Here is a 57,671-nt window from a genome sequence, read left to right on the forward strand (position 1 = left end):
GATTATATCAACGGATATTACAACAACGTTAGGCCGCATCATTATAATGCCGGTTTAGCGCCAAATGAATCTGAGGTTAGATATCAAGATTCTAAAACTGTGGCCAAATTTTATTGACCACTACACACCAAAAGAGATTCAAGGTAAATAATAAATTTGTATTGTTTTTGAACTGATGAATAAACAAGAAAGGCTGCAATGTGCAGCCTTTCTTAATTTTAAACTATATTTGTATATTAAGCGTCTTCCTTGGCTTCTTCTTCACTAATTTGTTTTAGTGCTTGAATGAATGAGTCGCTTGGTTGTCCGCCAGTAAGTGCATATTTATCGTTTATGATAAACGTAGGTACTGACGTAATACCCATCTGTTTAAAGTTGTCTTGCTCTTGGCGTACGTCTTGTACGTATTTATCTGAGTGTAAAATACTACGTGCCTCTTCTTTATCAAGGCCAACACTTGCTACTACATCAAGCAGAGCATCTTCTTGGTTTAAGTATTTTAAATCGGTGAAGTGCGCTTCAAAAAAGGCGAGTTTTAGCTTCGTTTGCTTACCTTCTTCACGTGCCCACATTAGTAAACGATGCAAATCAAAGCTGTTGATCATGATGCGTTTGCCATCAAAATTAAAGGTAAACCCAGCACGCTGACCGGCTTCGAACATGTTTTTACGATTTTCATCGCCTTGCTCTTCGCTTAGGTTGTACTTTTGCATTAGGTGCTCGTTTAAATTTTGACCTTCAAGCGGCATGTCAGGATTTAGCTCAAAAGGATGCCACGTAATATCTGCACTCATCTCGTCTTTAAGTTGCTCTAGTGCAGTTTCTAGGTTTTTATAACCCACTATACACCAAGGGCACATTACGTCTGAAACGATATCAATTTTAAAGTTTTTCATATTTATCCTTTTGAGGATTGCTTTGGTATAACAGGGGATATTGGGATGAACTGCACTTTATCAATACCAAACTAAAAAGAGCAGCTAAGCAGCTGCTCTTGAAAGTATTCAGTTTTAAGCGTTAAGGCCAAATGGGTCGTCAATACTATAACTTGGTTGTGTAAACCAATGTGGGCCGTTGTCGGTCATGTAAAAATGATCTTCTAAACGCACGCCAAATTCATCGGGTATAACTAACATTGGCTCGTTACTAAAGCACATGCCTGGGGCAAGTGGGGTTTTATCACCGCCAACTAAATATGGCGATTCGTGAATATCTAGCCCAATGCCGTGACCAGTTCGATGCGGGCAACCCGGTGTTTGGTACTGCGGGCCTAACCCTTGCGCTGCTAAATAGTTACGTGCGCCCGCGTCAACGTCTTCGCACGTAGCACCAATTTTAGCTGCATTAAACGCGGCCATTTGCGCTGCTTTTTCATGATCCCAAAACATACGTTGGCGCATTGTTGGTTCGCCAAATACATAGGTACGGGTTATATCTGATAGGTAATCGTGTACTTTACAGCCAGTATCAATTAGTACCATATCGCCTTTTTTAAGTACTTGGGCGTTTTTAACACCGTGCGGGAAAGACGTTGCAACACCAAATAAAACAATACAAAAATAGTTACCTGGCGCACCTACTTTTTGGTGTGCTTGCTTAATAAAAGCTTCTACTTCGGTGGTGGTTATTCCCTCATAAAGCATGCTTGCTGTGGCTTGATGCACGGCTAAGGTCATATCCATCGCGCGCTGCATTAAGCTAAGCTCGTGAATTGATTTATGCATACGGCAATGCGCCGTTACAGGTTGTGCATTTATGAGGGTTAAACCCGTTTGTGCTTTATTAATGCCGTCGAATATAAAAAATTGTGCGCTTTCATCAATGCCAATGGTTGCGTTTTCATTAATGTTTAACTTTTTTAATACTTCGACAAAAAGTGCATAAGGATTTTCGTGCTCTTGCCACCCATGAATAGGCCCATCTATTACTTTAAACCCGTTTAGTGAACCAATTTCGAAATAAGGCGCAATGTATTGTACTTCACCAAGGGCGGGTAATATCGCGCCAACCATACGTTCGCTCGCGTACCATTTCATGCCTGTAAAGTAGGTAAGGTTGGTGCCAGCGTTTAAATAAATTGCATCTATGTTGTTTGCTAGCATATACGCTTGAGCCTTGGCTATGCGCTCTAAATGTTCGTCAGCTGCGATAGGGGTCAGCGTTTGCGTCATGTTACTTAGGCTTGCCAGCGCTTGCTCGCTTGATTGTGTACCAATACCGATGGTGGTCATATTTTTCTCCTTGGATTTTTAGCTAGTGTGATTAATACCAAGGTAAAATTCAATGTTATGCGATAAGAGGCTATTAGTTTATAGCCTCTTAAAATGGCATATTATTTTTTAGCGTAAGGTAAACGAGTTAGTTTATTACTTGTGTGGTAGCTATCAAGCCCGGTTACTGCCACCGTTTCAATAGCCTGTAAATCTAAAAAGCCATCACTTTGAAGTGCTACTTCATCTAAATACACATCAGTGATTTCACCTATTACAAGCTCTGTGCCATTGATGGCTAAATGTTGGTTTTCTACAAATTTAACCGAGTACTTTAAGCGGCTTTCTTTAACAAAAGGCGCTGCAAAGTCGTTTAAGTATTCGGGCGTTAAACCTGTCGCTGCAAATTCTGACTCGCCTTTGTCGTAGCGGGCTGATGTTTGATGAGCTTGCTTATAAATAGCTTTATTAACCTGGTTAATGGTGTAACTACCGGTTTCGTTTATGTTTTCGAACGTATGGCGAGGCACGCTATTTGGGCGCATTATCATGCCAACTAGCGGCGGGTGAGCACCTAAATGAATAACAGAGCTAACAATGGCGAGATTAGTATTGCCTTGTTTGTCTTGCGTGCCAATTAAGTTGGCGCTTTTAAAACCCGAAAGCGAATTAATTAAATGAGTACGAGTGTGTTTTTCAAGTGCGTTTATGCGCTCTTTAGTAAAATGCATTAAAGGTCCTTACCACGGTATGGTTTCGCCTTGCCAATCTAAGTAGGCAGGCTCACCATTGAGTTCTAAATGAAGGTTATTAAAAGTAAGTGTAAATAGCTGCTTAGCTACAAATTCAGCTGTAAAGAGTTTTCCAGCGGGTACGTTTTTTTGAAATGGCTTTGAAAGCGCAGTATCAGTAGTCCCTGGGTGAAATAAAACGAGCTTGGTATTTTTAGCTCGGCGTGAAAGCTCAATCGCTGCGGTTTTAAATAGCATGTTAAGAGCAGCCTTAGAGGCGCGATACGTATACCAACCGCCTAATTTATTGTCGTTAATGCTGCCCACACGCGCACTGAGTGCTGTAATAGTACAGTGCGTTTTATGTGTTAAGAGCGGCAAAATACTCTGCAAGCAAAGTAGGGGAGTTAGGGTGTTTGAATTGAGAAGTTGGCTAAAATACTCAGCGTCTAAATCCTCCAGCTTTTTTTCGGGCATATGGGTTTCGTTGTGCAGTGTACCATTGAATATAATAACTTGTTGTATATCGGCACTTTGCTCTTTTAGGTAATTAGTAACGCGCGCTAAACTTTGTTTTGTGTAGTCAGTATACAGGTGGACAAAACTTGAGTCAGATTCAATACTTTTTGAACTAATACAAACAATCTGATGAGTAGGCGTGTTTATTTGCAAATGTTCTATATATGCATTTGCTATGGCACTGCTTGCGCCGAATAAAACAATGGTTTTCATTTATCACCTTTTGCTTTTAGTCCACATTGGCCGTTACTGCACTGAGTATTTGGCATTAAAAAGCGACTGATGGGGTGCCTATACTTAGCAAATAACAGGTATCCGCAGTCAGCGAAAAAGCGAATTATTGGCAAGCGAAAAATTTTCAACCAGCTGTGTTTGCCCACTATTTTCCATGCTTCGTACGTTACATCAAGCCCGTAAATCATTTCACCTGATTGCTTTTGGGCTTGCAGATAGTTCATTGCTTTGTCTTTATCAATATACGGGTAGCGTTCACTAAAGTCGCTCGCGTTAAGATCTTCAAGCGTAATTAGATTTTTAGAGTCTGCGTGTTTTAGTTGCTGCATTTCGGTGCTGCAAAGAGGGCAGTTTCCATCGTAAAAAATGATCATGTAATTGCTTTGTGATTATTTTATATATACTTTTTTACGACAAGACATTGCAAATGGATCTATTAAATATCTCTTCATGATGATATTAATAGTGTCCTACGAAACAAAGGAGAATGAGAAATGAGTGAACAATATGCCGCCTTGCGAGGTAATGTAAATTTACTTGGGCAATTACTAGGACAAACTATTAAGGATGCTCAAGGCCAAGCTATTTTAGATAAAGTAGAAGAAATTCGGGCTTTATCTAAATCATCTCGCAGTGGTAATGAAGACGACAGACAAGCGCTAATAGACGTTTTACATGCGCTTAGTGATGAAGAGCTTTTGCCGGTTGCCCGTTCATTTAATCATTTTTTAAACCTTGCTAATGTAGCAGAACAATTTCATACCGTTTCGCGTTTTAATGACGTTGGCCTTGGTCAACAAAACCCTCTCACTCAAACATTAAAAACGTTAGTTACAAAAGCAGAACAAGGCCAGCTAGATAGTAATCATTTGGCCGAAACACTCTCAAAACTCCACATAAACTTAGTATTAACCGCCCACCCAACCGAGGTGACGCGCCGTACTATTATTAACAAACATGTTGAACTAAGTGATTGCTTAGCGTCATTAGAGCGAAAAGATAACTTACCGCTAGAGCGAGATGCTATTTTAAATCGTATTGAACAGCTTATTAGCCAGGCTTGGCATACCGACGACATTCGTCGCTCTCGCCCAACGCCAGTTGATGAAGCTAAATGGGGTTATGCGGTAATCGAAAACAGTCTTTGGCACGCTGTTCCGCGCTTTTTACGTGAATTTTCAGCCAATGTTAAAGAGCAATTAAGTTTAGAGCTACCAAAAGATTACAGCCCGATTGAGTTCACATCTTGGATGGGTGGAGACCGTGATGGAAATCCATTTGTAACATCGCAGGTTACAGCAGAGGTGCTTGACCATGGTCGTTGGATGGCGCTTAACTTATATATTCAAGATTTAAAAACGTTATGCGCTGAATTATCTATGTCAGACGCCAGTGATGAGCTTATTGAGTTGGCAGGTCAAGACTTTGAACCATACAGAGCGGTGATCAAAAAGCTTAAAAACCAAGTTGCAGAGACCGTGGCTCACTTGGGCGCTAAAATTAAAAATAAGCGTAGCGATTCACAAGATTTAATTACCGATATTAATCAGCTTAAGCACCCTGTAGAGGTTTGCTACCGCTCGTTATTAAAGTGTAATATGAAAGTAGTTGCTGATGGATTATTGCTTGATTTACTGTACCGTATTAATAGCTTTGGCTTGCGTTTAGCTAAACTCGATGTGCGCCAAGACTCGTCTCGTCACAGCGATGTTTTTTCTGAGCTGACTCGTTATTTAGGTTTAGGCGACTACAACCAATGGCAAGAGCAAGATAAACAAGCTTTTTTACTTACTGAACTTAACTCTCGCAGACCGCTTATTCCAAAACATTGGCAACCAAGCCCTGATGTTCAAGAAGTGCTAGACACCTTTGACGTTATTGCTAAGCAAGACGAACAAACATTTGGCTTGTATATTATTTCGATGGCGCGAACAGCATCAGATATTTTAGCAGTACAATTATTGCTAAAAGAAAGCGGCTGTAGCTTTGATTTACCAGTAGCACCGTTATTTGAAACACTCGACGATTTAAACGCAGGCAGTGATGTAATTACTACATTACTTGATAATGTTTGGTATCGCGGGCACATTAAAAACACCCAAAATGTAATGATTGGTTACTCTGATTCTGCTAAAGATGCCGGCATGATGGCAGCAGGTTGGGCGCAGTACGAAGCTATGGATAAATTAGTGCAGCTTGCTGATGAGCGTGGTATTGAACTTATTTTATTCCACGGACGTGGTGGCACAGTAGGGCGTGGTGGCGCACCTGCTGCACAAGCGCTGCATTCACAACCGCCAGGCTCTTTAAAAGGTGGTTTGCGTGTAACCGAGCAAGGCGAGATGATTCGCTTTAAATTTGGTTTACCCGATGTAGCACTGCAAAGCTTAAATATTTACGCAGGCGCAGTACTACAAAGTAACTTATTACCGCCGCCGGAACCAAAACCTCAGTGGCGCGAAGTAATGAAGCTAATAAGTGAGGAGTCGTGTGAACACTACCGTAATGTAGTTCGCCACGATGAAAACTTTGTACCTTACTTTAGAATGGCAACGCCTGAGCTTGAGTTGTCTAAGTTGCCGCTTGGCTCGCGTCCTGCAAAACGTAATCCTAATGGTGGCGTTGAAAGCCTGCGTGCTATTCCATGGATTTTTGCGTGGAGCCAAAACCGTTTAATGCTTCCTGCATGGTTAGGTGCGTTAACTGGCTTAAAAGCTGCGCTTAATAAGTACGGCGCAGAAACCCTAAACGAAATGAGCCTACAGTGGCCATTCTTTAGATCGCGCCTAGAAATGCTAGAAATGGTATTTAGTAAAGCCGATTGCTGGTTGAGTGAGCATTACGATAATGCGCTGGTGGAAGATATGTACAAACCATTGGGTGTAACACTTCGTAAAGAGCTTCAAGAAGCCATTAGCTTGGTGCAATCACTTAGCCCACAAAAAAGCCTACTTGCCGAACAACCTTGGATTAAGGAGTCGATTAGTTTACGTAATCCGTACACCGATCCACTTAACCTATTACAGGTTGAGCTTTTACGCCGTGCTCGCTCAGAGGAAAAACGAAACGAAGGTGACATTGATAATGCGTTAATGATCACGATGACAGGTATAGCTGCAGGTATGCGTAATACCGGCTAACACTTTAATTTGTTAGGTATACCTATTGGTATTAAAAGGGAGCACGCGATGTGCTCCCTTTTTTTGCGTTAAATAGGCTGGTATTTAACACCCTAACCTTTTAAACTACTTAGCCATTGAATAATTAAAAAATATTATGGCTTCAGCAACTTTTACTGTACAGCAAGATACAGCACTTACAAATTCGCACTTCACATTAAGCGTAGCGCAAACAGCGTCATTACGTAGTCAATTAAAATCACAACGTGGCATATTAAATTCTAATAATATTAAAGCGTTATGCGCGCAACTCAATGTGTCTGATGATGTATTACTACAAGGTTTAGTACCTTTAGCTTCTGAGTATGCTGTTGCGCCAGTGTCAGATTTTCATGTAGGCGCAATTGTTAAAGCACTTGATGAAAAGCGTGAGGTAAACTTTTACTTTGGTGCAAATGTAGAGTTTGATCATCAAGCATTGAGTTTAGTGGTTCATGCAGAGCAATCGGCTATAAATAACGCATGGTTAAACGGCGCTAAAAAAATAGTTAAAATTGCTATTAGCGATGCGCCTTGTGGGTATTGTCGCCAGTTTATGAACGAACTCGCTGATGCGAAAGAGTTTGATATTTTACTTCCTGATCAGCAATTTAAACTTGCTGAATTACTACCGCATTCATTTGGACCTACCGATTTAGGTAACGAATTTAGCTTGTTTAACCCAAAACCACAGCAAGGTAATTTTAGCTTTGATGGCCTTGATGAAACCCTTGCGCGTTTTGCACTTAATGCGTATGTGCCTTACAGCCAAAACTTTAGCGCCGTAAAAATAAGTACATTTAGTGATGGTGATTTTTACGGAAGTTACGCCGAAAATGCAGCTTACAGTCCAAGTTTATCGCCACTACAAAGTGCACTAAGTCAGTTTTTTTTAGCTGGGCTTAGCTTTAACGAAAGTACGGTGAAGGGAATAACATTGCTCGAAACAGCGGGTCGTGAAAACCAGTCGCAAGTGGCAAAAGCTGTACTTGCCAGTTTTACGCATTTACCAGCACTTAAAGTAATTAGCGCACCACTTAAATAGTGGCTTGCATACAATAAAGCACAGCCGGCGCTGTGCTTTATTAAAGCGAGCCATTCTATCGAATTAACTCACTCACTGACTGCTATAACCTGTATTAATCAAGTAATACTTTAGCTGCTTCTAATACTACTGCTACAGATTTACGCTCAATTTCACCGTGGTCTACATTTGGTATTTCTTGGCGAGTACGGTTAACAAGTACGCCAGCTACACATGCTGCTTGTAATCCCAGGGCTGCACACATAGTAAATAATGTTGCCGATTCCATTTCGTAGTTCATCACGCCCAATTTTTGCCACTCTTCGCAGCTACCTTGTAGTGATTTAGGAACGTAACCAGAGTGCGTATCGTAACGCTCTTGCCCTGGGTAGAATGTATCGCTTGATGCAGTAATACCAATATGAAAATCGATATTTAGGTTTTTACATGCTTGTACCATAGCTTGTGTTGCATAAAAGTCAGATACAGCAGGGTAGCTAAGTGGTGCAAAATGTTGGCTAGCTCCATCTAAACGTACAGACGCTTGGCTAATTAAAATTTCGCCTTCGTTAATGTGTGGCTGAATTGCACCGGTTGTACCAATACGTAAAAATTTACGCACGCCAAGTTGTGCTAATTCTTCTACTGCAATCGACGTAGATGGACCACCAATACCTGTAGAACATATAACCACAGAGTGGCCGTTTAATTGACCTAAATAAACATGAAACTCGCGAGTTTGAGCAAGGCAGGTTGGGTTGTCTAGGAATTGTGAAATACGTGCTGCACGATCTGGATCGCCCGGTACAATCGCAAGTTTTGCACCTTTAAGATCGTCAATACATAGTCCTAAGTGAAATACCTTTTCCATAGCTAAGCCTTTTATAATAATTTGTTGTCAATCTAGCATGATTGCTAGAAACGTTTATCAAGTACAGGACGATTGTCCGTTTTGTCTTAACTCTTCCAATAAAGCCTTAATAATTTTAAGGGCTAATTTGATTTATTCACCAACTATGAATATTCACTCAAGTACTTATATACGTAGCCTTGTTGCGCTGTTGACATGTTCAAGCAGACATAATAAGTATCACTCAAGCGCGTAACTACGATTAAATGAATGATTACAAATTTTCATTAATATCAAATAAATTCAATAGCTTACCCTTGTGGTGAACACGTAAAAACTAACGTGTTTACTTATATTAAGCACTGACTTATTTAGCAAAGTGGCATTTATTTGAAGTTTAGGCATTTTTAGTGATTTTGCATAACTAATCAAAAGTAATCAAAACTAATTAGCTACGTACAGAATAAAAACCGAAGGAGTTTATTATGAGCACACAATTTGAAGCATTTAAAAACAAAGTTGAGCACTGTTTGTGCGCACCGGGCGATGGCGTATACACAGTAAATACTGCAAAAGAGCGCAAAGCCGCACTGCGTAATAAACTTTACGGACAAACTGAAAACGTTGATAACTTGTGGCGCGAGTCTTTAAACGAATTACCAAACTCACCACATAAAGCCGTTATGTTAGGTATTAGTTCAGACTGTGGCGGTGGGATATTACGCGGCGCAAACTGGGGGCCACTGTTTGTACGCTCAGCATTAATTGATCAGCAACCGCAGTGTCATTCGTTTGATTTGGGTGATGTACGTGTGATCCCACATTTACTTCATGACAAATACCTAAATGATGCAACCATTTCTAATTGCCAAAAAGCCTTATATGGTGATGAAGATAACGACTATTACGTAAGCCCGTTATCAATCACTGAGGATGTATGCGACAGTTTTTACGCAACGTTTAAAGATAAGGGATTATTTGGTATTGGTGGCGATCACTCAATTAGTTACCCACTTACTAAAGCGTACTTAAAAGCTAAACGTGAGCAAGGTAAGCGCACGGCTATTATTCACTTTGACGCGCATACCGATTTACTTGTGGAGCGCTTAGGTATTGATTTATGTTTTGGCTCGTGGTGTACACATATATTAGAGTTTTTACCGGCGCCGCATCATTTAATACAATTTGGTATACGCTCAAGTGGCAAGCCTAAAGCGCATTGGGAAAATACTTTTGGTGTTAAACAGCACTGGGCACATGAAATCATTGAACGCGGCGCAGCAGCGGTTGCTGCCGACGCTATTGCACAGTTAAAAGCCGATAACGTTGATGAAATATACGTAAGCTTTGATATTGATGCACTTGATGCAGAGTTTGCATCTGCCACAGGTACGCCAGAGCATCACGGTTTAACGCCTCAGCATGCGCTTGATATTTTATCAGCCATTGCGGATGAGTTTCCTATTACGGGTGCAGATATGATGGAGATAGCGCCATTTACCGACAGCTCTTTAGTTGGCCAATCAAGCTCAGAAACGACACTTAGAGAAGGCGCTAAAATTTCAGCCTTTTTAATTAGTGCAATGAACAAGTAAGCTGTAGAAGCTATAAATACTAGCACTATCAGCGTATAAGTGTGCATCACATGACTAAAAACTAGCAGTTCATAAAGCCTCAGCTATATTTATTAAATACATATAATGAGTTAGTTGAGGCCTCGCTAGATGAAATTGTTGATCTTTTTATTGTTCATTAGCTGTATTAAAGTTGATGCAGCTGAAATTACAATTGTAACGGAAGTATTTCCGGACTTTCAGTATATTAATGAAGATAACAAACTCGTTGGCCGCTCTGTCGAAAAAGTTCATAAAGCGCTAGAAGGTACAGGTATAAACTACACTATGTTGGCGCATAGTTGGGCCATATCCTACAATGCAGCGCTACGCGATAAAAACACCTGTATATTTTCGATTGTTCGATTACCTAATAGAGAAAGTAAGTTTAACTGGGTAGGCGAACTGGAAAGCTTTGACTCTGCCATTTATGGTCTAAAATCCAGAGGTATAAAGTTAAACACACTCAATGATGCTAAAAAATACAAAATAGCAGTACTGCGTGATAACTTTAGTCATCATTATTTGCTTGAAAGGGGCTTTAGTGAAAGCAAGCATTTATTACTCATCGATAGCCTAGATAAAATAGATAAACTCATAAGCACTCGTCACCATATACTTGATTTTGTTATCCTCAACAAAAAGCAATTTAACTATCGAGTTAAAACAGAGCCTAAGCTTGAGTTACTAGAACCATTACTTGATTTAAACACAACTCAGTCTCCGTTATTTTTTGCCTGTAATATAAATATGGATCCGGCTTTAGTTTCTCAATTAAAAGTTGCCTTTAATAAAATTTAAGCACTTTAAACTCACTGTTTTACCTCTTAAATAATTGAAAATTAATAGCTTAAATATATTTCGTAAATATAAATTGCTGCGTTTAAAAAACCGATTATAATCCAGCTGCTTTTTGTTTAAAAAAGCGCTAACTTATTGGAGCGTTAAATGGGTGATTTAATCGGGATTAGCTTATTGATCTTGATCAGTGCGTTGTTTGCTATGTCAGAAATAGCAATTGCAGCGTCGCGTAAAATAAAACTGCGGGTAATGGCAGATGAAGGAAATATAAAAGCAGCAGCGGTATTAAAGCTACAAGAAAATCCAGGGGCTTTTTTTGCCATGATCCAAATTGCACTCAACGCGATTGCGATTTTGGGTGGTATTGTGGGCGAGCAGGCTTTATCGCCTTATGTTGAAAGTGTTTTAGTGCTTTTTTATCAAGGTGCACACTTAGAAAAAATTAGCTTTTTATTCTCATTTTTTACTATTACATCTCTGTTTATCTTGTTCGCCGATTTAATGCCAAAACGTTTAGCGATGATCATGCCAGAAGCTGTCGCTGTTAGAGTCGTTACAATAATGCGCTGGGTAACCTTTGCCTTAACTCCGCTAGTGATGTTTTTTAATGGGGTAACTAACTTTGTGCTGCGCTTATTTAAAGTGCCCGCTGAGCGAGAAGACAACGTTACAACTGAGGACATTGTTGCCATGATGGAAGCGGGTGCTGCATATGGTAGTTTGCAAAAGCAAGAGTATGAACTCATTGGTAATGTGTTTGACCTAGAAGCGCGGTTTTTATCAAGCGTAATGACGCCACGCGACCAAATTGTCTATTTTGATTTAAACGAATCTAGCCATGATATTGCGACCAAAATTATTGACCACCCTCATAATCACTTTTTAGTAGTGTCAGGAAATTTAGATAAATTGCATGGCTCTGTTGAATCTAAAGATATTTTACGACAAGTACTAAAAGGCGAAGCCGCCAATATAAACGATGAGCTGATTGATAAAGATGTTTTTTACTTACCGGAAACATTAAGCCTATCAGAAGCCTTAAATGCGTTTAAAAGCGCAGCAAAGCCATTTGCTGTTGTCGTAAACGAATACGCGCTTTCGGTAGGTATTGTAACGGTTAAAGACTTAATGAAAGGGTTTATGGGGGATTTAATTACTCATCAAGGTGATGAATTAATTATAGAGCGCGATAAAAATTCATGGCTTGTAGATGGGTTAACTCCAATTACCGATTTAGCAAAGGTACTTGATATAGAAGAATTTCCTGATCAGATGCACTATGAAACTGTCGCTGGATTTTTAATTTACAGTATGAAGCGAATCCCTAAACGTGCAGAGCATTTAACTTTTTCAGGCTTTAAGTTTGAAGTTGTTGATGTAGAGGGCATTAGGGTAGAGCAGTTGTTAGTTTCAAGAGTTATTAATCCACAGAACGACAACCCCCTTTAAAAAAGTAAGATAGTCGTTTATATAAATAGCCAAGCTGTTTTTGCTTGGCTTTTTTGTGCCTATTTAAAAGTTCTGTGCTTAAAATGAGTGGTTATTTCAATCTGTTTAATTGCTTTATTTTCAAACAGCTTTGATTCTATTTTCATCAAATTAACATTAAATGCTACCTAAGGCGTATATTGTATTCAATAGTGTAAGTTTGTGTAAATTTCTCCTTATTAAGATTCATTATCAGCGCATTTTAATTTAGAATGATCGTTCACTCTAAACTAAAAGGTATTTAACATGCAGCGTTCCCGCATCGCTTTATTTGTATTGTCAGCCCTCGTCGGTTCTGTTGCTTTAACTGGTTGTGATCAGGCTGCTGAGCAGTCACAAGCTTCAGCTCCTAAAGCTGTCCCAGTGGGTGTAATTACAGTAAAAAGCCAAGCGCTTACTCTCAAAAAAGAACTTCCTGGTCGTATTAGTGCATTTCAAATTGCTGAAATTCGTCCACAAGTAAGTGGTATTGTGCAATCTCGTTTATTTGTTGAAGGTAATGAGGTTAAACAAGGCCAAGCACTGTATCAAATAGACCCTGCTACATTTGAAGCAGACTTAGCAGCAAGTGAAGCAAGCGTAGCGCGCGCAGAGGCAAGCATTGCCAGCTCTAAATCAAAAGCATCGCGTTATAAAGAACTTTTAAAAATTAAAGCCGTGAGCCAACAAGATTTTGATGAAGCAGATGCCGCATACAAGCAAGCTAATGCTGAATTATTAACAGCTAAAGCGCAGTTAAAATCAGCGCAAATTAATCTCGATTACAGCCACGTCTCTTCTCCTATTAGTGGTCAAATTAGTAAATCAAGCGTAACAGTGGGTGCACTTGTAAGTGCCAATCAAAGTACAGCACTTGCTACAGTAACTCAGTTAGATCCAATTTATATCGATTTAACACAATCAAGTAATGAGTTGACGCAACTTAAAAAAGCGATTGCATCTGGCCGTTTAGGTATTGATGCAAACAGCCAAACAGATGTTGAATTAATAATGGAAGATGGCTCGGCGTATTCTCACAAAGGAACGTTGCAGTTCTCAGAAGTGACTGTTGACCCAAGTACCGGCTCTGTAACTTTGCGCGCTAAGTTCCCTAACCCTGAAAAGCTATTATTACCAGGCATGTATGCACGTGCATCTATTGTTGAAGGCGTTAAAGCGGATGCGATTTTAGTACCGCAACGTGGCGTTAGCCGTAATTCAAAAGGCGAACCAACAGCAATGGTTGTCAGTAAAGACAATACAGTAGAAAGCCGCGTATTAAAAGTAGATAGAACTATTGGTTCTGATTGGCTTGTTACTGATGGCCTAAGTGATGGCGATAAGTTAATAGTTGAAGGTTTACAAAAAATCCGCCCTGGTGCACCTGTGAACCCATCTGAAATTCAATCGTCTGCTAAAGCCGATCAAGCTCAATAACGGAGAGTTTTAATGTCACGATTTTTTATCGATAGACCGATATTTGCTTGGGTACTCGCTATTGTAGTGATGCTAGCAGGTATTTTGGCTATACAAAGCTTGCCAATTGCACAGTATCCGTCAATTGCACCGCCAGCAATTAGTATCACGGCAACGTACCCTGGTGCATCTGCACGTACGCTTGAAGATACGGTTACGCAAGTTATAGAGCAAAAAATGAAAGGGCTTGATGGCTTACTTTATATGTCATCAACGTCTGAGTCGAGCGGTTCAGCAACGCTTACTCTTTCGTTTAGCGCCGAAACAGACCCTGATATTGCACAAGTTCAAGTGCAAAATAAATTAGCGACAGCAACACCACTTTTACCTGAAGAAGTACAAAGGCAAGGTGTCGTTGTTGCAAAGTCTGCGCGTAACTTTTTGATGGTATTAGGTTTTGTGTCTAAAGATGGCAGTATGACCAACATCGATATTGGTGATTATGTATCATCAAACGTGCAAGATATTGTTTCACGTGTTGAAGGCATAGGTGAAGTGCAATTATTTGGCTCACAATACGCTATGCGAATTTGGTTAGACCCTTCAAAACTGCAAAATTACAAACTAACGCCAGCGGATATTAGCGCCTCAATTAGCGCGCAAAATGCACAAGTATCTGCGGGGCAATTAGGAGGGATGCCATCAGTTGCTGGGCAGCAACTTAATGCAACGGTGACAGCGCAAAGTCGTTTACAAACGGTCGAGCAGTTTGAGAATATTTTAGTAAAAACAAATCCTGATGGCTCTTTTGTCCGCCTTGAGGATGTTGCACGTGTAGAGTTGGGTGGCGAAAGCTACCGTGTTGTAGCACGCTACGATGGACAACCTGCTTCGGGTTTAGGTATTAAATTGGCCAGTGGCGCGAATGCACTTGATGCAGCGGCAGGCGTTAAAGCCGCAATTGAAGAGTTAAAACCTTATTTTCCTGAAGGGTTAGATGTAGTTGTACCCTATGACACCACACCATTTGTATCTTTATCAATTGAAAAAGTAGTTCATACGCTTATTGAAGCGGTTATTTTAGTGTTTGTCGTCATGTATTTGTTTTTACAAAACTTCCGAGCAACGCTTATTCCAACAATTGCCGTGCCTGTGGTATTGCTTGGTACGTTTGGTATTTTGTACGCATTTGGTTATTCAATCAATACGTTAACCATGTTCGCGATGGTACTTGCCATAGGCTTACTTGTGGATGATGCGATTGTTGTAGTCGAAAACGTTGAGCGCTTAATGACCGAAGAGAAGCTATCGGCACTTGAAGCTACGCGTAAATCTATGGATGAAATTAAAGGCGCGTTGGTCGGTATTGCCATGGTACTTTCTGCGGTATTTATACCAATGGCATTCTTTAGTGGCTCTACCGGTATAATTTATCGTCAGTTTTCTATAACACTCGTATCGGCGATGGGGTTATCTGTTTTAGTGGCTCTTATTTTAACGCCAGCATTATGTGCAACGCTTTTAAAACCAAGCCATGTACATAACAATAACACGCTATTTGGCCGATTTTTTACAGGCTTTAACCGTGGTTTTGATAAAACAAATTCAGGTGCACAAAGCTTTGTAGGGCGCATGCTTACTCACTCTAAGCGCTATCTGCTTATTTATGGCGTGATTGTGGGCGGCATGGTTTATGTATTCTCAAGCTTACCAACGGCATTTTTGCCTGACGAAGACCAAGGTATTTTGTTTAACCAAGTGTCATTACCGGCGGGTTCTACAACACAACAAACGCTTGAGGTTGTTAAAAAGGTAGAAAACCACTTTTTAAACGATCAATCTGAAGCAGTAAACGGTATTTTTACCGTGACTGGTTTTAGTTTTGCAGGTTCTGGCCAAAACTCAGCGATTGCGTTTGTTAACTTTAAGCATTGGGATGAGCGTCAGCGAGATGATTTATCTGTTAAAGCGGTTGCAGGTAAAGCAATGGGCTACTTTTCAACAATAAAAGAAGCCTTTGTTTTTGCCTTTCCGCCACCTGCAATTGTTGAGCTGGGTACGGCCAATGGCTTTACTCTCTTTTTACAAGACCGTGTTGGCCTTGGACATGATGATTTATTAGCGGCAAGAAACCAATTATTAGGTATGGCGAGCCAAAGCCCAATTTTAGCGGGCGTACGTCCAAATGGACAAGAAGACATGCCAGAACTTCAACTTGATGTAGATTTAGCTAAAGCTGAAGCACTTGGTGTTTCACAAGGCGATATAAACAGCACGCTTGCCACTGCTTGGGGGAGTAGTTATGTAAATGACTTTATAGACCGTGGTCGCGTGAAGAAAGTATACCTACAAGGTGATGCGCAATCGCGTATGGTGCCTGAGGATCTAAACAAGTGGTATGTGCGCAATGATAATGGCGACATGGTGCCGTTTTCAGCTTTTGCTAGCTCGTTTTGGACATACGGTTCACCACGCTTAGAGCGTTACAATGGTTTTTCAGCAATGGAAATTCAAGGTAGTGCAGCGCCTGGTTACAGCACGGGACAAGCAATGGATGAAATGGAGCGATTAGTTAAACAGCTGCCTAATGGTATTTCGTCTGAGTGGACCGGTATTTCATTCCAAGAGCGCTCAAGTAGTGGTCAAGCACCCTTATTATATGGCTTATCGCTCTTGTTTGTATTTTTATGTTTAGCCGCGCTTTATGAAAGTTGGTCGGTACCATTTGCGGTAATGATGATTGTACCACTGGGTATATTTGGTGCGATTATGGCAGCGCTTGGCGGTGGCTTATCTAACGATATTTACTTGCAGGTAGGTTTGTTGACCACCATTGGTTTGGCATCTAAAAATGCGATACTGATTGTAGAGTTTGCGATTCATAAAATGGAAGAAGGGCTTGGCTTAGTTGATGCGGCTATTGCAGCTGTTCGCCTACGTTTGCGTCCAATACTTATGACTTCGATGGCCTTTATTTGTGGTGTTTTACCGCTTGCTATTGCCTCAAGCGCGGGTTCTGGTGCGCAAAATGCGTTAGGTATTTCGATTATTGGCGGCACACTTGCATCATCAATATTAGTTGTTGTTTTTGTACCGTTATTCTTTGTGTTAGTGCGCCGTGTATTTCCTGGCAAAGCTAAAGAGACTACGAAGGAGAGCGCAGAATGAGCATTAAAACATTCAGCCTAAGTGCAATTGCTTTATTGGTGCTAAGTGGTTGCCAATTAGCGCCTGAGCAAAAAGACCTTGCTCTACCAGTATCTGATGCTTATGCATCAGATACTGGGCAAACCGCTGCGCAGCAATTAAATTGGCAGCAGTTTTTTAATGACGAAAAACTACAAACGTTAATTAGTCAAAGCCTTGAGCATAACAAAGACATGCAAATTGCAGTGCTTAATGTGCAGCGTGTGCGTGGTTTATATCAAATTGAAGACTCTGCTTTGTATCCATCCCTTGATTTAAATGCATCTGGTACGCGCCAGCGTTTACCGGCTGACTTATCAGGTACTGGCGATGCAGCTATTAGCTCGCAATACAGTGCAACAGTGGGTATTACCTCTTACGAGTTAGATATTTGGGGCAAAGTACGCAATCAATCAGCGCAAGCACTGCAAAACTTATACTCTACAGAGCTTAGCCAATACAGCACGCAGGTGTCTTTAATTTCAGAGTTGGCAAATGCGTGGCTAAATTATGCAACTGATTTGCAACTGCTAGAGCTTGCAAAAGAAACGCTTACCTCTCAGCAAGAGTCATTATCGCTTACGCAAAAAAGCTTTGATTTAGGTGCGACGTCTTCAATTACTCTTGAGCAGCTTAAAAGCACAGTTGCTACGGCAAAAGTAGACATAGCAACGTACAAACGTTTGTTAAAGCGTGATAAAAGTGCCTTAGATTTATTAGTAGGTAAATCTGTTTCAGCTGATTTACTGCCTAATAAAGACCTGACTAACTTGATCAGCATGCCAGAAGTGCCAGTTGGTTTACCGTCTGATCTGCTATCACAGCGCCCTGATATTAAAGCCGCTGAGCATTTAATGCTTGCTGCTAATGCCAATATTGGTATTGCTCGAGCGGCGTTTTATCCAAGCATAAGCTTAACAGCCAACGCGGGGTCTGCTTCAAGTGACTTAAGTGGCTTGTTTGATTCAGGCTCTGGGACATGGAGCTTTGTGCCGACAATTAGCTTACCTATTTTTAATATGGGACGTAACCAAGCAAATCTTGATGTAGCAAAAGCAGATCAAGAAATTGCAGTGGCAACGTATCAGCAAAAAATTCAAAATGCGTTTCGCGAAGTTGCCGATGCACTTGCTGATAGAGAAGGTTACCAAGAGCAATTAAGTGCCCTTGATATGCTTATAAGTAGTCGACAAATCACGTTTGATTTATCAAAAATGCGTTACGAAAAAGGCGCAGATAGCTACTTGCAAGTACTTGATGCTCAGCGTACGTGGTACGGCGCGCAGCAGCAGTTAATTGCGGGTCAGCAAGCGTATCTTGCGAGTCAAATTAACTTGTACAAAGCGCTTGGTGGCGGATGGAATGTAGCCAGTGAAACAACTCAGGAAGAGAAATAATATTTGCGGCTTTTAAAGCCGCATTACATATTTATATTGCGAGACTATTTATAGCTCTTGCTTTACTGAGTTTATGACTTGGTAGTGGAGTTGAACATGAAGCCTAAAGCAAAAAGGCAAACAGATCCCGCGATAGCACTTGCTAGGCGTGAGCAAATTTTAACAGCTGCTGCAGAGTGTTTTCGCCGTAAAGGTTACCACGGTGCAGGTATGGCAGAAATATCTAAAACGGCAGGGATGAGTGCAGGGCATATTTATAATTACTTTGAAAGCAAAGAAGCGATTATAGAAAGCATTATTGAAAAAGACATGGAAGAAATGTTCTCTATCTTTCAAAAGTTTGAAGATCACCCTGGTGATGTTTTGGCGGCTCTTTTAGATGGCTTAAATATTGGCGTGCAAAGACACATGGATACAGGCTCGTGTGTTATTGATTTAGATATGATGGCAGAAGCGGGTCGTAATATTAAAGTTGCTACTCTTTTGCGTGAAACCGATATTCAAGCAAGAGGGCGCATGAGGCAGCTTTTAACAAGCGAGCGAAGTGCGCTCAAAGACATTGATGAGCGTGAACTTGAAAGCCGAATTAATGTTATTTTTTCGATGATGGCAGGGTTATTACTTAGAAAGTTACTTTACCCTGAGCTAACCGAAGAAACGGTACTCATAGCGCTTCGCCCTGCGATGAAAACATTACTGATGCCATTTGATAAAGCGCAGTAACGCTCAAAGTAAATAACTAAAAAGTAAGCTAGCCAATATTTTGGCTAGCTTTTTTATTTATACTATTTAAAAACGCTCGATTGACCACTGAAGTGCAACAATTGCGATAGCAACGGAGCCCATTGGCATTAACCATTTTTTATACCAAGTGTAGTGTCGTACATAAATGAGTATTGGTAAGGCTATCAGTAATATACTAAGTTGACCGATTTCGACGCCTAAATTAAACGCCAATATACTGAGCAGTTGATAGTCGCTCGACAGGCCAAGTTCGCCAAGTACGCTCGCAAATCCCATCCCATGTAGTAAACCAAAAGCAAAAGTAAGCCAACCTAAACGAAGTACCAACGGCCACACATTATTTAATGCTGCAAATAAAACAGATATAGCAATTCCAAGCTCTACCCAGCGACTATTTGGTGATACAAGGTTCATAGCGGTGGCGGTAAGCGTAATAGAATGCGCAAGCGTAAACGCGGTTACTATCCATGCTGTGTGTTTAATAATGTGTTTTTTAGAGCTAATACCTTGCCATGCTTTATTGCTGCGTTTTAAAACACAGGTAAGTAACAAAGCGATTAAAAATAAAATATGATCAATACCAATCCAAATATGTAAAACACCTTGGTAAACGTATTGATTAAAGGTACTTAAATAACTTGTTTGTTCAAAGCTGAACGTTTGATGTGCCTCATTGATATTAAATACACGAGATACACCGTTAATATTTACGATGGATTTATGGTTAGCATCAGTTTTGAAAAAAGCGGAATAGGAAAGGGTGATTGCTTCATTGTCATCACAGCTAAACTGCAGCGGAATAACCAAATAAGGTTGGTTAAAATGGTTATCTAGCTGATAGATACCTTCACTTTTTAAAGGGCATATTTGCGCGCTTTGCGTGATATTTAAATTTTCTGTAATGAAGTTATTAATTGAGCTGCGTTTTGCTTTTATTTCTGTCCACGAAATTTGGCCGTTTTTATCTAAATCCAGAGGCACTGCGTGCTCTAAGTCGGCGATATTAACTTGCCAGGTACCCGTGTATTGGCTTTTGTTGGTGTCGTTATCGTTCTTGCTATTTAGGGTTATATAACTTGTACTTAGTTGATGGGAAAAGCTGTAAGTTGAGAAAATACACAGCATTAAAGTGAGTATAAATAGATAAGGCGTTTTCATAGTGTATCTCGTTGCATCGCTTTTGCTTGAATAAGTAATTGCTCATCGGTGCTCATTTTAGCCTGCTGCCAATTAATATGAGCCCAGTAAAGTGCTTTTTCGCGATTTGGTTGTACATCAAGGTAATATTTAGCTAAGTCACTTGCATGAAAAGAATCTTTACGCAGCTCTCTAAGTGTAACTCTTTTCGCCATTGTATTTTGCCATTTTTTATCGCGTTTATTTAGTTTTTTTTCTGCGATTGAAAGCCTTAGTAAAATAGCATCTTCTAAATTACTTTTATCTGGAAGCAGTACGCTTAATGTATTTAATACTTGTTGAGGTTGATTTAGCGCAATTTGAATATCGGCCCATAACACAATGAGGCTCACAGGAGCTTGAACTAAATCTACGCTTTGTAAGTGAGACAAAGCTTGCTTGTAGTTATTTAAACGATAGCTCATTTCACTTAAAACATGGTTTGTAGCTAAACTAGTTTGGTTATTGTTTATAATTTTAACTAATGTTTGGTAGCTGTCTAAAACGCTTTCATGCTGGCTTTGTACGTCTAGTACACAAGTGCTAGCAGTAATGGTACTTACTTGACCAATCAAGGCAACACAGTGTTGTTTTGCCTTTGTAAATTCACCTTGGGTCATCAATATATTGGCCAGTAACAAATGGCTATTACTGTGCTTTGGCTCGGTAATCAAAACGTTGTTGGCAACGTTAATTGCTTCGTCAAAAAGGTGCTCTTTTTGTAAAACACGAGCATATAAGTAACCAATTTGAGATGAGGGTGTTTGTTTATATAGCTGGGCTAAACGGGTCTTAAGTAGCCCCTGTAAACGCTCTGTTTGGCCTACATATTGGCTGTTAGTGACTAATGTATTTATTTCCTCAACAGACAGAGAAGCACTAAGCGTTGAATTACTGTTAGCAATAACTGCGTCATCTTTTGGAGTATAAGGAGCCGCACTCACCGCGAAAGAGGTTAAGCAAATAGCAATAATAGTGAGGGGTTTAAGTACTGATAAATGCATTATAAATATCCTTTGAAAAAAAGCCATCCATGGCCTGTCAGCTTAATGACTTGGTTAGTTACCGCTTGTAGAAATTAATCCATCAACATCGGTATCAGTGTTTGTAAACACCCGACCATTAACAGTTAACGGCTCTGCATTTGGCGCTTGGTTAAATGCATCGGTTGCAAATTGAGCAAAGTCAACTTGCAGCGCCTCAATCGTAATACTTACTGTTGCAGTAACTTGCGAATTAACGCCATCACTTACACCAAACATAAAGCTATCTGAACCTGTTGCTTCTTTATTAGGTGTATAAGTAAAGTTACCATCACTGTTAACATTAACAGTACCGAGCATTGGCTCGCTTGTTAACGAGTAAGTAAGTGAGTCGCCATCATTATCGCTTGCGTTAAGCATATCGGTAATGCTTACTTCAGTTTGTGTTGTTAGCATTGCATCGCTTGCTGTAGGTGCGGTGTTTACAACCGGTGTAGGTTGTTTTTTATCATCATCGCTACTACATGCTCCCAATGTTAATGCACTGAGGAGAACACAAATATGGGTAGTTTTTAAATTACGCATTATTTTACTCCTTATTTAGAGCCAGCAAGTGGTGTTGCAAGGTATGGGAATGTTGAGTCCATCATTGTTGCATCAATAGGTGCGCCGTCTGTAAATGGCACTGTGCCTGTATTAGCATCCTCTGGTGCACAAAGTCCTAAATCAGTGTCTTCACCATTTACAGGAATCGGATGACATAAACGACCCATCACAACACGAAGTGCAATATCAACCACATCATCACCCGGGCGACGACCATTTGGGAAGCCGGCTAAATCATTACCCGCTACACCAAATGCAGATTGATCAGCTTGCGCTGTTGCTGCAATGCCTGTATTTAAACGCAGCATTTCTGAAGGTGTTACAGTTGCTTGCTGATTAACGCCTGCAAAACCCGTTAAAAATGCAGTGATTAAATCAGTACGCGGGAAGTTAGTGGGTGCCAGTGTTTCTAAGTTTGCGTCAAGGGTCGTATTAACAGCATCTTTAAACAAAATGTTTAATAACTCAGGTAGTGCTGGGTGAGATACATAATCTAAAAATTGTGCATCGTCTTTAGGGTGCGCAGTAGAAAATGTGTCTTTGTCTTTAATGCCAATTACAAGCTCATTTACAAGCGGGCTACCTAGGCGTGAAACCTGAGTTAATGCACCACCGTTTACAGCATTATTAGCAAATTTAGCATTGGGGTTTAATACACGTGCTTGAGGTAAGCTTGCTGTTGTCCACGAACCTATTACGCCGTTACCTTCACCGACAATACAGCTTTTAGGTATTTCGATAGCGATTGATGTTACGTTTTTATCTGCAAGGTCGTCATTATCAGCTGATTGCGTTATACCACCTGGAAAACCACCGCCGTCACCAGCACCAGGGGCGCTATCACCTTCTACAGGTACATAGTTTACTAAATCAAATGTTTTACCTAGGTTAACTACAAACGGGTCTTTACGCTGTCCTACAAAAACTTGTGCCATGCTCTCACAGTTAGGAATTGAAACCTGATACACAAATTGGTCAGCATAAGTTTGATAATCACTCATCGATCCAAATGTTTTATTACCCACATAATCAAGCGGTTTAGAAAATGTGCTGGAGTTTGATGCAGTGTTATTTAATAGCGTTGTTTCGCCAGTACGCTGCGCGCCGCTTATCATACTTACTGTGTATGATTCGCTAAAATTTGCAGCGCTGTTATCTCCGGCAGATACACCGCCTACATTTTTAAGCGGTACAGACACGGTGCGTTGATTACCTTCAGGTCCAACAGTTAATTGCACACCTTGGTTATCATTAGGAAGCATGCTTTTAAAGTTAAACGCAAATGTAATATCTTCAACAGCATCGCCGTCGTTATCTATATGAATGCTGTAAGTAGCATCTGGGTCCATTGCAAAGTAATTAGGACCGCCGTATGCATCTTGCAGCGGGATGTAATTAGCAATTAATGTGACGTAATCATCACGACCTTGCTCGTAACTATTAAATACATAAAAATCGGTAGAATCTAAAGTCGGGAAACGGCTTATATTTGGCGCTTCTCTGTGGCTAGATGCTTCACTTGGTGCACTTATAAACGTACTGCATACTACTACTGCGAGTATTGATGGAGTTAAAGCTTTCATGACTTTGTCCTTTAGTTTTGATTGAAGTCGTAGTTAATAACGGGTGAGAGTTCAGTATGGATGCAAAAAAGTTAAAATGTTTTTATTTTTTGTTAAAAACTTTAAGGAAAGGTTAGCTGCTTAATGTAAGCAGCTAATAAAAGGCTATAAAAGTAGAGCTACAGGAGTATAAGTTCTGTAGTGTATAACACCTCGGTTGGTGATCCATTTGGTGAACCACCAATAGGTTCTAAACTCACTGCTAGTAATGCAATATCACTTGCGTTAAAACGGTTATCTTTTAATAATATCTTGCTACCTTGCTTGGGCAGTAAACCCAATGAAATAGGCGCATCTTGCCCTTTTAAAATCATCCAAAGCTCATAATCTTTATTTGTTTGAGCAACCAATTGGCTACTGGCTTTGATAGAAAGCCCTTGATCATTAACATCAATAAACCATAATGATTGCTTATCTTGATTTTGGACCAAGGCAATTTGTTGCGTTTGAACAACATTATTAGAAGGTTGAATAATCAAAAAGGCTAAAACAATACACGCGGCTGTTGCAACAAAAGACCATGTACGCCAAATAGAAGGCTTAGTATGTATAACCGTTTTACTTGTTTGTGGCCTGTTTTCAATGCGCTGTAGAATATTTATCCATACATAGTCATGTGGCGTTTGCGGTGTAATAGCACTGGCCAAGTTATTTAGGTTTTGCTCCCACATAATTGTTGCTTCACGTGCTTGATTTGAGTTAAGTAACAGACGCTGAAAACGCTTACGGGCAAGCCCTCTAAGTGTGCCAAGCACGTACTGCCCAGCAAGCGCGTCTAATAGTTCGGGTTTATTATAATTCATAATGTTAAACACCTTTGTAGCTGCATAAGCCCACGCCTGATCCAGCTTTTAACTGTACCTAAAGGCGTTTCTATATGATCCACTAACTCGCTATGACTCAGCCCCTTATAATAAGCTAAGTGAATAGCTTGTTTTTGTTGCGGCTCAAGCTGTTCGATACAATTGACCAGTTTCGTTTCTTCATCGTAATTAACGTCAACACTTTCATTTTCATTTTCATTTTCATATTCGTCATCGCCTAACGACTGCTCTTTTCGTACTTTGTGATAGCGCAGTGAGTCAAGACTTCTATATCTGACTATACTTATCATCCAACTAATAACGGTGCCTTTAGAGGCGTTATATTCAGATGCGTTATGCCAAATTTTTATAAAAGCGTCTTGTAGTGCCTCTTCTGCATAAGCCCTGTTAGTGAGCATATTTAAGCTAATAGCAAAAAGTTTGCCGCTAGTTTGTTGATATAAACTTGAGAAAGCATTTTTGTCTCCTTGTGCTGTTGCGCACAAAAGAGGGAGTAAATCATCGTTATCCATAGGGGTCCTGTTTTTCTTATTATCATTGAGTAAACGGTTGAGGGTGTGATTTGGATGCAAAAAAATTTAATTGCCTTTTAGATTAGCTGCTTTATACGTAAGTACAAGCAATAATCGGTCAGTGTTTGAAATTTAGACGTGTAAGTATAATTTATTCACATGTTTGTAAAAAATGCACAAAGAGCGGTCTGTAGTAGATTTTAGTTTATTAATTACTATATATATCAATGGCCTATTGTTCGCGTTTGAATTTTAAATGGCATTTATATGGCGTGATATTTGCAAAAGACTACTTAAAGCCGTTTAAATTAAGATTATAAATCGGCATTATTTTCACAAAGGAGAGACTATGTGGGCTGCAATTAGTTATTTACTATTAGCACTACTGCTTATTTTTATTGGTTGGGAAGTGAACTCTGTCTATTTTGCTATTGTTTTTTATTGGACTGCGCTGTCACTTTTATTAGTGAGTACCGCGTATATTTTTAATACAGCAAAAATATTTAGAAAGCGTGAAAATGGGGTGATCCCATTTTATATACGGTGGGCGTTTGTGCCATTTTTATTCGGTGTGCAAATTTATAATGCCTGGTCACGTAAGCGCGATAAAGTGCCGCCCATTCAACAAATAAACGAAAACCTATTTTTAGCTTGCCGATTATTTCCCTCAGATATAGACACATTAAAAGATAACGGGATTACGGCGATTTTAGATGTTACGTGTGAATTCGACGGACTCGAGTGGAGTTCAACACAAGAGAATATTAATTATTTAAACATTCCGGTGCTCGATCATAGTATTCCTACCCATTCTCAGTTAAATCAGGCTATTAATTGGATTCATCACCATATTAAAGAAGACCATCGCGTAGTCGTTCATTGTGCTTTAGGGCGTGGGCGCTCTGTTTTTGTCATGGCGGCTTATTTACTGAGCCAAAACAAAAATGCAGATGTGCATGAAGTACTTGCACAAATAAAAGAAACCCGCGAAACCGCAAATTTAAATAAGCATCAACTTCGCCATTTAGCTAAGCGACATAAAAAAGGCGAATTACTGATTAAAAACAAAGCCGTTTTAATTGCAAACCCTGTATCTGGTACACGATTATGGGAAGAAAAAGAGCACTTAATTGTTGCGCGGCTATCGGATTATTACGATCTGAAAGTACTCACTACTACAAAAGAAGTTAACGGTATTGAGCTGGCTAAACAGGAAATTGCGCAAAATCCGGATATTATTATCGCATGCGGGGGAGATGGTACGGTGGCCGAAGTTGCAAGCGTACTTGTAAATACACAATGTAAACTAGGCATCATCCCTATGGGGACTGCAAACGCCCTTGCGCATGTATTGATGGGTATTACTTCTAAATTTATTCCTGTTGAACAGGCTTGTGACTTAATTATAGATGGTCAAACAAGCATAATAGATACTGCTTATTGTAATAATGAATTAGTACTACTGCTCGCGGGTATTGGTTTTGAGCAATCAATGATAGAAAAAGCAGATAGAGAGTCGAAAAATAAGTCGGGGCAACTTGCCTATTTAAATGGTTTTTTTGAAGCGTTTGGCGAGCAAAAATCGCAGTTACTTAAAGTAAAACTCGATGATAATGAGCCAAAAGAAATATGTACTAATAGTTTTATTGTGGCCAATGCTGCGCCTTTTACAACGTTATTGGCTCAAGGTGGCGGGCAACCTGATCATAGTGACGGGCTACTCGATATAAATTGGTTAACACCAAATAATGAAGATTCAACCACAGTACTAAGTATTGCAGAGCTGATGTTTAGTAGCTTAACGCAAACACATTTAGCTATAAACTCTCATCATACAAATGCCAAAAGAGTAGAGGTTACAGGCGAAGGAGAGCTTAAGTACGTACTAGATGGTGAAGTTAAAACCGCTCAAAAACTAGTTATTACTATTGAGCCGGCTTCATTAAATGTGATTTGCAAAGAGCAATAAATCGCGTTAGTTATAATCAAAAAAGGAGCTAAATTAGCTCCTTTTTTTACATCACTTTTTAATTGATGGCCAAACAAACCCTGTTGTATCAGGCGCTTGAGAAGATGTTTCTCTTGGTGCACTTTTTGGTCTACGAATAGGCTTATTATTTATAGTGTGAATATAAAGTGCTTCCACTTTATCGCGAGCCCAAGGCGTTTTACGCAAAAACTTTAAACTCGATTTAATGCTGGGTTGATCAGTAAAACATTTAATTTTTACTTGCTCGCCAAGTGTTCTCCAGCCAAGTCGTTGTTCTAACTCAACAAGTATTTGTTCTAATGTTACCCCATGTAAAGGGTTTTTAGGTTGATTATTCATAGCCATACTACTTATTTAAACTGCATGCATTGTAGCTTAAATCAGCTTTTAGCGCTAATTCACAGTGATTGTTTTAGGAGCTGTTGGGTAAATAGCATTACCTTGCTTATCTATTTTAAGCCAAATGAGTTGGCTGTTACTGTGTTGGGGTGTTTTAGCACCACACAAAAGTGTAAAAGAGTGAACTTGTATTAATGCCCCTTCGCTATAGCGTTTGTTGTCGTACCAACAGTTAGCTTCTTCATTTACAAACTGGTTTGCATCTATAATTGAATGGGTTTTTAGCGTTGTTGCTTCACTAAGTATTGAATACGATAAGCTGCTAAAACAAAAGCATAGAATTAAAAAGTTACGCATTAGAGGCCTTTAAATAGGGAGGGTTAAAAATAATACATTAAGCTAAAAAACGTGCTAGTGTAAAGTACACAAAGTGATTTTAAGTATAAACTTAGTTATTCACAGAACAATAAAAAGGTGCACACAATGCAATTTAATCACACAATGATCGAAGAATTCACACTATTAGCAAAGTTTCCTCGCGACAGTAAAATGCAGGGTATTAAATTACATTCAGACGCAGAGCCAAGCTTACTTAGCGCAGCGCAACGTTTATTTGAAAAAGGGATTATAGATAGCCCAGATGGCGGATATTTAACTGATCTGGGCTTAGATTTAATTGAGCACGTTACGGTTATTCATAGCGCGCTACAAAGTTAATCTAAATTAGCTTAATTTGCATCGGGTTGATTTTGCGGTGCAGCGTCATTAAATGCAGCTAATTTATTACAATGCTCGTAAATGGCTGCAATTTTTGGATAAGCGCTCATATCTACGTTAAAACGAATTGCATTAAATACTTGCGGCACTAAACAAATGTCAGCAAGTGTTGGTTGGTTACCAAAGCAGTAGTCATTATTTTCGTTTAGCATCAGTTCTATTTTTTCAAAACCCACTTCTATCCAATGTCGATACCATTTATTTTTAGCCTCGTTATCAACACCTAATTCGTTTGATAAATACTTCAGCACGCGTAAATTATTAACAGGATGAATATCGCAAGCAATGGCAAAGCTTAAGTTTCTTATTTGCGACTTTTGCCACGCAGTCCCTGTAATTAATGGCGATTGCGGATAAGTTTCATCAAGCCACTCAAGTATTGCAAGTGATTGTGCTAAAACACCATCATCGGTTTCAAGTGCAGGTAGTAAGCCTTGCGGATTAGTCGCTAAGTATTCCTTCCCAAGCTGCTCCGATTTTAAAAGGTTAACAATAGCAAGTTCATGATCGATTGCTTTTAAGTTAAGCGCTATACGCACTCTATAAGCCGCTGATGAGCGAAAGTAGCTGTATAATTTCATAATTAATCCTGTGAACCTGTAAATTGTTTTTTAATAGTACGCCAGCAATCGGTGTAATTTGGTTGGCGCTCTTTACCTTCTAATGCATATTTTGTCGGTGAAATTATATAGCGCGACTCAAACATAAAGGCCAATGTGTTTTCATATTTTTGTGGTGTAAGCTCAGCGTTTGAGGCTTTTTCAAATACGTCGGCTTCAGGTCCATGTGGCGACATACAATTGTGTAAACTTGCGCCACCAGGTACAAAACCATGCTCTTTTGCATCATACACACCTTCAATTAAGCCCATAAATTCACTCATAATATTGCGGTGATAATACGGTGGGCGAAATGTATTTTCGGCTACCATCCAACGCGGTGGAAATATCACAAAATCGACATTTGCCATACCCTCAGTAGCAGAAGGAGAGGTCAGTACAGTGAATATAGAAGGATCGGGGTGATCAAAGCTCACTGTATTCATTACATTGAAACGCGATAAGTCGTATTTATAGGGCGCACTATTACCCGTCCATGCAACCACATCAAAAGGAGAGTGCTTAATTTCACAGCTAAATAAATTACCGTTAAATTTAGAAACAAGCTCAAAGTCACCCTCTTTATCTTCAAAGGCCGCTACAGGGTATTGAAAGTCTCTGTCGTTGGCATAACCGTTTGCACCAACAGGTCCTCGCTCTGCAAGCTCTAACGCATGGCCATAATTTTCACAAATATAACCACGGGCTGTATTATCAATTAAGTCAACTGAGAACTTAATTCCTCTGGGAATTACAGCAATTTCACCTGGTTTAATGCTTAACTTACCGCACTCGGTGTGAATTAATAATTCACCATGCTGAGGGACAAACAACATTTCGCCATCAGCATTACAAAAGTAACGCCCTTGCATTGACTGATTAGCGACATATACATGAATGCCAATACCAGATTGCCCATTAGCACTGCCATTAGCAGCCATCGTTACTAACCCATCAATAAAATCAGTAGGCTGTGAAGGCATATCAATAGGATTCCAACGTAGCATTGTTGGTGGTGTTACGGCTTCAGTGATTGGGGCTGTTCTTATTAGGCCATTATCAATTGCTTGGTAATCACCTTGCACTACAGACGGACGAAGGCGGTAAAACCAAGTGCGACGATTTGAAGCGCGAGGAGCCGTAAATGCAGTCGAACTAAATTGCTCTGTGTATAAATCGTATTTAACTTTTTGTGGGCTAAATTGTCCTATTGGCAGTGCACCGGGTAGCGCTTGTGTTTCAAATTCATTACCAAAACCTGTCATATAACTTAATTGTGTCGCCATTACTGACTCCTGTGAGAGGGGGTTGGTTTAATATTATTTTTATTTCAGTTAAGATACTCTCAAGTGAGACTAATATCAAATGTGCAACTACGCATCCGTGTAAATATTAATGAACACTAAAGTAAGCCTTATAAAGCTGGGATAACTAAAAATGAAAATTGATTTAGCAACGTTCTTACCTTATCAATTAACGAATGTAGCAACACGTGTAAGTAACGACTTTGCAGAGGTTTATCAAACTAAATACGGTTTAAATATTCCTCAGTGGCGAATACTTGCTAATTTAGCGCAGTATGGGCAAAGCAACGCAAAGGATTTATGCACGCAAGCAAATATGGACAAGTCGACCGTGTCGCGTGCGGTAAAAGTTTTAATAGATAAAGGTTTAGTGAAAAGTGAGTTAAATGCACAAGATAAACGCGCGGCCTTACTTGTACTGAGCAAAGCAGGGCAAAACTTATATGAGCAAATAGCACCCGATGCACTGAATTGGGAAAAACAATTACTGAGCACTTTAACCAACGAAGAATACGAAGTATTAGTGAGTATTTTTGAAAAGTTAAATAACAAATTAAAGGCATAAAAAAGCCCACCAAAGTGGGCTTTTAAAAGATGTTTTAGGCTACAGTTCTAAATTAGAAAGTGTAACGAACACCTACACGCATTTGCCATACAGATGCATCAGTTTGTACTGATGTATTTGCATTATTCGCATTAAAGTCAGAGTAAACGTAACGACCCTGATCATCAAGTGATGTTGAAATCATGCTAGCGCCTACGAATGGACCTTTCTTAAGTACGCCCCAATCATCGTTTAACAGGTTAGTAAGGTTATCAATTACGAAGAATGCTTCACCTTTATGGCCTTCCATAAAGCCTGGAAGCTCTTGTGTAACTTTAAAGTTAAACTTAACAAACCAATCAGAGTTTTCTGCGTTACGGCTAGTCGTTTGACCACGTTCTAAACCATTTGATGCAATAAATTCATTGAATTCATTGATATCAGCAGCACTCATGTTGTAAACAACGTTTGGATCGTTTTCAAGTGGAACATACAATAGCTGGCGGTTACCATTCCAGTTGTTGTCACCAAAAGTACCATCACTTCCATCAAACGTGTAGCTGTATGGTAAGCCTTTATATGCTTCACCGAATAGATTAAAGCGAGTAGCAAAACCATCAACAAACTCATGAGTATAACCAAGAGTCATAGTGAAACGATGTGGAATTTCGTAATCAGATGAAGCAACACCTGGGTTACCTGGATCTGTTAGCGCAATGTTACCGTAGTTTGAACCAGCTACAGAGCTTGTCATTGGGTTAACATCATCAGAATCTGTGTAGGCATAACCAAAGTTAACGCTTACACCATTATCAAACATCTTGCTAACCGCTAATGAGATAACAGATGAATCACCGCTATCACCACTTACATTTGTTAGTAAGTATTCGTTTGAACGACCTTCAATTGATTCGTAAATAGGGCGGCCATCAAATGTAGTTTCGCCAGAATCTTGAAGCGCGATGTCACGCATTAACGCAGCATCTTTTTTCTTCGAGTATAAGTAATCAAGAGAGATTACGTACTCGTTTTCAGTTGTATACGTTGCACCAAGTGAGTATTTCCACTCTGATGGGATTTCAAAGTCTGGGTCAACAGCGTTTGCAACTGAATCGCCTGAGCCGATTACAGTGTCAGCTACTGCATCAAATTGAGACTGAGGTACTTCAAATCCTGGAGTACCATTATTTACATTAGGTGTTGCGAACAAGTCGATAGAACCAAACTGGTTTGCACTAATGTTAGTAATGCCGTCGTTTGAGTAAGAGTTAGATAACCAAACATTAGGGTTACCGCCTGAGAACAAGCCAACGCCTGCACGTACTTCAAGTGCATCTGTAGCGTACCATTGGAAGCCTACACGAGGTTGAATTAAATCGATACCATCAAATGTACTTTGGTTACTGTAGCCATAGCGGTCAGTAAAGTTTTGATTTAAGTTAGGTACATCATCACTTGTATATTTGTCATAACGTAGACCAAACGTGATGTTTGCATCTAAATCGGTGAATGAATACTCGTCTTGCACGTAAAATGTATGCTGAGCGTACGAAAAGCTTGCAGCTGCATCGTTAGGATCATTTGTACCAGCAGCATTGTTGTAGTAAATAGCACTTGCAATACCATTTTCAAAATCATCAACATTGTTGAAACGGTATTCACCTTCAGTATGCTGAACGAATAAGTTAAATACATCTAACTCTTCAAACTCGTAACCAGCAGTAATTGTATGTTGATCTAGGTAATAAGTACCTGCAACTTTAAATGTAGTTGTATCGTAGTCTAAGTCATTAGATTGACGTGAGTCATCTGGACCAATATAAACTGTACCACCATCTTCGGTACGAATTTGCATTTCACCAAAGCTGCTTGCTGCATCTAGTGATTGTACTGTTGCATCAAGCTCAGACTTACCAATACGAACTTCAGTAGAGAAGTCATCTGACCAATCAGAGTAAACAGATGCAATGATTGAAGTGAATTCTGCACTTTGGTCATAAAAGTGGTTAGATAGTGATACACGGCTAGAGCCAGTATCTGACTGTGAAACAGTATTACCATCGTTGTAGTTATAGATTAAGTTTGCACGGTGATCTTCGTTGATGTTCCAATCTAGTTTAACTAAGATTTTTTCATCTTCAACAGGCATACTTGAAGGCATTCCGCCTACATCGTAACCATATACAGTTTGAGCAATGCTAGTGATACGCGAGATATCATCAGCAGTTACACTGCCACTGCTTAAGCCATCGTAGTTAAACTGTTGAACACCTTCAAGTTTTTCATATGAAGTGAATAAAAATAGTTTATCTTCAATTAGTGGAAGACCTACGTTGAAGCCGTAACGTTTTTCAGTATAGTTACCGTTATCAACGTCATCACCTTCAATTTTATCACCCTTGAAAGAGTCGCTAGTGTAATCGTAGAAAACAGCGCCATGAACATCGTTGCCACCAGATTTGGTTACAGCGTTAATGTTACATGATGTAAAACCACCGTATTGAACGTCAAACGGTGCAAGCTCAGCTGAAACTTGTTCAATTGAATCAAAAGAGAAAGGGGCGCGAATAGTAGGGTAACCATTTGAGCTTAAGCCGAAGTTATCGTTCATACGAACGCCGTCTAGCGTTAAGCTGTTGTAGCGAGGGTTACCACCACCACAGTTAATTGAACCACGGCTATCATCAATTGTGATACGCGGGTCGATACGAATAATATCTTTTAAATCACGGTTAATAGCTGGAGTATTTTCAAGATCTGTTAGCGTAAATGTAGAAGCTGGACCAGTACCACCAGACATAGCGCTAATTGGTGCGCCAGAAACTACAATTTGTTCCATGCTTGATTGTGACTCAAGAGAAACGTTTACTGGGTAGTCGTTACCAATGTTAAGAATAATGTTATTAAATTCTTGGTCTGCGTATACATCTGAATCAACAATTACTTTATAAGGACCGCCAACTCGCAGGCCTTTAGCTGTGAAATAACCAGCGTCATTTACTTCAGTTGTTTTTACTGATCCAGAAGGTACGTGTAAAATTGTTACTTTAGTGCCGGCTGCTGGGTTGCCGTTAGGCCCCATTACTTGACCTTTAATTGCAGAGGTCGTTTCGTTAGCCATTGCAGCGCCACTTACACCAACACATGCTGCAATAGCAAGTGAAAGAGCTGTTTTGCGTAATTGAGTTTTCATTTAATTTTCCCGTGTAGTTATTAATTAAATTTTTATATTTTTATTTTAAAATTTTTCAAAATAAACAGTTAAAGTTCATTTATTCAAAATCCGTTACTAGTGTACCTTATTTATTCGTTACAAATAAAATACAACTGCAATATATTTTTAATAAATAGTACTATTTTTGTCTATTTGAGTGTTTTTTTGAGCAATAACTCTATATCGGTGTATATATTACGTGGGCTTTATGACAAACATGTGAAATTGGGGTGCGAAAAACAAAAAACCCATCACAATTTTGCAATGGGTTTTGTTAACAAATAACTTAATGTGTTATTACTTACCTATTAAGACTTAAAACTTGTAGCTAATACCAACTTTAGCCTGCCAAGCTGATGAGCTAGTTTGGTATTGACTGTAGTTACGAACGTCAGCACCATTAAATTTGCCATCAATTATATAACGACCTTCATCATCTAACCCACCAAAATCATAAACAGCTTGATCAGAGAAACCTAAGCGTTTTTCAACACCCCAATCACTGTTTAGTAAGTTTGCGAAGTTATCAACCATGAAGTAAACCTCACCGCTGTGACCTTCAGCAAAACCTGGGATTTCTTGTTTGATACTTACATCCATCGTAGTAACCCAAGGTTGAGTACCTGAGTTACGGCCTAAAATTTCACCACGTTCTGAGATACCAGCACGATTTAGAAGCGTTTCTAATTCATTCCAAGATAAACCAGACTCATCCCAATTTACATTTGGATCATCAGCGCCAGTTGGAATGTAAGCTAGGTAAGCTGAGCTTGAGTAAAAGTCGCGTGTATCACCTAAGTCACTATCTTGATACATGCCCATAGTGTAGCTAAATGGACGGCCAGAGCGGCGTTCAAAATACACGTTAAACTTAGTTGCATAACCACTGAAAAATTCAGTGTTATACGCTAGGTTTATTTTAAAGCTGTGCTCTACTTCGTATGAACCACGATCTGCAAAGTCTTCATTACGGTTACGTGTAATGTTGTATTGGTAGTTACTTTGAGCACGAGAAGATGAACCCGATGAGGCCTCAGTTACGTCTTGGTGTGCATAACTTGCAGAAACATACAGGCCATTTTCAAATTCTTTTGCAATGCCGGTAGAAATAATGATTGAACGTCCATCGTCAGATGAATTAGTCATTGCAATATCAAAGTTATCAGCAAGGTCGCCAGTATAAATACTTTCGTTAATTACACGCTCACCATCAGCAGCAACACCAATTGGGTTTAAAGCAGTGTTATGCCATACAGCTTCGTTTTCTTTTTTATGGTAAGCAATTTCTGCTTGCCATTTGAAGCCTTCTCCAAGTAGTTCTGAGTCAAACTCGTATTCAAAACCAACTTGAGCTCTTATGCTCGATGGAAGCTCAAAATCAGGGTCAACATAGTTTGTGCTACCGGCACCTTGGACTAACGTGTCTTTAATAGCGTCAGGTACTTGCGTAATATCGGCTTGGTTATTGGCGTAATAATCATTAATAGCGCTTTGTGGTGCTTCAACAAATGTAATACCGTCATTTTGGAAAGAGTTATTGTACCAAACGTTTGGAATACCACCTTGGAATCGACCTATACCACCATTAATGGTTAATGCTTCAGTTGCATAATATTTAAAGCCAATACGCGGTAAAATTATATCTAAACCATCAAGATTCTCTTGATTGCTAAAGCCGTAAGTATTTAAAAAGTTTTCGTTTAAAGTTGGTTTATCGTCTGATGATAAACGCTCATAACGAACGCCAGCTGTTACTTCTAAATCATCACCAACATAAAAAGTATCTTCGATATAAAGTGCTAATTGGTTACGTGTCGCATCGTATGCAGTGTCATTTGGGTTATTTGTGTACGCGTTACTGTAAGAAAAGTCGTATGTACCTCTAAAGTTACCCACTTCACGGTTTGCAAAGCCTTCGAAGTCATCAAATTCCCAAGAACCTAATGAGTTAGATGCAAATAAGTTATATAAATTTAGCGATTCATACTGCATACCAAAGTTAATTTCGTGCTCATCCATTAAGTAAGTGGCATCGAAAGTAAGCGTTAAGTTTTCAGTCGATGAGCTATTTGCATGGCGGAATTCATCTGTACCAAACTCATAAGCTGGACCACGGAAGTACTCTTCAACTTTCACAAAGCCAATATCAGAGTTAGTTAAGCTTCTTGATGATACATCTTTGTAAGCGATACCAATTTCAGTTGAGAAGTTTTCATTCCAGTCTGAATATAATTTTGTCGCAAAATTATTGAATTTAGTAGCGTAAGTATAACGGCTTGACGCTAAGCTTACTGTACTACCGCCAGTGCCGACATTTGTTTCGTCTTTATCGTCTTGCCATTGGTAAGTGAAATCTAAACGATGATCATCATTAATATTCCAACTTAATTTAACAAGCAATGATTCGTTTGTATCTTTAGGGTCACCACCTAGAGAATCGGTTAAGCCGTATTCATTATTTAAAATATTAATAAATTGGTTGTAGCTTTCTTCTGTTACATCATATTCATTCGTTGCACCAGAGCCTTCAAAACCGTAATCTAAATCAAGTTCACTTGTCCATTTGTTGTAGTTAACAAAGTAAAACAAAGTATCGTCGATTAATGGGCCGCCAACATTAAAGCCATAACGTTTCTCAGTTTGAATTGGTTCTACCTGATCAATAACGTATGTACGGTGTCCATCTTCATCTAAAACAGGGTTACCATCTGCATATACTTGAGAAATACTGTCTACATCACCTGCAATATCAGGAGTAGATATTTCATAAAAGCCAGAAAATTTAAACTCATTAGTACCTGATTTTGTTACTGCATTAATAGTACCGCCACCAAAGTTACCTTTAGAGGCTGAGAACGGAGATACATCAACAGAAATTTGCTCAATTGCATCAAGTGCTACTGGTGGCTGAGAAGTAGGGTAGCCGCCATAACTTAAACCAAAGTCATCATTTTGGCCAATGCCATCAACAGTTAAACCATTTGAACGTGGGTTACTACCTGCAAACGTAAGTTCGCCATTACCGTTAATACTAGCAAGTGGGTTTAAACGCGCAATATCTTTAATGTCGCGATTAAAGCTTGGCATATTTTCTATAGTGTCAGAGCCAAATGTACTGCTAGAGCCACCTGATTGTTGAACAATCTTATAACCAGACACTTCAATCTTTTCGATGTTTAGCGGAGCAAGCTGCGAGCTTAAGCGGTAAGTTTCACCAAGGTTCAAGTAGATATTTTCAACAGTCGTATCGTTAAACGTATCAGAGTCGATGATAACCATGTAAGGACCACCTACACGTAAACCATTAGCGATAAACGTACCACTTTCGTTTGTAGTTAGTTCGCTAATAGTTCCCGTTGGTTGGTGAACTACTTTGATTTTAACGTTTGCAGCATTGCCACCTGATGGCGTCGTAATTTTACCACGCATTGCAGATGAAGTATCAGCAGCCATTGCGCTTGTAGAAACACCTAGAGCTAAAATTACCGCTCCAGTTAATTTCGAAAGGCGAAGCTTAGTCATAATGTTGATTTCCCGTGTGTAGGTTATATAAATTTAATACTGTTTATTTATCAGTCGTCATTTTTAGTGCCGTATCTAACTCTTTTGCAGAAGGGTCAAATAAGGCGTTTAATAGTCCAGCTAGTCGAATACCCGCTTGTTGTAGGCGTGTTTTTACAATTGGAGTGTTGTTATAAATGTAGCTGTACCCAACTTCGTCGTTGGTGTACTTATAAATTTTTGTTGCTAAATTGTGTGATTCTTCAACCCAAGTTTTAGGTGAGCTTTGTAAATACTCAGCAATTAATTCGCTGTTATTTGTATCAATAAATTGAGCGTATTCAGTAAACGACAAGTTCTCGTTCTCAACTAACTTTGTATCCCAAAGGCTGTGAAGGTTTGTTTCTTCGTTAAAAAAAGAAACCTTAATACGGTTACCACCTCTGTCTTCACCTCGACCGGCATGAAAAGGTTGATGACTGTCGCCTACTAAATGCACTAAAAAACGTAAACTGAACTGTTTAGCATCTAAGGTGCTATTTTTATCGGTGAGCGTTTGCATTGAATAGTGAATACCCTCGAGGATATTACTTACAGATTCTTTGTTTTTAGTATGATCGTGATTGAAGCTGAAAGATTTTCCTGGGGCTGCATTAATGTAATGCCAACGAGATGATTTCTTTTGCCAAAAGTCGCCAGGAGCAGAGCGCATTTCATCAGGCCACGTTGATATTTGCGCAAGTGACTCACCATCTAAATAAGGTTTAATTGCTGCTTTAGTTGTTTCGCTTATATGAGATTGTGCAATCTGCCCTACAATACGGTGGCCATTTTGACCCCAAGCGTGTGAGTTAGTGCTTGTGAATATCGCACTAATCAAAAGCGCAGAAGATATCGAGTACTTTATATTGTTATGCATTAAAACTTCCTAAATGAATATTTCATGGGGTTGCTATAAGCTAATGCGGTCAATTGTCCTCATTTTTAATGTTGATAGGAAGGACTTATTAAAATTCATAATTTCTTATTCAATTACCTTTAAAATCAGTCTCTTATATTTAATAGGTAAAATTACTTGTTGTAATAGGTAAGCGAAATTGTTCAAATACACTATATCGTCTATTTTTGGGTGGCATTGCTTTGAATTATAAAAATATTGTGTTGCACAAAATGTTAATTGTTACATTTTTGTTTCTATTATTGGTCGTTACGTGGGTTTGCGGTCAAGTTAGTGTATACAATGATGATTTACATTTTCCGGTTATGATCGAAACCTCAACAGAGTGTCAAACAACTGCTACAAGTAATAAAGACCAATTAATTGTTTTTACACAATCAAAAAAAATAGCCAAGTTATTAACACAAAAGTTATGCTCTGATAACGTAGTAGCTAAGCAATATGGCTCGGTAAAAGGGTATTGGGGATATAGAACGGCAGATAGCTTTGAGTTTGTTGGTAAAGGAATTGCTGACCTAATTTTGGCTAAAAGCAATATTATGGCTGCATTTAAAGCGGAGTCGACCTATAACTACCAACCCGTAGTTGGTTTTTCTGACTACACGGCTTTTTTTATATCTTCTAAAGAAAAACCTCGAATTACTAAACAATATTTTTTAGATAAACGCATAGGTTTGCTTGATTATCCTACCAGCCGATCAGGGCATATTTTACCAAAGCAAATGTTTAAAGAACTGGATATAAATTTAGCTAATTTGAAAATCACTTATGCTAGTTCTCATAACGAATTACGCGATTTACTCGCCGACGGAAAAGTAGATATTATTGCTTCGTTTTGGAAAGAGAGTGACGAAAAACGTTTTTCAAAAAACTATATTACGCCTTTGAGTAATAATATTACTGGAACAAGATGGTATTTAAAAATGCAGCAAAATAATACTGATTTATTATGTGCAGTACAGGCAAATTTGCTTGATATGTCTAAAGATCAAAGTTTGCATTATTATCAAAATGCACAATCGTTTTGGAGTTGCGGTACTAGCTCAGTAAACTTAAAAGAGGAAGTTAGTGATGAGTAAATATAAACAACTACTTGTTTTACTATGCTTATTTTTAACTTTATCTTCTGTGTTTTATATTTCTGTAATTCAAAAAAGCCAGCAAGTAACTAAACAAAAAATAACGCAGATAGAAAGGCAAATAGCACTCGACTTACCATTACTTGATTTATCAAATGAGCTGCTAAAGCATTCGGGGAATAAAGATGCGGTTAATAGCTACATTAAAACCTTAAATAGCTACATTAATTCGAACGATCTTAAAGTTGTTGCTATTGCACCAAAAGGCGAAATGCTAGCACCTGTAAACTTACACCAAATAACACGTAGTTTGAGCACTAATAACGGACCTGTATTAGTTGTATTTAACGTTCAGCAAACCCACTTTACATTAAGCCATTTTATTTACTATTTTATATTTTTAGTATTAAGTGTGTTGATTAGTTTTTGGGTAAAATTTGCGTTTATTAAACAAAGTAATAAGCAGTTTAATAATGCGCAGCATCAGTCAATTACAGAGCCTACGCCGCTGATGCTTATAGTTGACCTTAACGATAAAACACTATCAAGTAGTTGTAGTGCAGAGCAAAAAGTGGGTTTAGCCAATAAGCCATTATGCTTTTATTTAGCACTTGTAGAGTATTGTACAAATAACGATGATGTAGCGCTTAGTCATAATAAAGATGTACCAGAGGAGCTTCTAGAGCTCGCTAACAAGTATTTTTATAGGTTGGTAGAGCTTGGTCATACGGTTAGAAAAAGGCCTAATTTTAATAATAGCCTAGAAAAAACCTTGAGTGAGATACGTGCGGCATTAGATGAAGTACTTAGCGAGTGTCCTGAAGAAAAAGAGTTATATTACCCACCTAAAGCCTATGGAGAAGGCTCTCGTTCTCGTTTGCATAGTTATGGGCTGGCAAATATTAAAAAAGGTAATATTGAAATAAGAGGAAAGTAACTAGATTACTTTCCTCTTATTCTTAGAGGTTATTTAGGGGTAAATTCAGCCGCTTTGAGAGGGCTATTTTTTGAAATAAAGTCTTGAAGTGCTTTAGCATCTGTTTCGTCTGTACTTACAAAGCCTTTTTTATTTGTAAGTGCAGGATAACCATCACCGCCTGATGCGTTATAGCTATTTAGACTCATTCTGTATGTTTTATTTTTATTAAGCGGTTCGCCATTGATCAAAACATTAACCAACTGATTATTTTTACGCTCAAACGATATTTTATGGTATTGCAAATAAGCACCAGCATCCGGTGGGAAGCTCGTTACTGTATTTAAGTAATCCCATAAATCACTGCCTTGCCAATCCATATAAGTAATGCGGTTTTTAAAAGGATGTACTTTTAAAATATCTTTATAGCTTACTTTACCAGCCTCTATTGAGCTGCGAATACCACCGCCACTTATTAATCCAAAGTCTGCATTTACTACATCCATTTGAGCTTGAATAATTACACGTGCAAGGTTTGTTTGTTGGTAACGAACTTTGTTTCTGTCACCTTCTAAGCGAGCATCTACTTCACCAATGGTACCTTCAATTTGTTTAGCGCCTTTAGCTTGGTATACCGCTAAATAAGATTCAAGTTTAGAGTCTGGTTTAATGTACTCGTTTGCTAATACTGCTTTAGTAGAGCCATCAGCTTGAACTTTATCTACATACAAATTAACAGGCATGAGTTTGTAGTCTAGTAACGTTAATTTTCCGTTTTCAAGCTTAAACTCAGCTTTACCAACATACTTACCCCATTCATGGGCTTGCATAATGTAAGTACCGTTTTGCTGGTCTGGCTTACAGGCAAGGCCAGGTTTAAAGTTATCGTCATTTACATTTGTATCACTCATACACACAGGTTCTTGTGAGTGACCGCCAATGATCATATCAAGTGTGTTTGCAGGAAGTGAGCGAGCAAGTGTTACGTCACCTGGTGCATTAATGCCAAAGCTAGCATCAACATAATGACCCATATGAGTCAGCGCAATGGTAATGTCAGGGTTGTACTTAGCTTTTATTTCTTTAGCTAGTTCTGCAGTAACGTCAACAGGGTCTTTAAACTCTAAGTGGCCAATATACTGAGGATTACCAATTTTAGCTGTGTCTGTTGTTGTTAATCCAATAACAGCAATAGTTAAGCCATTTTTTTTGAATATTTTATAGCTATCAAACGCATGTTCGCCTGATTCTTTTTCAAATATATTGGCTGATAGAAAAGGAAAGTTCACCCATTTTTGCTGTTGTTTCAAAACATCAATAGGATTATCGAATTCGTGATTGCCTAATGCCATTGCATCATAACCAATCAGCGACATACCTTTAAAGTCAGGTTCTGCTTTTTGTAAATCTGACTCAGGAATACCGGTATTAATGTCACCACCAGAGAGAAGTAAAACGGCATGACCTTGCTTTTGGGCGTCATTACGTAAAGAGTCAATTAACGTTTTGCGAGCGGCCATACCGTATTCGCCTTTTTCGTTTTGCCAAAAACGGCCGTGATTATCATTAGTATGAAGAACAGTTAAATATTCAGTAGGAGTACTGTTAGAGGTTGATTCAGGAGCAGGAGATGTACATCCAAGTACACTAAAAATAATCGAAAATAAAATAATTATACGCATAAAATACCTATGGATTAAGGTCTACTTAATTTATCAAGCGGGTAGTTTAAACTAGTTTTATGCTAAAAAAACGTACTTATTGACATTTTATTTAGAAGGTACAGTTAATCGATTTGTGGCGGCACTTTCGCGACGCTTTAACTCTGCATCCGCATATTCCCGCTTAGTATGGTTTATACCTACCATCCACGTTAAAAAGCTCGCCGGTAGTTTTGTGTATGGTTCACCTTTGTGTAAACCAAAGTCGCAAATTGTTTGTTTAGTGTGTGGCATTGTTAGATCCTGTTGTTTGTGTTTTTTTAAGGTAACAAATAAGTGACCACACTTTTAAGATGATTTAATTTTAAATAGTCAGATTTATATAGCAAAAAAGAATATAAATAATGGCATATGTAATTAATTTGTTATCAACACGGTCTTAATTGTATCAACTCACACTTTAGAATCGATTTTAGTCGCCGATGGCATTAATGTGTTAACGCATTAACTAATTATTTAAAAAATATAACAACAGGAATAAAACATGAAAAAACTTTTACTTGGCTCAGCACTTGCTGCAGCAAGTTTTACAAGCACCGCTACTATAGTTGAAATGAACACGAGCCAAGGTGTCATAGAGATTAACCTATTTGATCAACAAACCCCCAAAACAGTCGCAAATTTTTTAAGTTACGTTCAAGACGATTCATATAACGAAACAGTAATTCACCGCTCTGTTAGTAACTTTGTTATTCAAGGTGGTGGATTTACATTTTCTGATTCGCTAGATGCGATTACTACAAAACCTGCTGTAGAAAATGAGCCCGTTTTTTCTAATGTTAAGGGCACCATTGCAATGGCTAAATTATCGGGTGATGCTAATAGCGCAACAAGTCAGTGGTTTTTTAATATGGCTAATAATAGCGCAGGAAGTGCAGCGCTAGATACGCAAAATGGCGGTTTTACAGTGTTTGGACAAATTACTGCCGCGAGCCAATCAACCTTAGATAAAATTGCTGCTTTAGTGCATTGTGGTGATACACCGGTGGTTGGTATTACCACTGAGCAATGCTCAAGCAGTGATGTAGCAATTAGTAGTGCTAATTTGGTAACTATTCAAAGTGTAACTGTTATGGATGATGATCCTAATTCAGCCGTAGGCCTTACTGTAACTGAAAACACGTTAATTGACTCAGGTGCACCAATAGGTTCAGATAGTAGTTCTGGCGGTGGGCTAGGGTGGCTTTTAGGCGCTTTTTTACTTGTGTTTCCTCGTTTAAAACGTGCTAAATAATTAAATCTTATGTAATAGTAATGTGGCAGACGTAAATTACCTTTCACATTACTCTTTAAACTTTGCTATTTAAAGTAATACTCGCCAAACCATAGCAAGCCAAATTGAAAATACACAAATACAACCTAGCAAAAATACTTTAAAACGTGCGCGTACGTTATTTTCACCTAAATGAATAACACTGTGCACAATGCGTGTTGCTACAAATAAACAGGCCAGTATAGCCATAAGTGTACTGGCGCTATTTAGTTGTAGTGCAAGTAAACATCCCGCGTAAAAAAGTACAGGTATTTCAAACTGATTCGAAAAGTTTCTATCTGCCACCCTAATAGTGTCGCCAGCCTTATCTAACTGCATTGTTTTAAAATCACTTAAATCTAGTTGTTTATTTTTAGCTGCGGCAAAGCGCCTTTTACCCATAATGAGCATGACAACCAGTGAAAGCGTAACTTGTGCAAACATGGCAAGTATGATGATTTTTTCCATTGTTTTTCCTTATTATTTAGAATTTGCGTATTTTTTGATATTGAATGATTTTTAGTCTCGCAAGGTTGGCAGACTCCCAACTAATATCCAATTATGAAGACATTTTTCACAATGTGTTACACAAAATAGCGTTATTTTGTAGAAAGTTATTAATTGAAAATGTTAGTTTAGCTTAACTATATTGCTTTGAATTGGCGCACGCTATTTTGCGCAATACTTTTTAATGGAAAACAAAAATGAAAAAGATTATTGGTTTTAGTGCCATCGCACTTGCAGTTTTAAGTGGTTGTTCAAATACGGCTTCGGTTTCAGTGGCGCCTCTGGCCTCTTTACTATCAGATACGTTAGTTGTAAGCCCTAACGATAACCGCGAATATAAAACACTTAAGCTGGCAAACGACATTGAAGTAATTTTAGTGTCAGATCCAGGTGCTGAAAAATCAGCAGCGGCACTAAGCGTTGGTGTTGGTTTACTGCACGACCCGATGTCGCAGCAAGGTATGGCACATTATTTAGAGCACATGCTGTTTTTAGGCACAGATCGCTACCCAGACACAAAAGGGTATTCTGATTTTATGACCAAAAATGGTGGCGCGCACAATGCTTACACGTGGCTCGATATTACTAATTACATGTTTAAAATTAATAACGACGCGTTTGATGAAGGGCTAGACCGTTTTGCTGACTTTTTCAAAGCGCCTAAGTTATACCCAGAATACACAGATAAAGAAAAAAATGCAGTAAACGCAGAGTGGTCAATGCGCCGCGAAATGGACTTTTTTGGACAATTTAAACTCGCGCGTAAAATGATGGGCGATCACCCGGCTAATCGCTTTTTAATTGGTAACCTAGAAACCCTTGGCGATAAAGAAAACAGTTCACTTCATAAAGAAACGGTTGATTTTTATAATAAATACTACTCTTCAAATATTATGAAAGTTGCGCTTATTTCTAATTTACCTATTGCTGAAATGGAGCAAAAAGCGCAAAAATACTTTGCTGACATAAAAAATAAAAATATCGAAAAACCAACAGTGACTGCAAAACTTGATTTTGATAACGCTGGCGGAAAACGCGTGTTTTATGCACCAAATGAAGATGTAAAACAGCTGCAACTTGATTTCACCATTGCTAATAATAATAGCGAATTTGCACTTAAACCAAACCGATTTGTAGCGTATTTACTAAGTAATGAAATGCCGGGCAGCCCAGCGCAACTTCTTCGTGATAAAGGATGGGTGTCTCAGCTTTCAGCTTCAGCTGCACCAAATCAATATGGCAACTATGGTTCGTTAAATGTAAATGTAGAGCTTACAGATGAAGGCATGAAAAATCGTGATGAAATAGTTGCGACTATTATGCAGTACATCGATTTAATTAAAAAAGAAGGCGTTGATAGCAAGTACTTCAACGAAATTCGTACTTCCCTTAATAACCAGTTTAAGTTTTTAGAAAAAGGTGATGAGTTTAATTATGTAAGCTCGCTTACGCAAAGCATGCAAGACTATCCGTTAAATCACGCTATTAATGCACCTTATTATTATGCAAAGTTTGACGCTGACGCTGTAAACAATGTACTTGAGCAGTTAAATGCCGACACCCTTCGTATTTGGTATGTATCGCAGCAAGAAGAGACAGACTCACAACTACACTTTTACGACGGTAAATACCGCATCAATGACATTAGCGATGATGAAATTGCCAGCTGGAAAAAACCAAGCGAATTTAAGTTAGCACTACCAACAGTAAACAATTTATTGCCTGAAAACTTTGCAATAAAAACGCAAGCATTTAAAGAGCAAAAACACCCAGAACTTGCTTACGATAAAAATGGTGTAAAAGTATGGCGCCAAGCAAGTCAAAAATTTGCAGAGCAGCCAAAAGGGCTTGTCGAAGTTTATATAAATACTCAACCCGGTTTGAACGATATTAAAGCAGAAGTACTTTATTCTGTTTGGGCTGATTTATACAATATTCAACAAAGTCAGTTAAGTACCGAAGCAGCAATCGCCGGTATGAGCGTAAGCTTAGCACCGAGTAATGGTCTTGTTTTATCTATGAGTGGTTTTACAGATAAGCAAGATGTATTGCTTAAACAAGCTTTAACCGGATTAAAAGCCGATGAAACAGCACAAGCATTTAGCCAAGCGGTAGATCGCTTTAAGCGTAATTTACTAAACCAACAAAAGCAGTTTCCGTATGCACAAGCATTTGGCGAGTATTCAAAACTAACCCGTACAGGCGGCTTTGATACAGATGCGCTTATAAAAGCCGCTGACTCACTGAGTGTTGCCGACTTAGCACAATTAAAAACAGCTACGTTTGCACAAAACGATTTACGCGTATTTAGTTACGGTAACTACGATCAGCAAGATATTGACGCGATTGCACAAGAGTTAAGTGCAACATTACCAAGTAATCATAAGCGCAGTGAATTTGCACGAAGCAAAGCGTGGTTGCCACAACCGGGCGAAACACTGGTACTGCAAAAAGATATCGATGTAGCCGATGTAGCTGTGGTTGATATGACCGTTCATCCTGTTGCGGGTTACAAACAAAAAGCAGAAGCAGCTGTATTACAAAGCCACTTTAGAACAGTTGCGTTTGATAAAATGCGTACTGAGGAGCAACTTGCATACGCAGTAGGTGCATTAGCTCGCCCAATCGAGGATTACTCAGCAATTGGTATGTATATTCAAACACCAGTTAAAGGACCAAAAGAAATACAAGCTCGTTTTGATAAGTTTAAAAAAGAATACGCAGTTGAACTTGATAACATGAGCGAAGAGACTTTTGAGCAGCTGAAAAACTCTACCCTTGTATCACTTAAAGAGCAGCCTAAAAACTTAAGTGACGAAATGAGCCCACTTATAAACGATTGGTACCGTGAAAACTTTACCTTTGATTCTAAGCAAAAGCTGATTGATGAAGTTGAAAAAGTAACGCTTGCAGATATAAAAGACTACTACAAGCAAACAATGCTTAACCCTAATGCTGCACGTTTAAATGTGCAATTACGCGGGACTAAGTTTATAGAAAGTGACTTTGCCGATTTACCAAATCAAACTAAAATCACAACGCTTGATGCCTATTACAATGGTATTAAACTACAAAAATAAGCTTTATTTATGTAGCTAAAATAAACCCCAATGTATCACTACATTGGGGTTTATTATTTATCTCACTATATTTACTAATAATACCAATTCGTTTAATTAAGTGATCTATTTTGAGGATGGAAAAACGTGTTGATAGCTAGGCAAAAAATTCGCTATTTAGTTGTTCTAAATGAAAATTTTTTAACACAGGTAGCGACTCGTTTAGCCCCGCAAAATGATTAAGTATTATTGCGGATTGGTATAGTATTTAAGCCATTATCAAAAAGCCTATAACAGCTAATGCCGCAGCAATTAGCGTGTAAGGCAATTGTGTAACGGCATGGCTCATTAAATTACAACCAGAGCCTTGCGCTGCGAGCACCGTTGAATCTGAGTAAAAACACGCTTGGCTACCAAAAGAGGAAGCCGATAATAGCGCCCCAATGACCAGTGGTATGTTTGCATCAACCGCATTTGCCAGTGGCATAACAATGGGAATTGATACAGCAAAAATACCCCAGCTAGACCCAGTTGCAAACGCTAAAATAGCCATTGAAATAAATACCACGGCTGGTAAGTATGCCGCGGTCATATAAGGGCTTAAGCTGCCAATAACAAACTGAGGCAAACCAATTAAGTCGCATACATCTTTAAATATAAACGCAGCTATAACAGTACCAATCGCGGGGATCATACTTTTAAAGCCATCAAGCATGCGCTCAATCATTTCACTTACGCTCATTAATTTTTGTAGTGCATAAAATGGGAGAGTGACTGCCATTGTTGCTAATAAGCCTTTGTATACGTCAATTTCAAAGTAAACAGTAAATGCAACCAGTAAAATAATCGGCACCAAAAAGTTACGTAATTTACCTTTAGGATCAGCATCTTCAAAGTTCTCTTCTACGGCTTTTACCGCATATTCATCCGCTGTTTGAACGTCATTGTATTGAGCAGGGTCGACTTGAGCTTGCTCAATTTGTGCCATTTGCTCTGCTTTTTTCATTGGACCAATCGCAGGAATAATACCCAGCACAACAAGTAAAACAACAAGCACTGCAAACCACGCATAAAACATGTACGGTATGGCTTGGATATAAACTGCAATCCCTTTGCCTTCTTCTGCAATACCGTTATCTACAAGTAAGCCACCAAAAAAAACCGCCCAGGTAGATAAAGGGACAAGTACACAAATTGGTGCAGCAGTAGAGTCTACAACATAGGCAAGCATCTCACGGCTCACTTTAAATTTATCGGTAATGCGTTTCATGGTTTCACCCACGGTAAGCGCATTTAAGTAGTCATCAATAAAAATAACTACACCCAAACAAAAGGTCATAAACAAAGATGAGCGTTTACCTTTAGTGTATTTAAGGGCTAACTTGCCAAAAGCCGATGCGCCACCTGTGCGCACTAATAGCGCGATTAAAGCACCGAAGCCACCACATACAAGTATTAGCCAGCCGATGGTTTCGTCTGTCATCACTTTTAGCGATGTACTCGCAAAGTTAGTAAGTACCTGTGCAGGATCGGCGATAACTAAACCAACTAAAGCACCAATAAGTAAAGATAAAATAGGGCGGCGTAATACAACAGCCAATACAACTACCACCAAAGGTGGCAGTAAACTTAACGCAGAAGGTTCAAGCATTTAAGTATTCACAAAATTAAAAGCATGTATAAAAATTACAATAGTATTAATTTTTAAACTGCTTATACAAAAACAAAGAAGATGATAAGTTTGTTGTAAAATCATCTTCCAAGTCACTGCTTTTGTACGCGAGGGAGAGACACATAAACAGTTATGTTAAATAGCGGCTTAAGTGAAACGCGTTGGCTTTGGCGCCAGACGGTGCAAGGAGTGCAAACCGCTATTGTTGTGCCTGTAAAAACATCGGCGCAAAAATAATCTGCTTTTTAATTTCAGTCAACAAAAAGTTACATGCAAAACAAAGTTTTTTAGAGGAGCTTACATTGAACGCTGTATTTAAAACAAATCGATTGTTGTTGCGCCATGCAAATGAGCTTGATGCAGCTATTTTACTTAAGCTAGTTAATCAGGCGAGTTTCATATAGCATATTGGTGATAAAGCAATCTATACCCTTGATGATGCCAAGTCGTACATTATAGGGCCTGTTTATCTTTCGAGGTTAAATTTGCAGCAGTATGTTTGGTATTTAGGCAAGGCAGAGCCTATGTAGTGTGGTTATTCCCCATAAATAGGCGATAACACAGCATAAATGCCAAACATGCGCTGCCCGAAGGGTTCTACCTAGGGGCAATTAACTCTTTGTTGCTCGGTTTTTACTTAGCCCACTAGGTTATAAACCTCACGCCGCGATTAAATCGCCCCTAGATTGAACAAATTTTAATCCTGAAAGGTCAACAGGCCCTAGTCATTTATTGCTTCTCATGTACGCCAAGGCTTTGGGCCTTACATTATTACTTTGCATAATGCTGTAGTGGTTGGCGTTGTTGGGTTTTATAAACGCGCCGCGTTACTGCAACCTGATTTAGGTTTTGCACTTGTAAGCGGTTTTGAAAAAAAGGGTTATGTTTTTGAAGCGGCCAGCGCGCTTATGCAACATAAGCATGAATTTGGAATTACAAAACTGTGTGCAATAACATCACCAGATAATAGGGCATCGCAGAATGTGTTGTTAAAATTGGGCTTTAAAATAAAGGGCAAGGCGGTTATCAATGATGATAAAACCGCCGTGATTATATTGTCACTTAACGATTAAAGTCTTGCTTGTTCTATTTGTTTTGCAACATTTAGGTTTATATTTAGCCATGTTGCTTCAAGTGTCGAAACCAGGCCGTCATAGCCATCATCATCAATAGGCACTAGGTTTGAAAAATTATGAATACTTATAAGACGTCGGCCTGTTTCAGGGTGTGTGTAATATAAACGCCAAAGCCCAGAAATATCAGCGTTACCTTGCATATCGCCATTAAAGTGGTGAATTTCGTATTCAAGCTCATAAAACGTTTGTTGATCAAGTTCAGTAATGACCGGTAAGCCTTTTATTACCATCCAGTTGGGCATAGCATTAAAAAGTGTTTGCTGGGCTGTTGCAGTAAGCATTACATCCGGCGATTCGCCCCACAGGTTGTAATTTGCAGCATGAATTTGGTTGCTATCTATTTTCATCGCAATGCCCAAATTATTTAAAGCGCCTCTAAGTACAACAGTTTGTATTCTTAGTTGCGCATCTGTATCTGCAACGTTTCGAGACGATGCACCTATAGGCTGCTCAAACTGGTAATACTGTGTCGCAGTTTGTATTGATGAACTACAACCTGCCAATAGTAATAATAAACTTGCAGTTAAAAATAACGATTTCATTATTGCTTCCTTGGTTTTGGATCTGCTGGTAATGATTTATCAAAAATTAGCATATTAGGTTGCTCGTTTAATCCGCGAGTTAGAGGCTGTAGGCCCTCACTTAAACGTTTAAACTCTTTTAATGTTTGCTGTATTTGATGATGAAGTTCAGAACCGGCTTGGTAACTGGCCATAGTTTTATCAAATTGGCGCATAGTGACTTCAAACTGCTCCATGCTTTTTGTCATCTTTTCGAAATTACGGTTAAAGTCGCCAGGTAAGTTTTGTGTATCTTTTTGGCTTAGCAGCTCTCGCATTTCATTAGCAAGCGCTCGGTAATCGGTAAATGTAGCTTGCATTTGTGCCAAGCTATCTTCAACTTTTAAGTTATTTACCTTATTAAGTACGTCAGAAACTTGATCTGCTAATACAGTTATACCGCTTGAAATACTCGGAAAAACATCATACTGCACAAGTTTACCTAGGTGCGCTTCTGGCGCGTCGGGGTATATATCAAAATCTACATACACAGCACCCGTTAATAAATTACCAGGCTTTAACGAGGCGCGCATCCCACTTTCAATCCAGCCCTTTAAACTGCCTTGCCAATACTCTTTTGCTGAAGCACTGTCATGATACAAGCGTCCGTATTCTACTTTTATAAGCACTGGAACCGCCGTATTATGGTTTCTAAAGTGGGCAGGTTTACCGTCAATAATTACATTGGCAGGGGTTTCAACAACAGTACCTACACGCATACCTCTGTATTCGACAGGTGCACCTGTGCGTAGTCCTCGAACTGACTGTTCAAATTCAATTAGGTAGTAATCAAAATCATAAAAGCGCTCTTCTAACGCCTCTTTATAGCTTTGGCTTAATGAAAAGCTATGCCCATCTTGTGCTATTTCACCCGGGGCCTGTTGTTCAGGTAAACCAACCGAAATACCGCCTTTTAATAGTTTACTCAAAGAGCCCGTATTAATATTGATACCATCGGCAGATAGGTCAATTTCAATTCCTGCGTTCACCCAAAATATTGAGTTCATGGTGATCAGATTTTGATAAGGGGCTTTAATAAATACGCCATACTTCATTGCTTGGTTTTCCCAATCAAAAGTGGCGGTTTCTATTTGCCCTATTTTATAATTTTTGAAGAATATACCGGTGCTTACATCAAGTACTTCAGCGTTGTAACTCATTAATTTAAAACGACCACCTTTCACATCTTTACCAATGAGGGCGGGTTCATCTTGTAACTTAAAACGCTCTTTTAGCTCTTTACTTTCACCGGGTGAAAACTCTAAATATACACCAGACAATAACGTACTCATCCCGCTAATACCTGTTTCATCAATGCGTGGTTTTACGACCCAAATTTTGGCATCGTCAGTCAGTAGCTCGTTGTAATTTTTATCTATTTGCGCGCGAGCAATTACGCTGTCTTGCGTGTCGGATAGCCGAACATGATCAATTTGACCTATTTTTACACTGCGCACTTTTATTTCAGTCTTACCTGCAATAATACCTTCTGCTTGTGGCATTTCGATAAAAATAGTAGGGCCTTTATTAGCTTGGTATTGGTATAACATCCACATGCCCACTAACAGCGCAATTGCCGGAATGATCCAGATAGCGGAAATTTTCGGTTCTTTTGTTATTTCGGCGGTTTCGGTCATGCTTTGTTCTCTGATTTTTTGTTTTTAGGGGAATCCCACAATAAGCGTGGGTCAAAGGCATGGGCAGCCATCATTTGGCATATTACCATAACTGTAAAAAATACAATGCCTAATCCTGGCGTTACTGACATTAAATTACCCAGTTGAACTAAGGCCACTAAAATAGCAACCACGAATACATCTATCATCGACCATTTACCAATAAACTCAGTCAGTTGATAAATTCGGGTGTAACTTTTTGTATGTTTATTGGCAGGCCTTGTAACCATAAAGCATAAAAAGCTCAATACAAAAGCTTTAGCAAGTGGCACCACAACGCTGGCTAAAAATATAATAGCGGCAATAGGGTAGGAGCCACTTTTCCAAAGAGTAATAACACCACCAATTAAAGTCGAAGGGGATTCATCCCCAAGGCTAGTGGTGTGCATAATAGGTAAAACATTTGCTGGAATATAACAAACAACAGAAGTAATTAGCCAAGCTGCTGCTTTTTGTACGCTATAAGGATTTCTAACGTGTGTTTTTGTATGGCAACGCTGGCAAATATTACCGGTACATAGTTGATGGCACACATGGCAGGCTTTAATATTTTCATCTATTGCACGTTTAGCATGCTCTGCGCCTTCGAGTACTTTTACAGGCTTTATTTGAGCCCATAAGCGTGGGCGATTTAAGTGAACAAGTGCAGCTATGTATAAAATAACAAACCCCACATAAGCCCAAAAACTCGTGCCGAAGCTAATATCAGCCAGCGACATGATTTTAACCATACTAACAAGTACGCCAATTAAAAATATTTCCGACATAATCCAAGGCTCTAACGCCAAAGTGAACTTTAGTAGTCGCCTTGCAATGCTCTCTGGTAATGCTTTTAAAAGCCCAAGATGCAAAGGAATTAAAATAACAAGCAAACCCATGGGCAGGGCAATAATGCTCAAATCAATAAATAAGCCAAGTAGCTCACTATCATAATTAAACAAAATTCGAGCCGCGTCGGGCAGTGTAATAGTTTGAGTTATACCGCTACTACTAAATGAAATAAAAGGGTAAAACATACTGCTGAGCAACATTAATAGTGCGCTAAAGCTTAGTGCAACTATGCGACTGTCGTGATTAACATCGGCTTCGCAAAGTTTATGGTGACAATGTGGGCATATCGCCATTTGTTTTGCGATTATGCGAGGTATATCTATGATCAGATCGCAGCAGGGGCAGACAGTTTGCAATTTAATACCAAGCAAGAAGAATATTTCTTCAATTTTGCTATATTTAATACATTAATACAACGCGTTCTGCCATCAAGCTGCACGTTATATAAAGGAAGCGTGTGAAATATTATTTGTACTGCATACTAATGTGGCTCTTTATTTGTTCGCAAAATGCTGTGGCTATTAATAAAGAGCGAGAAGTAATTATCGCCGCGAGCGCATCAATTCCGCCCTATGTTTTTGAAAAAACAGACTCGGGTATACACCTAGGTTTAATCAAAGCCGCGTTAAAGGCTAATGGATTTGCCAATATTAATGTGCAATATATGTCGAATAAACGCGCTGAGCATCAATTGCATAATAAAGGAGTAGATATACTTTTAAATTATGCAGGAGGAAGTAGTCCATGTATTTACCCAAGTAAACCGGTACTTAGTTATGAAAATGTAGCCATCACACTCAAGCGAAATAAATATAATATTGATGAAATAGAAGGCATGTTTAATAAAAACGTCCTTGCTTTTCAAAATGCAACTGCATATCTGCCTTCTATATTTAAAAGTAATGTTAAACACTTTAGCTCATATCAATAGGTTATTAATCAAAAGACGCAGGTAGATAAGCTGTTAAAAGGTTGGGTGGATGTAATTGTGTTAGATAAGCGTATTTTTTACTATTACTACAATCAACATAAATCACCCGAAGCTGTGCAAATTTACACTTTATTTCCAAAAGCAGAGCGACCTGCTTATTTTAATAACCTCTCTTTAGCTACTGAGTTTGATATAGGTTTGGCGCTCATCAAGCAAAACGGTACTTATAAAAGAATTGTTGATGAAGGCCAAACCCATTCATCAATCAAATAACGCCACTGTTTGACGTGTAAGCGCTATTAGCTCACCGGATTGTGACCATATACAGCCATCTTCTAAACCATAGCCATCTTTTGAATGATGAGTGATTGCTTCAAAGCCAAGCCATTCGCCAGGTGATAAGTTTGGCTCTTGTACAAACTCTAAATACCATGACATGCTACTAGCTGGAGCGGGTTGTTTAAACATTTGTAATAACGTAGGTGGCCATGCATCTGTTAATGCAATTACATGCGCTTCAGTTATTTGTTCGGGCGTATGTTTAAAGCGCATCCATCCCCCTAAGTGAGACGTTTCTGCGCTGCTAAATGGCATGGCACCTTGTTGAGGGCATAAATCAACATGTTGAAAAAATTCAGGCATCTGGCCTTTAATAAAAGGTAGAGTATGGCGCTCGTCTACCGGTTTTAACCCTAAAGACTTTGAAACAGGCACATTTACACCCGACTCTCTACTTTTAGCAAAACACGCTTGTACAATTACACACACTTGTTCATTTTGAATGGCTTTGGCGAGTACCTGTGTGCTGCTTTTACCTTGTCGTAATATTTCTACCGATAACGAAAAAGGAGTATCAGCTAGTAATGGCCCTACAAAATTTGTACTGAGTGAGAGTAGGCGACGATCACTGGATACTTTTCCTCTGATAGCTTGATACAACAGTGCGGCTGAGAGCCCACCAAAAGCAGTTCTGCCTTGGCACCAGTTTTCTGGAAATTGCATTGTGCTAGTTAATTGTTCGGTATTATCTGAACTTCCAATTTTTGCAGCTTGGAGAAGTAATTGTTCAAAATGCATGAAGATGTCCTTTTATAGTGCGATTTAATAAATTTATAACACAACCAAACTAGTCAGACCAGTAATTAAAAACATCTCTGGCGGTGCAAAAATCACCATTCCTTACAATTATTAGGGTTATTTTGTAAATAAATCACAAAAAATGGATTTTTTTTCATTTTTACAGTTGAAATAAGTTTGGCGCATCCCTATTTACTATGTCATCGAACGTATTAACGAATATTGAAGTTGGAGAAGTTTCATGGGTAAAATTATCGGAATCGATTTAGGTACTACAAACTCTTGTGTTGCAGTACTTGATGGTGGCAAAGCACGTGTTATTGAAAACGCGGAAGGCGATCGCACAACCCCGTCTATTATTGCTTACACGCAAGACGGCGAAACATTAGTAGGTCAATCTGCTAAGCGTCAAGCGGTTACTAACCCGACAAACACATTATTTGCAATCAAGCGTTTAATTGGTCGTCGTTTTGAAGACGAAGAAGTACAACGCGATATCGGCATCATGCCGTTTAAAATCATCAAAGCTGATAACGGCGATGCATGGGTAGAAGCGGGTGGCGAAAAACGCGCTGCACCACAAATTTCTGCTGAAGTACTGAAAAAAATGAAGAAAACGGCAGAGGACTTCTTAGGTGAAGAAGTAACTGAAGCTGTAATCACAGTACCTGCATACTTTAACGATTCACAACGTCAAGCAACGAAAGATGCTGGCCGTATTGCGGGTCTTGAAGTTAAACGTATTATCAATGAGCCAACTGCTGCGGCACTTGCTTACGGTATGGATAAAAACCGTGGCGAAAACATCGTTGCAGTATATGACTTAGGTGGCGGTACTTTCGATTTATCAATCATTGAAATTGATGAAGTTGAAGGCGAGCACACTTTTGAAGTACTTGCTACAAACGGTGATACTCACTTAGGTGGTGAAGATTTCGATAACCGTGTAATCAACTACTTAGTAGCTGAATTCAAGAAAGATCAAGGTTTAGACTTAAAAACTGATCCTCTTGCAATGCAACGTGTTAAAGAAGCTGCTGAAAAAGCAAAAATTGAACTGTCATCTGCACAATCAACTGAAGTAAATCTTCCGTATGTAACTGCTGATGCATCTGGTCCTAAGCACATGAACGTGAAACTAACACGTGCTAAGCTTGAATCACTAGTTGAAGATTTAGTAACTAAATCTCTAGAGCCACTTAAACGTGCACTTGCTGATGCTGATTTATCAGTAAGCGACATCAACGATATTATTCTTGTTGGTGGCCAAACACGTATGCCTTTAGTACAAAAAACAGTTGCTGATTTCTTCGGTAAAGAACCACGTAAAGACGTAAACCCTGATGAAGCAGTTGCAGTAGGCGCAGCGATTCAAGGTGGTGTACTTGCTGGTGACGTCAAAGATGTACTATTACTAGACGTTTCTCCATTATCTCTTGGTATTGAGACAATGGGCTCAGTAATGACAGCATTAATTGAGAAAAACACGACGATTCCTACTAAGAAATCGCAAACATTCTCAACAGCTGAAGATAACCAATCTGCTGTAACAATTCACGTGTTACAAGGTGAGCGTAAACGTTCAAGCGACAATAAATCTCTAGGTCAATTTAACCTAGAAGGTATTCGCCCAGCACAACGTGGTACACCGCAAATCGAAGTAACATTCGATGTTGATGCCGATGGTATCTTACATGTATCTGCAAAAGATAAAGATACAGGTAAAGAGCAAAAAATCACAATTCAAGCATCTTCAGGCCTAAGCGATGAAGAAGTTGAAAAAATGGTTCGTGATGCAGAAGCACATGCTGAAGACGATAAAAAGTTTGAAGAACTTGTAGCTGCTCGTAACCAAGCTGATGCTCTAGTACACGGTACTCGTAAGCAAATTGAAGAAGCTGGCGATGCATTACCAAGCGAAGACAAAGAAGCGATTGAAGCGGCTGTTGTAGATTTAGAAGCTGCTATTAAGAGCGACAACAAAGAAGAGATTGAAGCTAAAACTCAAGCTCTTGCTGAAAAGTCTCAAAAACTAATGGAAATTGCACAAGCGAAAGCACAGCAAGGTTCAGCAGATGCAGGCGAGCAACAGCAATCAGCTAAGCAAGACGACGACGTTGTTGATGCAGAGTTCGAAGAAGTGAAAGACGACAAGTAATTGTTGCTAACGCTTCTCGCTAGCCAAAAACACTTAACTCAATCGAGTGTTTAGGTTAGGATGAACAATTGAGGCGCGCGAGCAATAGCTTGTCGCGCCTTTTGCATGTATTTAAGGTTTGAAAATTCAATGATAAATCGATGCGATTTATCGGTTTATCCAGCAGCTCACGCTGCAAACAGAAAAGAGTAGTGTGATAGATATGTCAAAACGCGATTATTACGAAGCCCTCGGCGTAAGCAAAGATGCGAGTGAGCGAGACATAAAAAAAGCGTATAAACGCTTAGCGATGAAATATCATCCAGATCGTACCGCAGGCGATAAAGAGCTTGAAACTAAATTTAAAGAAGTTAAAGAAGCTTACGAGATTTTAACCGATCCTCAAAAACGCCAAATGTATGACCAACATGGTCACGCGGCATTTGAGCAAGGCGGTGGCGGTGGTCATGGCGGCTTTGGTGGCGGTCATGGCGATTTTGGTGATGTATTTGGTGACGTATTTGGCGATATTTTTGGTGGCGGCGGTGGTCGACGTCAATCTCGTCAACAACGTGGTTCTGACTTACGTTACAATATGGACTTGAGCTTAGAAGAAGCGGTTCGTGGTAAAGAAGTTGAAATCAAAGTACCAACATGGGTGGGTTGTGAGCCATGTGATGGCAGTGGTGCTAAAGCAGGTTCTAAGCCTAAAACATGTACTACGTGTCATGGTGCTGGCCAAGTACAAATGCGCCAAGGTTTCTTTGCTGTTCAGCAAACGTGTCCAACGTGTCAGGGACAAGGTCAGATTATTTCAG

48 protein-coding genes (1 of these 48 running past the window's edge) are annotated in these 57,671 nt (G+C 39.1%); 21 read left to right on the plus strand and 27 right to left on the minus strand.

All coding sequences use genetic code 11. The features are described from left to right. Positions 1–236: 236 nt before the first annotated feature. The 5 genes from H5159_RS14350 to H5159_RS14370 form a co-directional block, all read right to left on the minus strand. Complete coding sequence (locus H5159_RS14350; RefSeq protein ID WP_182780482.1) at positions 237–896, minus strand: DsbA family oxidoreductase; 660 nt, start codon at positions 894–896, stop codon at positions 237–239. A 114-nt stretch (positions 897–1,010) separates the two neighbouring features. Then, positions 1,011–2,231, minus strand: a complete 1,221-nt coding sequence (locus H5159_RS14355) for a Xaa-Pro peptidase family protein (RefSeq protein ID WP_182780483.1) — start codon at positions 2,229–2,231, stop codon at positions 1,011–1,013. Between the two features lie 101 nt (positions 2,232–2,332). Beyond that, a complete protein-coding gene (locus H5159_RS14360) occupies positions 2,333–2,941 on the minus strand; it encodes a flavin reductase family protein (RefSeq protein WP_182780484.1) in 609 nt (202 codons plus the stop codon). Positions 2,942–2,950: 9 nt separating this feature from the next. Continuing rightward, entirely contained in the window at positions 2,951–3,673 is a 723-nt protein-coding gene (locus H5159_RS14365; protein ID WP_182780485.1) for an SDR family NAD(P)-dependent oxidoreductase, read from the minus strand. Continuing rightward, positions 3,670–4,068, minus strand: coding sequence for a thiol-disulfide oxidoreductase DCC family protein (locus H5159_RS14370; protein ID WP_002959020.1), 399 nt, complete (start codon positions 4,066–4,068; stop codon positions 3,670–3,672). The genes H5159_RS14365 and H5159_RS14370 overlap by 4 nt, the downstream gene beginning before the upstream one ends. 120 nt (positions 4,069–4,188) lie before the next feature. Between H5159_RS14370 and ppc the strand changes: the two genes are divergently transcribed. After that, positions 4,189–6,834, plus strand: coding sequence for a phosphoenolpyruvate carboxylase (gene ppc, locus H5159_RS14375; RefSeq protein ID WP_002959021.1), 2,646 nt, complete (start codon positions 4,189–4,191; stop codon positions 6,832–6,834). A gap of 136 nt (positions 6,835–6,970) precedes the next feature. Further along, a complete protein-coding gene (gene cdd, locus H5159_RS14380; RefSeq protein ID WP_182780486.1) occupies positions 6,971–7,897 on the plus strand; it encodes a cytidine deaminase in 927 nt (308 codons plus the stop codon). Between the two features lie 94 nt (positions 7,898–7,991). Here cdd and udp read toward each other — a convergent pair whose 3' ends face one another. Beyond that, the gene (udp, locus tag H5159_RS14385; RefSeq protein ID WP_007375563.1) at positions 7,992–8,747 is read right to left on the minus strand and encodes a uridine phosphorylase; all 756 of its coding nucleotides are present in this window, start codon (positions 8,745–8,747) and stop codon (positions 7,992–7,994) included. A 464-nt stretch (positions 8,748–9,211) separates the two neighbouring features. Here udp and H5159_RS14390 point away from each other — a divergent pair, with 464 nt between their 5' ends. The 7 genes from H5159_RS14390 to H5159_RS14420 all read left to right on the plus strand — a co-directional run bounded on the left by H5159_RS14390 (position 9,212) and on the right by H5159_RS14420 (position 19,329). Further along, on the plus strand, positions 9,212–10,321 hold the full coding sequence (locus tag H5159_RS14390; RefSeq protein ID WP_024605708.1) for an arginase family protein: 1,110 nt from the start codon (positions 9,212–9,214) through the stop codon (positions 10,319–10,321). A 129-nt stretch (positions 10,322–10,450) separates the two neighbouring features. Next, positions 10,451–11,140, plus strand: coding sequence for a transporter substrate-binding domain-containing protein (locus tag H5159_RS14395; protein ID WP_002959026.1), 690 nt, complete (start codon positions 10,451–10,453; stop codon positions 11,138–11,140). A gap of 147 nt (positions 11,141–11,287) precedes the next feature. After that, on the plus strand, positions 11,288–12,589 hold the full coding sequence (locus tag H5159_RS14400) for a hemolysin family protein (RefSeq protein WP_002959027.1): 1,302 nt from the start codon (positions 11,288–11,290) through the stop codon (positions 12,587–12,589). A gap of 285 nt (positions 12,590–12,874) precedes the next feature. Then, positions 12,875–14,044, plus strand: a complete 1,170-nt coding sequence (locus H5159_RS14405) for an efflux RND transporter periplasmic adaptor subunit (protein WP_182712341.1) — start codon at positions 12,875–12,877, stop codon at positions 14,042–14,044. A 12-nt stretch (positions 14,045–14,056) separates the two neighbouring features. Further along, complete coding sequence (locus H5159_RS14410) at positions 14,057–17,191, plus strand: efflux RND transporter permease subunit (protein WP_154902908.1); 3,135 nt, start codon at positions 14,057–14,059, stop codon at positions 17,189–17,191. After that, positions 17,188–18,606, plus strand: coding sequence for an efflux transporter outer membrane subunit (locus tag H5159_RS14415; protein WP_165742544.1), 1,419 nt, complete (start codon positions 17,188–17,190; stop codon positions 18,604–18,606). Before H5159_RS14410 ends, H5159_RS14415 begins: the two co-directional genes overlap by 4 nt. A gap of 96 nt (positions 18,607–18,702) precedes the next feature. Further along, positions 18,703–19,329: a TetR/AcrR family transcriptional regulator gene (locus tag H5159_RS14420; protein WP_002959031.1), complete on the plus strand. Its 627-nt coding sequence runs from the start codon at positions 18,703–18,705 to the stop codon at positions 19,327–19,329. A gap of 66 nt (positions 19,330–19,395) precedes the next feature. On the opposite strand, the gene H5159_RS14425 is transcribed toward H5159_RS14420, so the two are convergent. From H5159_RS14425 to H5159_RS14450, 6 genes are all read right to left on the minus strand, one after another. Then, complete coding sequence (locus H5159_RS14425) at positions 19,396–20,508, minus strand: HupE/UreJ family protein (protein ID WP_182780487.1); 1,113 nt, start codon at positions 20,506–20,508, stop codon at positions 19,396–19,398. Next, complete coding sequence (locus H5159_RS14430) at positions 20,505–21,530, minus strand: hypothetical protein (RefSeq protein WP_182780488.1); 1,026 nt, start codon at positions 21,528–21,530, stop codon at positions 20,505–20,507. Before H5159_RS14430 ends, H5159_RS14425 begins: the two co-directional genes overlap by 4 nt. 54 nt (positions 21,531–21,584) lie before the next feature. Next, entirely contained in the window at positions 21,585–22,094 is a 510-nt protein-coding gene (locus H5159_RS14435) for an Ig-like domain-containing protein (RefSeq protein WP_182780489.1), read from the minus strand. Positions 22,095–22,105: 11 nt separating this feature from the next. Further along, complete coding sequence (locus H5159_RS14440; RefSeq protein ID WP_182712336.1) at positions 22,106–23,698, minus strand: DUF4331 domain-containing protein; 1,593 nt, start codon at positions 23,696–23,698, stop codon at positions 22,106–22,108. A 158-nt stretch (positions 23,699–23,856) separates the two neighbouring features. Further along, the gene (locus H5159_RS14445) at positions 23,857–24,540 is read right to left on the minus strand and encodes an anti-sigma factor domain-containing protein (protein ID WP_182780490.1); all 684 of its coding nucleotides are present in this window, start codon (positions 24,538–24,540) and stop codon (positions 23,857–23,859) included. Beyond that, positions 24,537–25,073, minus strand: a complete 537-nt coding sequence (locus tag H5159_RS14450) for a sigma-70 family RNA polymerase sigma factor (protein ID WP_182716341.1) — start codon at positions 25,071–25,073, stop codon at positions 24,537–24,539. Before H5159_RS14450 ends, H5159_RS14445 begins: the two co-directional genes overlap by 4 nt. Positions 25,074–25,422: 349 nt before the next feature. Here H5159_RS14450 and H5159_RS14455 point away from each other — a divergent pair, with 349 nt between their 5' ends. Continuing rightward, on the plus strand, positions 25,423–27,042 hold the full coding sequence (locus tag H5159_RS14455; protein WP_024591821.1) for a diacylglycerol kinase family protein: 1,620 nt from the start codon (positions 25,423–25,425) through the stop codon (positions 27,040–27,042). Positions 27,043–27,093: 51 nt separating this feature from the next. On the opposite strand, the gene H5159_RS14460 is transcribed toward H5159_RS14455, so the two are convergent. Together H5159_RS14460 and H5159_RS14465 are read right to left on the minus strand one after the other, a co-directional pair. Then, positions 27,094–27,402: a VF530 family DNA-binding protein gene (locus H5159_RS14460; protein ID WP_024591820.1), complete on the minus strand. Its 309-nt coding sequence runs from the start codon at positions 27,400–27,402 to the stop codon at positions 27,094–27,096. A 54-nt stretch (positions 27,403–27,456) separates the two neighbouring features. Beyond that, complete coding sequence (locus H5159_RS14465) at positions 27,457–27,759, minus strand: DUF1496 domain-containing protein (protein WP_002959040.1); 303 nt, start codon at positions 27,757–27,759, stop codon at positions 27,457–27,459. 126 nt (positions 27,760–27,885) lie between these two features. On the opposite strand from H5159_RS14465, the gene H5159_RS14470 reads away from it, so the two are divergent. Continuing rightward, positions 27,886–28,119, plus strand: coding sequence for a TIGR02647 family protein (locus tag H5159_RS14470; protein ID WP_182780491.1), 234 nt, complete (start codon positions 27,886–27,888; stop codon positions 28,117–28,119). Between the two features lie 11 nt (positions 28,120–28,130). Here H5159_RS14470 and maiA read toward each other — a convergent pair whose 3' ends face one another. After that, positions 28,131–28,760, minus strand: coding sequence for a maleylacetoacetate isomerase (maiA, locus tag H5159_RS14475; protein ID WP_182724024.1), 630 nt, complete (start codon positions 28,758–28,760; stop codon positions 28,131–28,133). A gap of 2 nt (positions 28,761–28,762) precedes the next feature. Beyond that, positions 28,763–30,064 carry a homogentisate 1,2-dioxygenase gene (hmgA, locus tag H5159_RS14480; RefSeq protein ID WP_039488481.1) on the minus strand — a complete coding sequence of 434 codons (1,302 nt, stop codon included), beginning with the start codon at positions 30,062–30,064 and terminating at the stop codon, positions 28,763–28,765. Between the two features lie 151 nt (positions 30,065–30,215). Here hmgA and H5159_RS14485 point away from each other — a divergent pair, with 151 nt between their 5' ends. After that, entirely contained in the window at positions 30,216–30,647 is a 432-nt protein-coding gene (locus tag H5159_RS14485) for a MarR family winged helix-turn-helix transcriptional regulator (RefSeq protein ID WP_182737509.1), read from the plus strand. 52 nt (positions 30,648–30,699) lie between these two features. Here the strand turns inward: H5159_RS14485 and H5159_RS14490 are convergent, their stop codons facing one another. The 3 genes from H5159_RS14490 to H5159_RS14500 form a co-directional block, all read right to left on the minus strand. Then, the gene (locus H5159_RS14490; RefSeq protein WP_182780492.1) at positions 30,700–33,819 is read right to left on the minus strand and encodes a TonB-dependent receptor; all 3,120 of its coding nucleotides are present in this window, start codon (positions 33,817–33,819) and stop codon (positions 30,700–30,702) included. A 336-nt stretch (positions 33,820–34,155) separates the two neighbouring features. Then, positions 34,156–37,362: a TonB-dependent receptor gene (locus H5159_RS14495; RefSeq protein WP_182780493.1), complete on the minus strand. Its 3,207-nt coding sequence runs from the start codon at positions 37,360–37,362 to the stop codon at positions 34,156–34,158. Positions 37,363–37,405: 43 nt separating this feature from the next. Continuing rightward, positions 37,406–38,260 (minus strand): S1/P1 nuclease, encoded by an 855-nt coding sequence (locus tag H5159_RS14500; RefSeq protein WP_024594577.1) that lies wholly within the window; start codon positions 38,258–38,260, stop codon positions 37,406–37,408. 251 nt (positions 38,261–38,511) lie between these two features. On the opposite strand from H5159_RS14500, the gene H5159_RS14505 reads away from it, so the two are divergent. Both H5159_RS14505 and H5159_RS14510 read left to right on the plus strand, forming a co-directional pair. Beyond that, positions 38,512–39,378, plus strand: coding sequence for a hypothetical protein (locus tag H5159_RS14505; protein WP_084324632.1), 867 nt, complete (start codon positions 38,512–38,514; stop codon positions 39,376–39,378). Beyond that, entirely contained in the window at positions 39,371–40,315 is a 945-nt protein-coding gene (locus tag H5159_RS14510) for a hypothetical protein (protein ID WP_024594579.1), read from the plus strand. The genes H5159_RS14505 and H5159_RS14510 overlap by 8 nt, the downstream gene beginning before the upstream one ends. Positions 40,316–40,344: 29 nt before the next feature. Here the strand turns inward: H5159_RS14510 and ushA are convergent, their stop codons facing one another. Further along, positions 40,345–41,976 carry a bifunctional UDP-sugar hydrolase/5'-nucleotidase UshA gene (gene ushA / locus H5159_RS14515; protein ID WP_182780494.1) on the minus strand — a complete coding sequence of 544 codons (1,632 nt, stop codon included), beginning with the start codon at positions 41,974–41,976 and terminating at the stop codon, positions 40,345–40,347. A gap of 87 nt (positions 41,977–42,063) precedes the next feature. After that, the gene (locus H5159_RS14520; RefSeq protein ID WP_024594581.1) at positions 42,064–42,249 is read right to left on the minus strand and encodes a hypothetical protein; all 186 of its coding nucleotides are present in this window, start codon (positions 42,247–42,249) and stop codon (positions 42,064–42,066) included. A gap of 250 nt (positions 42,250–42,499) precedes the next feature. Here H5159_RS14520 and H5159_RS14525 point away from each other — a divergent pair, with 250 nt between their 5' ends. Continuing rightward, the gene (locus H5159_RS14525; RefSeq protein WP_182780495.1) at positions 42,500–43,249 is read left to right on the plus strand and encodes a peptidylprolyl isomerase; all 750 of its coding nucleotides are present in this window, start codon (positions 42,500–42,502) and stop codon (positions 43,247–43,249) included. 69 nt (positions 43,250–43,318) lie between these two features. Here the strand turns inward: H5159_RS14525 and H5159_RS14530 are convergent, their stop codons facing one another. Beyond that, positions 43,319–43,735, minus strand: a complete 417-nt coding sequence (locus tag H5159_RS14530; RefSeq protein WP_182780496.1) for an MAPEG family protein — start codon at positions 43,733–43,735, stop codon at positions 43,319–43,321. A 236-nt stretch (positions 43,736–43,971) separates the two neighbouring features. Here H5159_RS14530 and H5159_RS14535 point away from each other — a divergent pair, with 236 nt between their 5' ends. Beyond that, entirely contained in the window at positions 43,972–46,854 is a 2,883-nt protein-coding gene (locus H5159_RS14535; RefSeq protein WP_182780497.1) for an insulinase family protein, read from the plus strand. A gap of 247 nt (positions 46,855–47,101) precedes the next feature. On the opposite strand, the gene H5159_RS14540 is transcribed toward H5159_RS14535, so the two are convergent. Beyond that, on the minus strand, positions 47,102–48,484 hold the full coding sequence (locus H5159_RS14540) for a Na+/H+ antiporter NhaC family protein (RefSeq protein ID WP_024604188.1): 1,383 nt from the start codon (positions 48,482–48,484) through the stop codon (positions 47,102–47,104). Between the two features lie 752 nt (positions 48,485–49,236). Between H5159_RS14540 and H5159_RS14545 the strand changes: the two genes are divergently transcribed. Then, positions 49,237–49,578, plus strand: a complete 342-nt coding sequence (locus H5159_RS14545) for a GNAT family N-acetyltransferase (protein WP_310742396.1) — start codon at positions 49,237–49,239, stop codon at positions 49,576–49,578. On the opposite strand, the gene H5159_RS14550 is transcribed toward H5159_RS14545, so the two are convergent. The 3 genes from H5159_RS14550 to H5159_RS14560 are packed head-to-tail and all read right to left on the minus strand — an operon-like array spanning position 49,575 to position 53,001. After that, on the minus strand, positions 49,575–50,183 hold the full coding sequence (locus tag H5159_RS14550) for a PqiC family protein (protein WP_039488488.1): 609 nt from the start codon (positions 50,181–50,183) through the stop codon (positions 49,575–49,577). The two genes, H5159_RS14545 and H5159_RS14550, sit on opposite strands and share 4 nt — an antisense overlap. Then, positions 50,183–51,838, minus strand: coding sequence for an intermembrane transport protein PqiB (gene pqiB / locus H5159_RS14555; protein ID WP_002959056.1), 1,656 nt, complete (start codon positions 51,836–51,838; stop codon positions 50,183–50,185). Before pqiB ends, H5159_RS14550 begins: the two co-directional genes overlap by 1 nt. After that, positions 51,835–53,001, minus strand: a complete 1,167-nt coding sequence (locus H5159_RS14560; RefSeq protein WP_024595565.1) for a paraquat-inducible protein A — start codon at positions 52,999–53,001, stop codon at positions 51,835–51,837. The genes pqiB and H5159_RS14560 overlap by 4 nt, the downstream gene beginning before the upstream one ends. A gap of 164 nt (positions 53,002–53,165) precedes the next feature. On the opposite strand from H5159_RS14560, the gene H5159_RS21080 reads away from it, so the two are divergent. Further along, positions 53,166–53,639, plus strand: a complete 474-nt coding sequence (locus H5159_RS21080; protein WP_259399116.1) for a hypothetical protein — start codon at positions 53,166–53,168, stop codon at positions 53,637–53,639. Positions 53,640–53,696: 57 nt separating this feature from the next. Further along, on the plus strand, positions 53,697–53,912 hold the full coding sequence (locus H5159_RS21085; RefSeq protein ID WP_259399117.1) for a hypothetical protein: 216 nt from the start codon (positions 53,697–53,699) through the stop codon (positions 53,910–53,912). Here H5159_RS21085 and H5159_RS14570 read toward each other — a convergent pair. Further along, positions 53,901–54,716 (minus strand): thioesterase family protein, encoded by an 816-nt coding sequence (locus tag H5159_RS14570; RefSeq protein WP_182737518.1) that lies wholly within the window; start codon positions 54,714–54,716, stop codon positions 53,901–53,903. The two genes, H5159_RS21085 and H5159_RS14570, sit on opposite strands and share 12 nt — an antisense overlap. A gap of 241 nt (positions 54,717–54,957) precedes the next feature. On the opposite strand from H5159_RS14570, the gene dnaK reads away from it, so the two are divergent. Both dnaK and dnaJ read left to right on the plus strand, forming a co-directional pair. After that, the gene (gene dnaK, locus H5159_RS14575; RefSeq protein ID WP_002959064.1) at positions 54,958–56,874 is read left to right on the plus strand and encodes a molecular chaperone DnaK; all 1,917 of its coding nucleotides are present in this window, start codon (positions 54,958–54,960) and stop codon (positions 56,872–56,874) included. Between the two features lie 202 nt (positions 56,875–57,076). Further along, positions 57,077–57,671, plus strand: the 5' portion of a protein-coding gene (gene dnaJ / locus H5159_RS14580) for a molecular chaperone DnaJ (protein ID WP_002959065.1). It continues 545 nt past the right edge of the window; only the first 595 of its 1,140 coding nucleotides appear in the window; its start codon is at positions 57,077–57,079; its stop codon lies beyond the right edge, outside the window.

It is taken from the genome of Pseudoalteromonas sp. SG43-1 (genome assembly GCF_014164415.1).
Lineage (GTDB): Bacteria > Pseudomonadota > Gammaproteobacteria > Enterobacterales > Alteromonadaceae > Pseudoalteromonas > Pseudoalteromonas distincta.

Excerpts from the sequence above, each read along its gene's own strand:
- H5159_RS14455 (WP_024591821.1), top strand. The coding sequence starts at position 25,423 with ATGTGGGCTGCAATTAGTTATTTACTATTAGCACTACTGCTTATTTTT.
- H5159_RS14440 (WP_182712336.1), bottom strand. The coding sequence starts at position 23,698 with ATGAAAGCTTTAACTCCATCAATACTCGCAGTAGTAGTATGCAGTACG.
- H5159_RS14410 (WP_154902908.1), top strand. The coding sequence starts at position 14,057 with ATGTCACGATTTTTTATCGATAGACCGATATTTGCTTGGGTACTCGCT.
- H5159_RS14500 (WP_024594577.1), bottom strand. The coding sequence starts at position 38,260 with ATGCATAACAATATAAAGTACTCGATATCTTCTGCGCTTTTGATTAGT.
- hmgA (WP_039488481.1), bottom strand. The coding sequence starts at position 30,064 with ATGGCGACACAATTAAGTTATATGACAGGTTTTGGTAATGAATTTGAA.
- H5159_RS14405 (WP_182712341.1), top strand. The coding sequence starts at position 12,875 with ATGCAGCGTTCCCGCATCGCTTTATTTGTATTGTCAGCCCTCGTCGGT.
- H5159_RS14370 (WP_002959020.1), bottom strand. The coding sequence starts at position 4,068 with ATGATCATTTTTTACGATGGAAACTGCCCTCTTTGCAGCACCGAAATG.
- H5159_RS14400 (WP_002959027.1), top strand. The coding sequence starts at position 11,288 with ATGGGTGATTTAATCGGGATTAGCTTATTGATCTTGATCAGTGCGTTG.
- H5159_RS14470 (WP_182780491.1), top strand. The coding sequence starts at position 27,886 with ATGCAATTTAATCACACAATGATCGAAGAATTCACACTATTAGCAAAG.
- H5159_RS14450 (WP_182716341.1), bottom strand. The coding sequence starts at position 25,073 with ATGGATAACGATGATTTACTCCCTCTTTTGTGCGCAACAGCACAAGGA.
- H5159_RS14425 (WP_182780487.1), bottom strand. The coding sequence starts at position 20,508 with ATGAAAACGCCTTATCTATTTATACTCACTTTAATGCTGTGTATTTTC.
- H5159_RS14510 (WP_024594579.1), top strand. The coding sequence starts at position 39,371 with ATGAGTAAATATAAACAACTACTTGTTTTACTATGCTTATTTTTAACT.
- H5159_RS14550 (WP_039488488.1), bottom strand. The coding sequence starts at position 50,183 with ATGAAATCGTTATTTTTAACTGCAAGTTTATTATTACTATTGGCAGGT.
- H5159_RS14420 (WP_002959031.1), top strand. The coding sequence starts at position 18,703 with ATGAAGCCTAAAGCAAAAAGGCAAACAGATCCCGCGATAGCACTTGCT.
- H5159_RS14540 (WP_024604188.1), bottom strand. The coding sequence starts at position 48,484 with ATGCTTGAACCTTCTGCGTTAAGTTTACTGCCACCTTTGGTGGTAGTT.
- H5159_RS14365 (WP_182780485.1), bottom strand. The coding sequence starts at position 3,673 with ATGAAAACCATTGTTTTATTCGGCGCAAGCAGTGCCATAGCAAATGCA.
- H5159_RS14445 (WP_182780490.1), bottom strand. The coding sequence starts at position 24,540 with ATGAATTATAATAAACCCGAACTATTAGACGCGCTTGCTGGGCAGTAC.
- H5159_RS14530 (WP_182780496.1), bottom strand. The coding sequence starts at position 43,735 with ATGGAAAAAATCATCATACTTGCCATGTTTGCACAAGTTACGCTTTCA.
- pqiB (WP_002959056.1), bottom strand. The coding sequence starts at position 51,838 with ATGACCGAAACCGCCGAAATAACAAAAGAACCGAAAATTTCCGCTATC.
- ppc (WP_002959021.1), top strand. The coding sequence starts at position 4,189 with ATGAGTGAACAATATGCCGCCTTGCGAGGTAATGTAAATTTACTTGGG.
- H5159_RS14395 (WP_002959026.1), top strand. The coding sequence starts at position 10,451 with ATGAAATTGTTGATCTTTTTATTGTTCATTAGCTGTATTAAAGTTGAT.
- H5159_RS14570 (WP_182737518.1), bottom strand. The coding sequence starts at position 54,716 with ATGCATTTTGAACAATTACTTCTCCAAGCTGCAAAAATTGGAAGTTCA.
- H5159_RS14350 (WP_182780482.1), bottom strand. The coding sequence starts at position 896 with ATGAAAAACTTTAAAATTGATATCGTTTCAGACGTAATGTGCCCTTGG.
- H5159_RS14535 (WP_182780497.1), top strand. The coding sequence starts at position 43,972 with ATGAAAAAGATTATTGGTTTTAGTGCCATCGCACTTGCAGTTTTAAGT.
- maiA (WP_182724024.1), bottom strand. The coding sequence starts at position 28,760 with ATGAAATTATACAGCTACTTTCGCTCATCAGCGGCTTATAGAGTGCGT.
- H5159_RS14505 (WP_084324632.1), top strand. The coding sequence starts at position 38,512 with ATGTTAATTGTTACATTTTTGTTTCTATTATTGGTCGTTACGTGGGTT.
- H5159_RS14390 (WP_024605708.1), top strand. The coding sequence starts at position 9,212 with ATGAGCACACAATTTGAAGCATTTAAAAACAAAGTTGAGCACTGTTTG.
- dnaK (WP_002959064.1), top strand. The coding sequence starts at position 54,958 with ATGGGTAAAATTATCGGAATCGATTTAGGTACTACAAACTCTTGTGTT.
- H5159_RS14460 (WP_024591820.1), bottom strand. The coding sequence starts at position 27,402 with ATGAATAATCAACCTAAAAACCCTTTACATGGGGTAACATTAGAACAA.
- H5159_RS14520 (WP_024594581.1), bottom strand. The coding sequence starts at position 42,249 with ATGCCACACACTAAACAAACAATTTGCGACTTTGGTTTACACAAAGGT.
- H5159_RS14485 (WP_182737509.1), top strand. The coding sequence starts at position 30,216 with ATGAAAATTGATTTAGCAACGTTCTTACCTTATCAATTAACGAATGTA.
- H5159_RS14495 (WP_182780493.1), bottom strand. The coding sequence starts at position 37,362 with ATGACTAAGCTTCGCCTTTCGAAATTAACTGGAGCGGTAATTTTAGCT.
- H5159_RS14435 (WP_182780489.1), bottom strand. The coding sequence starts at position 22,094 with ATGCGTAATTTAAAAACTACCCATATTTGTGTTCTCCTCAGTGCATTA.
- H5159_RS14360 (WP_182780484.1), bottom strand. The coding sequence starts at position 2,941 with ATGCATTTTACTAAAGAGCGCATAAACGCACTTGAAAAACACACTCGT.
- H5159_RS14465 (WP_002959040.1), bottom strand. The coding sequence starts at position 27,759 with ATGCGTAACTTTTTAATTCTATGCTTTTGTTTTAGCAGCTTATCGTAT.
- H5159_RS14415 (WP_165742544.1), top strand. The coding sequence starts at position 17,188 with ATGAGCATTAAAACATTCAGCCTAAGTGCAATTGCTTTATTGGTGCTA.
- ushA (WP_182780494.1), bottom strand. The coding sequence starts at position 41,976 with ATGCGTATAATTATTTTATTTTCGATTATTTTTAGTGTACTTGGATGT.
- H5159_RS14355 (WP_182780483.1), bottom strand. The coding sequence starts at position 2,231 with ATGACCACCATCGGTATTGGTACACAATCAAGCGAGCAAGCGCTGGCA.
- H5159_RS14560 (WP_024595565.1), bottom strand. The coding sequence starts at position 53,001 with ATGGCGATATGCCCACATTGTCACCATAAACTTTGCGAAGCCGATGTT.
- udp (WP_007375563.1), bottom strand. The coding sequence starts at position 8,747 with ATGGAAAAGGTATTTCACTTAGGACTATGTATTGACGATCTTAAAGGT.
- H5159_RS14525 (WP_182780495.1), top strand. The coding sequence starts at position 42,500 with ATGAAAAAACTTTTACTTGGCTCAGCACTTGCTGCAGCAAGTTTTACA.
- cdd (WP_182780486.1), top strand. The coding sequence starts at position 6,971 with ATGGCTTCAGCAACTTTTACTGTACAGCAAGATACAGCACTTACAAAT.
- H5159_RS14430 (WP_182780488.1), bottom strand. The coding sequence starts at position 21,530 with ATGCATTTATCAGTACTTAAACCCCTCACTATTATTGCTATTTGCTTA.
- H5159_RS14490 (WP_182780492.1), bottom strand. The coding sequence starts at position 33,819 with ATGAAAACTCAATTACGCAAAACAGCTCTTTCACTTGCTATTGCAGCA.